At 59.7% G+C, this 57,671-nt stretch carries 48 protein-coding genes (1 of these 48 only partly in view); 40 read left to right on the forward strand and 8 right to left on the reverse strand.

What is annotated here, in order from left to right:
- Positions 1-27: 27 nt before the first annotated feature.
- Positions 28-1,443 carry a Wzy-type polysaccharide biosynthesis protein UppW gene (uppW, locus tag ACIK7D_RS14450; RefSeq protein ID WP_400156621.1) on the reverse strand — a complete coding sequence of 472 codons (1,416 nt, stop codon included), beginning with the start codon at positions 1,441-1,443 and terminating at the stop codon, positions 28-30.
- Positions 1,444-1,545: 102 nt separating this feature from the next.
- On the opposite strand from uppW, the gene ACIK7D_RS14455 reads away from it, so the two are divergent.
- The 8 genes from ACIK7D_RS14455 to ACIK7D_RS14490 all read left to right on the forward strand — a co-directional run bounded on the left by ACIK7D_RS14455 (position 1,546) and on the right by ACIK7D_RS14490 (position 12,255).
- The gene (locus tag ACIK7D_RS14455) at positions 1,546-3,546 is read left to right on the forward strand and encodes a family 16 glycosylhydrolase (RefSeq protein WP_162936808.1); all 2,001 of its coding nucleotides are present in this window, start codon (positions 1,546-1,548) and stop codon (positions 3,544-3,546) included.
- A gap of 224 nt (positions 3,547-3,770) precedes the next feature.
- The gene (gene uppZ / locus ACIK7D_RS14460) at positions 3,771-4,754 is read left to right on the forward strand and encodes a polysaccharide biosynthesis acyltransferase UppZ (RefSeq protein WP_400156622.1); all 984 of its coding nucleotides are present in this window, start codon (positions 3,771-3,773) and stop codon (positions 4,752-4,754) included.
- A gap of 328 nt (positions 4,755-5,082) precedes the next feature.
- Positions 5,083-5,421 (forward strand): hypothetical protein, encoded by a 339-nt coding sequence (locus ACIK7D_RS14465; RefSeq protein ID WP_400156623.1) that lies wholly within the window; start codon positions 5,083-5,085, stop codon positions 5,419-5,421.
- Between the two features lie 791 nt (positions 5,422-6,212).
- Entirely contained in the window at positions 6,213-7,277 is a 1,065-nt protein-coding gene (locus ACIK7D_RS14470; RefSeq protein WP_400156624.1) for an HlyD family secretion protein, read from the forward strand.
- Positions 7,278-7,288: 11 nt separating this feature from the next.
- Positions 7,289-10,057, forward strand: a complete 2,769-nt coding sequence (rbbA, locus tag ACIK7D_RS14475) for a ribosome-associated ATPase/putative transporter RbbA (RefSeq protein ID WP_400156625.1) — start codon at positions 7,289-7,291, stop codon at positions 10,055-10,057.
- On the forward strand, positions 10,054-11,172 hold the full coding sequence (locus ACIK7D_RS14480; protein WP_059756311.1) for an ABC transporter permease: 1,119 nt from the start codon (positions 10,054-10,056) through the stop codon (positions 11,170-11,172). Before rbbA ends, ACIK7D_RS14480 begins: the two co-directional genes overlap by 4 nt.
- A 115-nt stretch (positions 11,173-11,287) precedes the next feature.
- Positions 11,288-11,890: a hypothetical protein gene (locus ACIK7D_RS14485; protein ID WP_400156626.1), complete on the forward strand. Its 603-nt coding sequence runs from the start codon at positions 11,288-11,290 to the stop codon at positions 11,888-11,890.
- 218 nt (positions 11,891-12,108) lie between these two features.
- On the forward strand, positions 12,109-12,255 hold the full coding sequence (locus ACIK7D_RS14490) for a DUF1127 domain-containing protein (RefSeq protein WP_003521716.1): 147 nt from the start codon (positions 12,109-12,111) through the stop codon (positions 12,253-12,255).
- Between the two features lie 431 nt (positions 12,256-12,686).
- On the opposite strand, the gene ACIK7D_RS14495 is transcribed toward ACIK7D_RS14490, so the two are convergent.
- Complete coding sequence (locus ACIK7D_RS14495; RefSeq protein WP_400156627.1) at positions 12,687-13,130, reverse strand: response regulator; 444 nt, start codon at positions 13,128-13,130, stop codon at positions 12,687-12,689.
- 479 nt (positions 13,131-13,609) lie between these two features.
- Here ACIK7D_RS14495 and ftsZ point away from each other — a divergent pair, with 479 nt between their 5' ends.
- From ftsZ to ACIK7D_RS14510, 3 genes are all read left to right on the forward strand, one after another.
- Positions 13,610-14,572: a cell division protein FtsZ gene (ftsZ, locus tag ACIK7D_RS14500; protein WP_003521714.1), complete on the forward strand. Its 963-nt coding sequence runs from the start codon at positions 13,610-13,612 to the stop codon at positions 14,570-14,572.
- Between the two features lie 245 nt (positions 14,573-14,817).
- A complete protein-coding gene (locus ACIK7D_RS14505) occupies positions 14,818-15,516 on the forward strand; it encodes a GntR family transcriptional regulator (RefSeq protein WP_400156628.1) in 699 nt (232 codons plus the stop codon).
- A 108-nt stretch (positions 15,517-15,624) separates the two neighbouring features.
- Positions 15,625-16,590, forward strand: a complete 966-nt coding sequence (locus ACIK7D_RS14510; protein ID WP_003521712.1) for a dihydrodipicolinate synthase family protein — start codon at positions 15,625-15,627, stop codon at positions 16,588-16,590.
- Positions 16,591-16,931: 341 nt separating this feature from the next.
- Here ACIK7D_RS14510 and ACIK7D_RS14515 read toward each other — a convergent pair whose 3' ends face one another.
- Entirely contained in the window at positions 16,932-17,969 is a 1,038-nt protein-coding gene (locus tag ACIK7D_RS14515; protein WP_400156629.1) for an Ldh family oxidoreductase, read from the reverse strand.
- A 443-nt stretch (positions 17,970-18,412) separates the two neighbouring features.
- Between ACIK7D_RS14515 and ACIK7D_RS14520 the strand changes: the two genes are divergently transcribed.
- The 7 genes from ACIK7D_RS14520 to ACIK7D_RS14550 all read left to right on the forward strand — a co-directional run bounded on the left by ACIK7D_RS14520 (position 18,413) and on the right by ACIK7D_RS14550 (position 25,339).
- Complete coding sequence (locus ACIK7D_RS14520; protein WP_080818943.1) at positions 18,413-19,219, forward strand: transporter substrate-binding domain-containing protein; 807 nt, start codon at positions 18,413-18,415, stop codon at positions 19,217-19,219.
- 71 nt (positions 19,220-19,290) lie between these two features.
- Positions 19,291-19,956 (forward strand): amino acid ABC transporter permease, encoded by a 666-nt coding sequence (locus ACIK7D_RS14525; protein WP_400156630.1) that lies wholly within the window; start codon positions 19,291-19,293, stop codon positions 19,954-19,956.
- A 12-nt stretch (positions 19,957-19,968) separates the two neighbouring features.
- On the forward strand, positions 19,969-20,622 hold the full coding sequence (locus ACIK7D_RS14530) for an amino acid ABC transporter permease (protein ID WP_080818941.1): 654 nt from the start codon (positions 19,969-19,971) through the stop codon (positions 20,620-20,622).
- Positions 20,615-21,337, forward strand: a complete 723-nt coding sequence (locus tag ACIK7D_RS14535; RefSeq protein ID WP_020811659.1) for an amino acid ABC transporter ATP-binding protein — start codon at positions 20,615-20,617, stop codon at positions 21,335-21,337. The genes ACIK7D_RS14530 and ACIK7D_RS14535 overlap by 8 nt, the downstream gene beginning before the upstream one ends.
- Positions 21,337-22,578, forward strand: coding sequence for an FAD-binding oxidoreductase (locus ACIK7D_RS14540; protein ID WP_262530706.1), 1,242 nt, complete (start codon positions 21,337-21,339; stop codon positions 22,576-22,578). Before ACIK7D_RS14535 ends, ACIK7D_RS14540 begins: the two co-directional genes overlap by 1 nt.
- Before the next feature lie 12 nt (positions 22,579-22,590).
- Complete coding sequence (locus ACIK7D_RS14545; protein WP_400156631.1) at positions 22,591-24,300, forward strand: aconitase X; 1,710 nt, start codon at positions 22,591-22,593, stop codon at positions 24,298-24,300.
- Positions 24,301-24,310: 10 nt separating this feature from the next.
- Complete coding sequence (locus ACIK7D_RS14550) at positions 24,311-25,339, forward strand: proline racemase family protein (protein ID WP_127757129.1); 1,029 nt, start codon at positions 24,311-24,313, stop codon at positions 25,337-25,339.
- Between the two features lie 228 nt (positions 25,340-25,567).
- On the opposite strand, the gene ACIK7D_RS14555 is transcribed toward ACIK7D_RS14550, so the two are convergent.
- Both ACIK7D_RS14555 and ACIK7D_RS14560 read right to left on the reverse strand, forming a co-directional pair.
- Positions 25,568-26,590 (reverse strand): LacI family DNA-binding transcriptional regulator, encoded by a 1,023-nt coding sequence (locus ACIK7D_RS14555; RefSeq protein ID WP_125146216.1) that lies wholly within the window; start codon positions 26,588-26,590, stop codon positions 25,568-25,570.
- A gap of 157 nt (positions 26,591-26,747) precedes the next feature.
- Entirely contained in the window at positions 26,748-27,068 is a 321-nt protein-coding gene (locus ACIK7D_RS14560) for a hypothetical protein (protein ID WP_003505663.1), read from the reverse strand.
- A gap of 294 nt (positions 27,069-27,362) precedes the next feature.
- Here ACIK7D_RS14560 and ACIK7D_RS14565 point away from each other — a divergent pair, with 294 nt between their 5' ends.
- From ACIK7D_RS14565 to ACIK7D_RS14630, 14 genes are all read left to right on the forward strand, one after another.
- On the forward strand, positions 27,363-28,166 hold the full coding sequence (locus tag ACIK7D_RS14565) for a transporter substrate-binding domain-containing protein (protein WP_020811663.1): 804 nt from the start codon (positions 27,363-27,365) through the stop codon (positions 28,164-28,166).
- Positions 28,167-28,233: 67 nt separating this feature from the next.
- Positions 28,234-28,938, forward strand: coding sequence for an amino acid ABC transporter permease (locus tag ACIK7D_RS14570; protein WP_003505665.1), 705 nt, complete (start codon positions 28,234-28,236; stop codon positions 28,936-28,938).
- Positions 28,935-29,594 carry an amino acid ABC transporter permease gene (locus ACIK7D_RS14575; RefSeq protein WP_127757127.1) on the forward strand — a complete coding sequence of 220 codons (660 nt, stop codon included), beginning with the start codon at positions 28,935-28,937 and terminating at the stop codon, positions 29,592-29,594. The genes ACIK7D_RS14570 and ACIK7D_RS14575 overlap by 4 nt, the downstream gene beginning before the upstream one ends.
- Positions 29,575-30,306, forward strand: coding sequence for an amino acid ABC transporter ATP-binding protein (locus ACIK7D_RS14580; protein ID WP_003521699.1), 732 nt, complete (start codon positions 29,575-29,577; stop codon positions 30,304-30,306). The genes ACIK7D_RS14575 and ACIK7D_RS14580 overlap by 20 nt, the downstream gene beginning before the upstream one ends.
- 23 nt (positions 30,307-30,329) lie before the next feature.
- Positions 30,330-31,265, forward strand: a complete 936-nt coding sequence (locus tag ACIK7D_RS14585) for a 2-hydroxyacid dehydrogenase (RefSeq protein ID WP_400156632.1) — start codon at positions 30,330-30,332, stop codon at positions 31,263-31,265.
- A 229-nt stretch (positions 31,266-31,494) separates the two neighbouring features.
- Positions 31,495-33,669, forward strand: coding sequence for a putative bifunctional diguanylate cyclase/phosphodiesterase (locus ACIK7D_RS14590; protein ID WP_400156633.1), 2,175 nt, complete (start codon positions 31,495-31,497; stop codon positions 33,667-33,669).
- Positions 33,670-34,128: 459 nt separating this feature from the next.
- A complete protein-coding gene (locus tag ACIK7D_RS14595) occupies positions 34,129-35,256 on the forward strand; it encodes a porin (protein ID WP_400156634.1) in 1,128 nt (375 codons plus the stop codon).
- Between the two features lie 317 nt (positions 35,257-35,573).
- Complete coding sequence (locus ACIK7D_RS14600; protein WP_400156635.1) at positions 35,574-36,203, forward strand: flavin reductase family protein; 630 nt, start codon at positions 35,574-35,576, stop codon at positions 36,201-36,203.
- Between the two features lie 348 nt (positions 36,204-36,551).
- Positions 36,552-37,487, forward strand: coding sequence for a LysR family transcriptional regulator (locus ACIK7D_RS14605; RefSeq protein WP_003521693.1), 936 nt, complete (start codon positions 36,552-36,554; stop codon positions 37,485-37,487).
- A 104-nt stretch (positions 37,488-37,591) separates the two neighbouring features.
- Complete coding sequence (locus ACIK7D_RS14610) at positions 37,592-38,071, forward strand: formate dehydrogenase subunit gamma (protein ID WP_400156636.1); 480 nt, start codon at positions 37,592-37,594, stop codon at positions 38,069-38,071.
- Positions 38,068-39,624, forward strand: coding sequence for a formate dehydrogenase beta subunit (locus tag ACIK7D_RS14615; RefSeq protein ID WP_400156637.1), 1,557 nt, complete (start codon positions 38,068-38,070; stop codon positions 39,622-39,624). Before ACIK7D_RS14610 ends, ACIK7D_RS14615 begins: the two co-directional genes overlap by 4 nt.
- Positions 39,625-39,628: 4 nt before the next feature.
- Positions 39,629-42,511: a formate dehydrogenase subunit alpha gene (gene fdhF / locus ACIK7D_RS14620; RefSeq protein ID WP_400156638.1), complete on the forward strand. Its 2,883-nt coding sequence runs from the start codon at positions 39,629-39,631 to the stop codon at positions 42,509-42,511.
- 71 nt (positions 42,512-42,582) lie between these two features.
- A complete protein-coding gene (locus ACIK7D_RS14625) occupies positions 42,583-42,927 on the forward strand; it encodes a formate dehydrogenase subunit delta (RefSeq protein WP_127757119.1) in 345 nt (114 codons plus the stop codon).
- A 115-nt stretch (positions 42,928-43,042) separates the two neighbouring features.
- Complete coding sequence (locus ACIK7D_RS14630) at positions 43,043-44,695, forward strand: OFA family MFS transporter (RefSeq protein ID WP_127757118.1); 1,653 nt, start codon at positions 43,043-43,045, stop codon at positions 44,693-44,695.
- Between the two features lie 90 nt (positions 44,696-44,785).
- Here ACIK7D_RS14630 and ACIK7D_RS14635 read toward each other — a convergent pair whose 3' ends face one another.
- From ACIK7D_RS14635 to ACIK7D_RS14645, 3 genes are read right to left on the reverse strand one after another with little or no spacing between them, the layout of a single operon-like run.
- Entirely contained in the window at positions 44,786-45,682 is an 897-nt protein-coding gene (locus ACIK7D_RS14635) for a dihydrodipicolinate synthase family protein (protein WP_400156639.1), read from the reverse strand.
- A gap of 31 nt (positions 45,683-45,713) precedes the next feature.
- Positions 45,714-46,595, reverse strand: coding sequence for an SMP-30/gluconolactonase/LRE family protein (locus ACIK7D_RS14640; RefSeq protein WP_400156640.1), 882 nt, complete (start codon positions 46,593-46,595; stop codon positions 45,714-45,716).
- 58 nt (positions 46,596-46,653) lie between these two features.
- On the reverse strand, positions 46,654-47,373 hold the full coding sequence (locus ACIK7D_RS14645) for a FadR/GntR family transcriptional regulator (protein WP_065657704.1): 720 nt from the start codon (positions 47,371-47,373) through the stop codon (positions 46,654-46,656).
- 300 nt (positions 47,374-47,673) lie between these two features.
- Here ACIK7D_RS14645 and ACIK7D_RS14650 point away from each other — a divergent pair, with 300 nt between their 5' ends.
- The 8 genes from ACIK7D_RS14650 to ACIK7D_RS14685 all read left to right on the forward strand — a co-directional run.
- A complete protein-coding gene (locus tag ACIK7D_RS14650) occupies positions 47,674-49,623 on the forward strand; it encodes an ABC transporter substrate-binding protein (protein ID WP_400156641.1) in 1,950 nt (649 codons plus the stop codon).
- 121 nt (positions 49,624-49,744) lie between these two features.
- Complete coding sequence (locus ACIK7D_RS14655) at positions 49,745-50,731, forward strand: ABC transporter permease (RefSeq protein ID WP_003521681.1); 987 nt, start codon at positions 49,745-49,747, stop codon at positions 50,729-50,731.
- 9 nt (positions 50,732-50,740) lie between these two features.
- Positions 50,741-51,865 (forward strand): ABC transporter permease, encoded by a 1,125-nt coding sequence (locus ACIK7D_RS14660; protein ID WP_003521679.1) that lies wholly within the window; start codon positions 50,741-50,743, stop codon positions 51,863-51,865.
- 7 nt (positions 51,866-51,872) lie between these two features.
- Positions 51,873-53,597: an ABC transporter ATP-binding protein gene (locus ACIK7D_RS14665; protein ID WP_400156642.1), complete on the forward strand. Its 1,725-nt coding sequence runs from the start codon at positions 51,873-51,875 to the stop codon at positions 53,595-53,597.
- 44 nt (positions 53,598-53,641) lie between these two features.
- A complete protein-coding gene (locus ACIK7D_RS14670) occupies positions 53,642-54,829 on the forward strand; it encodes a galactarate dehydratase (RefSeq protein WP_137005748.1) in 1,188 nt (395 codons plus the stop codon).
- The gene (locus ACIK7D_RS14675) at positions 54,816-55,682 is read left to right on the forward strand and encodes an aldose 1-epimerase (protein WP_400156643.1); all 867 of its coding nucleotides are present in this window, start codon (positions 54,816-54,818) and stop codon (positions 55,680-55,682) included. Before ACIK7D_RS14670 ends, ACIK7D_RS14675 begins: the two co-directional genes overlap by 14 nt.
- 160 nt (positions 55,683-55,842) lie before the next feature.
- Entirely contained in the window at positions 55,843-56,616 is a 774-nt protein-coding gene (locus ACIK7D_RS14680; protein WP_065657709.1) for a FadR/GntR family transcriptional regulator, read from the forward strand.
- A 74-nt stretch (positions 56,617-56,690) separates the two neighbouring features.
- A protein-coding gene (locus tag ACIK7D_RS14685) for an ABC transporter substrate-binding protein (protein WP_400156644.1) crosses the window boundary here: on the forward strand, positions 56,691-57,671 show its 5' portion. It continues 528 nt past the right edge of the window; only the first 981 of its 1,509 coding nucleotides appear in the window; it begins with the start codon at positions 56,691-56,693; its stop codon lies off the right edge, out of view.

A 57,671-nucleotide genomic window follows, 5' to 3' on the forward strand; every position in this document is an offset into this window, starting at 1 on the left:
AAACGTACTAAATCTTAATTGGCTTATTCACTCAGCTCTTTTTTGGCCAGACTCGGAGTTTCGTGCCAACTGGGCAGTCGCGAACTTCTTTCGGGCAGCAGCCAATCGCAAGTGCGGTATCGTAGCCCTGTCCGCATTAGCGCCGGTTCGCGCAGATTCCGGCTCTGCCTCGTCTTCGGCAAGGCTGGCGTTCGCCTGCAGATGCAGGCCCATTACCGCCACGAGGAGAAAAAACCAGACGAAGCCCGAACTGAGCAAGAATAGCGTTTCCAGAAAACCGTAGAGCAGCACATAAAGGCAGATACCGACGTAAAGGCGGGTCAGCGGACTTTTGCGCGTCGCCTCGTCCATTTTGCCGAGATAATGAAGCGGTAGCAGATAAATCCACATCATCACCAGCACCAGACCGGGGATGCCACCCGCAAGCAGCAGATCGAAATATCCGTTGTGGGCCGCTGGCGCGGTCGTTGCCCAACTGTTGCTATCCATGCTCGACATCAGGGCGTCGCTGCGCCAAAAGGCCTGATAGCCATATCCGAGGATCGGACTTTTGCGGATGTAATCGATGGCGACGACCCAGATATCGGTTCTTCCGGTGAAACTGGCATCGAGCCCCATCCTTGTCAGCATCTGCGAAAAGACCGGATCGATTGTGGTGCCGACGACCACAACGGTAAAGACCAACAAAAGCAGGGTCACCACCATATAGCGCCAGCCGGGCCAGCCGACGATGAACCAGCCCGTTGCTATGATGATCGGCACCAGCCCGAGTACGGTCTTGCCGCCTGACTTGATCAGGAAGAACAGCGATAACAGCAGCACCAGCAGACCGCCAATGAAGGACCAGCGCCGGCAAAGATAAATCGCCACGATGATCAGCACGGCCATGACCGAGGCAGCCTCGTTCTTGTGCTGGAAGACCCCTCGCCAGTTACCCGCAAGAAGGGGCTCCAGCGCATCGCTCGCTTGGTGGATCGACCGTGACGGCAGGACGATGACGCCGAAATAGCACAGGAAAAGGATAATCATCGCGCAGCTGGCAAGCAGCGTAGTGAAATGTCGTTCCGTGCGCGGCAATTGCAAAAAGCAACCGGCAAGCACGCAGATGATGGCGCACATGACAAGCCGGCGCAGCGAAAACATCGGCGCCTCCCCCACGAGAGAGGTGAAGGCGTGCCAGCCGAAAATCGTCGCCATCAGCAGACGCGGCGTGAAGACGATGGAGAAAGACCGTTCCTTCACCATGAACACCATGAAACTGAAAAGCAGGATGATCGCGGTGAGCTGGTTCAGCAGGTTGGACCCCTCCGCCATGGCGGAGCCCTGATAGGTCGACGAGAGCGAAATATAGGGTGAGAAACCGACCGTAAAATAAAGGAACGTCACATAAAACAGTGTATTCCGCCAATTTCCACGCGTCTGTTCTTCGTGCGCTGCATCCATAAGGGGATCTTCTCTGCCATTTTTCCCATGTGCCCGATGCTTCATTCCGGTGACATCAATATCCCAAGAAAACCCTATTTTTTAGTTATTCCGAATGCACGGATGAATAGCAGTTCCGTTGTGAAGGAAAGAGGCCTAAGCGGAAAAACAGACGCTTTTCTGCAATCAAACGGTGCGCAGATTCTGGCTCGGTTTAGATTCTTTCATCATCTCGATAAAGATGTGCCTTTTCGACGAATCCCCAACTCCGCACTTGACGAGAAGATGCCAGTTCAGGCTTATTGGAATTCAACTATAAGCTGTCTTTATTTTGGGGGTGTCGTGAGAGGTTCTTTACTGACCTGGCTACTTGCCATGATTTTGTATGCTGCGGGCTCTCCAGCTCATGCTGTAAGTGTAGATTGCGGGGAGAACCAGTCATTCTCGGCTGGGCTCGGAGGCTGGGGACCATGGTGGAGTGGGTCGACTCCGGTCGTGGATACGTCCATCGGCCGTACGGATTCGCGATCCCTGCGTTTGCAGGGCAGTCCCGGCACGGCAACCAGGTACATATTACCCACCGAATGCCCGCTCGGCATCGCTTATGTGAATTATTGGGTGCGCACCCAAACGGGTGGCGCTCGTATTTATACAAAGCTCGTTGATCAGGTGACCGACGCTGTCCTGTACGATTCGGTCAACGCCGGACCGACCGTTGTGGGGACGACTTGGACAAGGATTTCGATTCCCGTCATGATCACCAATGAGACGCTCATTGGCATTACCGCCGAGCCGGTTTCGCCGGCAACCAACACAACAGTTTATATTGATGATGTCGTCGTTGCTAACGATGCCTGCGCAAACCAGTCTTTCACGCAAGACACGGGCGGGTTTGTGGTTTGGTGGAGCGGTAATGCGGTGGCCAGAACCTCCCCCGGACGAACAGATGACTGGTCGCTCAAACTGAGCGGTTCTCCATATGGCACCGCCAAGCGAGATATAAGCCCCGGCGAATGCCCTCAGCCATTAACCCGAGTTGCTTATTATGTCCGAGCGGAGACGGGAAGCGCTCTTGTTCACACGAAACTGGTCGACCAGGTAACCGACGAAACACTATGGGATACCAACACCGGCCCGATTGCCGTTTCATCAACGGCCTGGACGCGCATCGTTATTGACGTTCCCATGCCGAATACAACATTGATCGGCATTACAGCTGAAAGACAGGATGGCGGTGCGGTCTCGGTGCTGGTCGATGATGTCATGCTGAATCCAGGCGTCGCCGCTTCCCCCCCAACGCAGCCAGACAATGTACCTGTTCCAGTCCGAGATGGTTGGGCTCTGACTTTTTCGGATGAGTTCTCGAATGGTACACTTGATCCCGCAAAGTGGGTGGCAATCACCACGGGCCCAACATACGGGTCAAGCACAGAGGGTTTTGGCGAAACCTGGGGAACGGAGTGCTATGATGCCTCGCAAGTAGCGATCCAAAACGGCTCGCTGCAATTGACCGCAAAACAGCAGTCCGTGAGCTGCCTGGGGGTCACCAAATCTTGGCTCAGCGGACTTGTCATCTCGAAAGACCGCTTTTCGCAGGCTTTCGGCCGTCTGGAGGCACGGATCAGAATGCCAGTCGCAAGGGGATCCTGGCCAGCATTCTGGATGATGCCGCAGTTGCAAAAGAACTGGGGAACTTGCGGCATGTACTGGCCCTGCGGCGGCGAAATCGACATTCTTGAATATGTGGGGCAACTCAACTCGACGACCAATGCCACTGAAGACAAAACAGTGCACAGTACTTTGCACTGGGGTACATCGACTGCTGGGCATACACAGGACTCCGGTTCGGCAAACGTTATCCCCAGCGTCGACCGTTGGACGGTATACGCCGCCGAATGGGATACGACAGGAATCTCGTTCTTCGTCGATGACAACTTTGTCAAGAAGATCACATTTCCCCTTCCCAACAGCTCAGGACTTTACGCCGGAGCAGAACCATTCGATGTTCCGTTCTACTTCATCCTGAACCAGTCAGTGGGAGGCGTTTGGCCAGGGACGCCAGACCCTGCAGATTATCCCAACACTGTCAAAATCGACTACGTTGCGGCATATAAGCGTCCGTAACCAGGGCATTTACTCAATTGCACAAGAGATGGCTGCTTCTGGTAAGAGTAATTCTGGTCGTCTGGTTCCTCAGATTTTAGGTGTTTTTTGAACGTATACCTCATCAATTCTTGCAAGCATCGTAATCAGGAGAGTTCGGCGACTTTTTCGAGTTGGTGCGACTCGCCGCCTCTGTCTGCATTTGAGGCGAAGGACGTGAACGGTTGAGTACTTCAGGAGCGGCAATGCAAAAGGTTTATTCCATCCAGTTTCTGAGGGCGCTCGCGGCGTTTTCGGTCCTGCTGTTTCATATAGTCGGTGAGCCATTTACGATTGGGGCGGCAGGTGTGGATGTCTTTTTTGTCATCTCCGGCCTCATCATGGGTTCTTTCGCAACGGCGGCGGGACCGGGAGCGTTTTTATATCACAGGCTGGTCCGTATTGTGCCCTTATACTGGGCCGTGACCCTGGTGATGTGCGCCGGTGCGATGGCGGGCGTTTTTTCCACCTTTACCTTTACCCTCGAGCATTTATGGAAATCGCTGCTTTTTATTCCCTATACAGGCGATAACGGCGAGGTAGCTCCCCTTTTGGTCGTGGGCTGGACACTTAATATGGAAATGTTCTTCTATATTGTCTTCGCGCTTGGACTTGCTTTGCGCGCGCCGCTGACTGTGACGGTCGGCATCCTGTCCGCCATGGCTTTGGCAGGACAGGTTTTCAACTGGCAATCCCCCTTCATGCAGACCTGGACCTCGCCGCTCTTGCTGGAGTTCCTCGGCGGGCTTCTGCTGTCGCGCTTTATGTTCCAGGGCGGACAAGCGGGTATCGCCGCGCTTGTCATATCACTGACGGGTTTTGTTGCCGCGGCTATGATAAGCGAGCAAACTGGAATGCTGCGCCTGATGACGTGGGGCGTACCTGCATTTTTCCTTGTGGCCGGATGCGTGTGGCTCGAAAATGCCGGATTATGGCCGAGACGTCTGCTGAAACCAATCGAGATTATCGGGGACTCGTCCTACGCCCTCTATCTTCTGCATGGCCTGGTGATCTCAATCATTCATAAGATATTGGCGCCCGGTATTCTCGCAGGAGCGGTCATCATCATCGTTGCACTGGCCGTGTCGGTCTTGGCGCATTTCCTGTTCGAGAAACCGCTTATCAAGCTTTTCAGACGCAGGTATGGCGGCGGACCGCGCCGGCAAGACCAAGCCGTACCGGTGCGCTGACATGAGGATTGGCCACAGGAAAAACATGCAGGCCGAATCTTTTCCTCCCGCGCGGCTTCAATGGGCTGGACGTTTGCACACAATCCATCACCGATGCAGTCGCACGCATGGCTGTTGTGCCGGCGATTGCGACCGCAACCGTTTCTTTATAACGTCAAGACCAATGAGCTTCATGCGTCATCGTCACTCTTCTGGTTCGTGGCACGGACGCTTCTATTCTACCACTGCTCGCATAATTGGGAGGGAAGGACGGTCATCGGGTCTAGGACCGCTAATGCTATCATTTTTAGCGCGATGGACACCCGTAAAGTCTGAGAGAGGCACTATCGTGACAAGTTTTGTCATCAGGACGGAAGATGATGAAGATCTTGGCTTCCTCCTGTTTGTGAAGCAACAGGGAGAGTGGCCACCTGCCGGACCGAATGAGTGCGTCTTCAGTGGTTCCCCATATGACCCATTGCTATTGAACGACCCCCGCGGGCGTTTCGTGACGGAGCATAAAGGGCAGGAGTGGATCGCAGCCGTGAACTACACGGACACGGAAATCACTGTGCTGATTGATCTCGATACGGGCTGGGCATTTGAACTGCGCAGCAACGAGGATGGGTATCGGTGGACGGCGCAGCGTGAAGAGGAAACGATAGGCGGCAAGGGTGTGTTCTTCTGAGTTCCGACGATGTAAATGGCGCGCCTGACTCTCAGGTAGTTGTAAAACATGCTCAGTTCGGAATCTTTTGCCCAAGCGCTGACGGTTCTGAAAATCAGTTGGATAGAACCGCACGAACCGCTACATGTCACTCGCAATGGTCGCACCGCAGACCTGTCGTTGACCGGCATGAAGGTGAAAATACTGCCGACGACCTTTGGATGTGGGTTATCGTTGGCGCTGACTGGAAGGTGATGGTGTTCGAACGCGCTCCGGCAAACGCCGGACCGAAAAGTGGTTGCATAATTCATGGTTGGCCGAAAAGGGCCTAACCGCACGGTCCTGGTGAGTTGAGGATCATGAAAACTTCCGATTGGCTACACAATAGCCAAGCCCCGCCGTTTTGGCGACCGGGATTTCAGTGGTCCGCCGCTGAACCGTAAGTGATTGTTACACTTGAATAACGAGCGAATTATGCTGAACTGGTTGCGGGGGGCTCGCTTCAAATCTCTATAGTCAACAAATGTCGGTCTCGGTCAAATCCTGCCCGAGCATGACGGACGGGGATTGTCATGCCGCCCCTTAATTCCGGCGGTGAGTCTCCATGGTGCTTCCAGCTTTTGCCCTAAACCTCCCGCGCACTTGACTTGTGTCAAAGCCGCAAAGCACACCCTCACGTAAACAGCCCTTAACCCGGCCCGTTCTCCTCAAACAGGAGAAATGTCGGGTGCGAATACTAAACGCAATGGTGGCTGGCTTCTTCGGTTTCATCGTATTAGGGTTGAAATTCGAAGGGTTCATGGGGAAGACGGATGTCTAAAAAAGGCTTGCTCGTTGGTCTGGTGATTCTGGTTATTGGCGGTGTCGCCTATTTCTCCTGGTCGAAGCTGAAGGGTGAGGGACTTCCCGCCGGTTTCGTGGCCAGCAACGGCCGGATCGAGGCCGTCGAAATCGATATTTCCACCAAGACTGCTGGTCGTCTTCAGGACATCATGGTGCGTGAGGGTGATTTCGTGAAGGCCGGGCAGGTGCTGGCGCAGATGGACACCGCCCAGCTGGAAGCGAGGAAGCGTCAGGCGGAAGCACAGTTTCGCCGCGCGAAAATAGCAATCGATACGGCCAACAGCCTTGTCGCCCAACGGGAGGCCGAAAAGACCTCGGCGCTGGCGGTGGTGGAACAGCGCAAGGCCCAGCTCGATTCCGCCTCCAAGACCTATGCGCGCTCGAAACAGCTGCTGACCGGCAACGCCGTCTCGCAGCAGATCGTCGATGACAGTGAGGCCGCCGAGCAGTCCGCCCGCGCCACGCTCGCCTCCGCTGAGGCTTCGCTTGCCGCCTCCGATGCCGCAATCAACGCCGCCAAGGCGCAGATCGTCGATGCCGAGGCGGCGGTGGATGCCGCGCAGGCCGATATAGAAAGCATCGAGACTGACATCGCCGATGCGACGCTGAAATCGCCCCGCGACGGCCGCGTGCAATATCGTATCGCCCAGCCGGGTGAGGTGCTGTCGGCTGGTGGACGGGTTCTGAACCTGGTCGATCTCGGCGATGTCTATATGACGTTCTTCCTGCCGACGGCCGAGGCCGGTCGCACATCCATGGGATCGGACGTTCGCCTGATACTGGATGCCGCCCCGCAATATACCATTCCGGCGAAGGTTTCCTTCGTCGCCGATGTCGCGCAGTTCACGCCGAAAACGGTTGAAACCGAAGAGGAACGCCAGAAGCTGACATTCCGGGTGAGGGCGCAAATCCCGCAGGAGCTGCTGCAGAAATATATCCAGTATGTCAAAACCGGGCTGCCCGGCATGGCCTATGTCCGGCTTGATCCGCAGGCCGCCTGGCCGGAAAACCTCGAACGCAATCTCGTCAAGTGACGGTGGCCACCATGGTCGCGCCTCCCGCAACGAATGACAGGCATGCACCGATCGCGCGATTGGCCGATGTGCGGTTGACTTTTGGAACCACCATAGCGCTGGCCGACATATCGGTCGATATCCCCGCCGGGCGGATGATCGGGCTTATCGGGCCTGACGGTGTCGGCAAATCGAGCCTGTTATCGCTCGTCTCCGGCGCGCGCGCCATCCAGAAAGGCAGGGTGGAGGTTCTGGGCGGGGACATGTCCGATCCGCGCCACCGCGAAGATACCTGCCCGCGTATCGCCTATATGCCGCAGGGTCTTGGCAAGAACCTTTATCCCACCCTGTCCGTCTTCGAAAATATCGACTTTTTCGGCAGGCTGTTCGGGCAGGGCGGCAGGGAGCGGCAGGCGCGCATCGCCGAATTGCTGAAGAGCACCGGCCTCGAGCCATTCGCCGACCGCCCCGCGATGAAGCTTTCCGGCGGCATGAAGCAGAAACTCGGGCTCTGCTGCGCGCTTATCCACGATCCCGACCTGCTCATTCTCGATGAACCGACCACCGGCGTCGACCCAATGTCGCGCCGGCAATTCTGGGAGCTGATCGATTCCATCCGGGCCGGGCGTCCGGGCATGAGCGTCATCGTCGCCACGGCCTATATGGAAGAGGCCGCCGGTTTCGATTGGCTGGTCGCCATGGATGGCGGCAAGATTTTAGCCACCGGCTCGCCTGCCGAACTTCTTAAGCGCACCTCCGCACCCAATCTCGATGCCGCCTTCATCGCGCTTCTTCCCGAAGAAAAGCGCAAGGGTTACCACGAAGTCCATATCGCGCCGCGAAAGGTGACCGGTGAGAGCGACTATGCCATCGAGGCGTCGCATCTCAGCATGCGCTTCGGCGATTTTACCGCCGTCGACAATGTCAGCTTCAAGATTCCGCGCGGCGAGATTTTCGGCTTTCTCGGCTCGAACGGTTGCGGAAAATCCACCACAATGAAGATGCTGACGGGGCTTCTGGCGGCCAGCGAAGGCGAGGCAAAGCTTTTCGGGCACAAGGTGGATGCCAGCGACATGGCGATCCGCCACCGCGTCGGCTATATGAGCCAGGCCTTCTCGCTCTATTCCGAGCTGACGGTGCGCCAGAACCTCGATCTTCACGCCCGCCTGTTCAAGCTGCCGGAAGAGAGCATTCAACCGCGTATCGCCGAAATGGCCGAGCGTTTCGATCTCGGTGCGGTCATGGAAACCCTGCCGGACGACCTGCCGCTCGGCATCCGGCAAAGACTGTCGCTGGCGGTGGCGATGATCCATTCGCCTGATATTCTCATCCTCGATGAACCGACCTCCGGTGTCGACCCGGTGGCGCGCGACGGGTTCTGGCAAATCCTTGCCGATCTCTCGCGCAACGACAATGTCACCATCTTCATCTCCACCCATTTCATGAACGAGGCGGAGCGCTGCGACCGGATTTCGCTGATGCATGCCGGCAAGGTGCTGATCAGCGATACGCCCGATGCGATTACCAAAAGCCGCAATGCCGCAACGCTCGAAGAGGCTTTCGTCGCTTATCTGGAGGATGCTTCGGGCGTGAAAAAGGCGGAGCCTGCGGCAGCGCCCGTCGCGACAGCGCAGGTGCCGGCGACGCAACATGCCGCCTCCGCCCGAAAGAGGTTTTTCGATTTCAGGCGCATGTTCAGCTATACCCGCCGCGAGGCGCTGGAACTTCAGCGCGATCCCATTCGCGGCACGCTGGCGGTGCTCGGCAGCGTCATCCTGATGTTCGTTATCGGATACGGTATCAATCTCGATGTCGAGGACCTGACTTTCGCGGTGCTGGACCGCGACGATTCCACCATCAGCCGCGATTACGTGCTCGACATTGCCGGCTCCCGTTATTTCATCGAGAAGGAACCGATCCGCGATTATGCCGATATGGACCGGCGGATGCGTGACGGGGAACTGAGCCTTGCGATTGAAATTCCCCCCGGTTTCGGCCGCGACGTGTTGCGCGGCAAGACGGTGGAGGTGGGCGCCTGGATCGACGGCGCCATGCCGCAGCGGGCCGAGACAGTTCGCGGATACGTGCAGGGCATGCACCAGACATGGCTGGCGCGCAAGGCGGCCGAGATTTACGGCAGCGCGGCGACGCAAAGCACATTCAGCATCGAAACGCGTTATCGATACAATCCGGACGTCAAGAGCCTCGTCGCCATGGTGCCGGCGGTCATTCCGCTGCTGCTCATGCTCATTCCCGCCATGCTGGCGGCGCTCAGCGTCGTCAGGGAAAAGGAACTCGGCTCCATCGTCAATCTTTATGTGACGCCGACCACGCGGCTGGAGTTCCTGATCGGCAAGCAGCTTCCTTATGTCGCCCTCGGCATGCTCAATTTCCTGCTTCTGACGGCCTTCGCCATCTTCATCTTCCAGGTGCCCTTCACCGGAAGTTATCTCGCCTATGCGACGGGAGCGTTGCTCTATGTCATCATCGCCACCTCCATCGGCCTTCTCATGTCGTCCTTCATGAAGAGCCAGATCGCGGCGATCTTCGGCACGGCTTTGCTGACGCTCATTCCGGCAACGCAATATTCGGGTATGATCGATCCCGTTTCGTCGCTACAGGGGGCGGGCGCCTTTATCGGCAACATTTATCCCGCCACCTATTTCATGACCATTTCGCGCGGCACCTTCTCCAAGGGGCTGGATTTCGCCGGGCTCTCCGGCTCGTTCCTGCCGCTTCTCATCGCCATTCCGCTGCTTCTCATTGCCGGCGCCGCACTTTTGAGGAAACAGGCGTCATGAAGCTGTTTTCGTCCAACATCTTCCAGCTCGGCATCAAGGAACTGCGCGGCCTTGCGCGTGACGGCATGTTGCTGTTGCTCATCGTCTACGCCTTCACGCTGCAGATCTATACCGGCTCCAGCGCGCTGCCGGAGACGCTGAACAATGCCGCCATCGCCATCGTCGACGAGGATCAGTCGCCGCTTTCCGGGCGCATCAGCACGGCTTTTTATCCGCCCTATTTCTCCCCGCCGAAGCAGATTTCCATCGCTGAAATGGACAAGCGCATGGATGCGGGCCTCGATACCTTCGCGCTCAACATCCCGCCGGATTTCCAGCGCCGGCTGATGGCCGGGCAGCAGCCGGCCATCCAGCTCAATATCGACGCCACCCGCATGAGCCAGGCTTTCAGTGGCGGCGGTTATGTGCAGAGCATCGTAACGAGCGAAGTTCAGGAATATATCAACCGCTATCGCGGTGCGACTTCGGTGCCGGTGGATCTGACGCTACGCTCCCGTTTCAACCCGGAGCTGGACAAGTCGTGGTTCGGGTCGATCAACAACATCATCACCGCCATCACCATGCTGTCGATCGTGCTGACGGGGGCGGCGCTCATTCGCGAGCGCGAGCATGGCACGGTCGAGCATCTGCTGGTCATGCCGGTCACGCCGCTGGAAATCATGCTCAGCAAGGTCTGGTCCATGGGCCTTGTCGTGCTGGTGGCGTCTGCTTTTTCGCTGTTTGTCGTCGTCAGGGGCCTGCTCGCCATTCCAATCGAAGGCTCGCTTTTGCTCTTCCTGCTCGGAACGGCGTTGCAGCTCTTCGCCATGACGTCGATGGGCATCTTCCTTGCGACGGTGGCTGGTTCCATGCCGCAATTCGGCATGCTGCTGATCCTGTTCCTGCTGCCGTTGCAGGTGCTCTCCGGCGCCATGACACCGCGTGAAAGCATGCCTGATATCATCCAGTACATCATGCTTCTCGCACCCAACACCCATTTCGTCATACTGGCGCAATCGGTGCTTTTCAGGGGGGCGGGGCTGGATGTAGTCTGGCCGCAATTGCTGGCGCTGCTGGCCATCGGCTCCGCGCTCTTCGTTTTCGCGCTTCGCCGTTTCAGGCGGTTCCTGCGCTGATTCCGCCTATTTCCGCGCAAGTTGAATTAATTGTGTTCGGTAACGGTATGTTCGCCTTCCGTGAATATGCCTATGAGGACGGCTGGGTAAGCGGGCTTTGTTCAGGAGTAGCAAAATGAATATTGCAGCACGTCTGTCACTGGCAGCCATGATTGCTCTGGCGGTAACGCCCTCTCTTGCGTCAGAAGATATGACGTCGGAGACGAGCGAAGCGATATTCGGTTTCGGCGGCGCCCTGACGAAAGAAGACATGCTGAAAAGTGCGGCCCTCATTCCGGTGGAATATGAGCGCAATGCCATTCTTGGCGGCGGCTATCAGTTCTATCCCTACCACATCGGCAACGTGAAACTCGGCGGCGAAATTGGCGTCGCCGCCAGATTTGGCAAGGGCTTTACCGGTGAAGTCTGGGCGGGTCCGGTCGCGCGTTACGAGCAGATCAGGCTCGGAGAACGGCTGTTCATCACGCCAAGCTTTACCGCCGGCCTCAGCCTCGTCACGGATGCGCAGCCGGGCCGCGAGCGCGAACAGGAAATCAAGGACGACGGCAATGCCAATGTCCTGTTTTATCTGGGACCGGAAATCAACGTGTCCTTCCGCGAGGATTCCTCGACGGAATTCTTCTGGCGTCTTCACCACCGTTCCGGCGGTGGCAAAACACTGGGCAATATGAAAGGCGCCACAAACGCCAATATATTCGGCGTCCGCTACAAGTTCTGAGCGGAGGGGGACGGTTCCAGGCCCGGCGAACCGTCTGAATTTTAGTCACGTTTCTTTTTCGTCGCAAACCGTCATGGGGAACCCTTGCGTCTGGTGCATGGGTGGATTGCCTTATTCTGCCTGTTAATTCGTCATCGAAAAGCGCATATAGGGGGCATCAAAGGACGCCGGAACGAAAACGTTACTGACGTCACCTAAACCTCAGAAAGGGTAATGTCATGAACGTAGCACGCAGCTTCAATAACTGGCGCAAATACCGTCAGACCATCAACGAACTCGGCCGTATGAGCACCCGTGAACTGCACGATCTCGGTATCGATCGCAGCCAGATCACCAGCGTCGCCCGCGCCGCCGTTGGCAGGTAATCAAGGCGATATCGCCGCTTCTGAATGCCCAAACGCCCGCTCCGCGGGCGTTTTTGTTTTGGGGATATGGAATGCTTTTACCGCGAATATCCACCAGATAATCCGGCGATGTCGAAGTCCGAGCCGAAAGGTGGGGTTTTCCCGACGTCAGGCGACGAATATCGCCATGCAGTGAATGCATATCTGTGCTGCAAGCTTGTGCCTGTCAAATACGCAGAAAAATGCTATCTTCCAATCATCGAAAGGGATGTACCTCCTCCCACATCCTTTTGGTAATGCGGGTGATCCTACTCCTCCTCCCAAAGGATTGCCCCGGGGACAGCGGTTTTCCTCCTCCCATATCGCTGTTCATCTTTTCAAAAAGCCTGCCGCACCTCCTCCCGCGGCAGGCTTTTTTGTTTTCAGCATCTTCCTTTTTCTTCAGGAATATCTCAGTCGAAAGCCATCATGCCGATGGGCGTCACGGCATGGGTGCCTGCGCGTCTGGCAAGGGCGTAGGCAAGGCACTGCTCAACGGCGTCCTGCGGCACGGGCTTGGCGATCACGCCGGCGCCGATGCCGAGGTTGACGACGACTTCGGGGTTTGCCGTCATGAAGATCACCACCACGCCATGATCTTCGGAAAGCCGCCGTCCGATCTCCGGGCCGGTCTGTCCGTCGGCAAGATTGACGTCGACAAAGGCGATATCGGCACGGCTGCCAAGCGCCACGGCGTCTTCCAGCCGGTTGGCGATGCCGATGACATCCGCCTCTTCTTCCGCCTGCAAAATGGAATCCTCTATATCCATGGCGATGAGGAATTCGTCTTCCACGATCAGCACACGCGGCTGTTCCGTGCGGAAACCCGGTTCGTTCTGCAAGGCGTCTGCCAACATATGCCTGTCTCCATTCTGTGTGCTCCAGAGCATCGGACCGAAAAGTGCAGCGCAGTTTTCGGGTCTCCGATGCATCCACTAAACCTGGAGTGGGGAGGGCCGGTTCCGTTCTATCTCCCGCCGCTCCAGCGCGGTCGGCAAGCAAACACTTCTCGGCGTAACTCGTTCCAAAGTGAGATAAACATAGTGAATGGAGTGTAAACGGCGTGCCTTTTCGGCTATCACCTTTCAAGAGCGAAGCAGTTGATTCGGTTCGGTTTTCATCCGGGGAAGGGGTCGGAGAACGTCGCCGTGGAGCATCTTTCGCCCCCTGGAACACCGTTCTTTCGCCATTATGGGGTGAAAGGCCGGCATGAAAATTCAAAGCGTTACAGCCTCTTTCCCATCTGGGAGGAAGCGCTGGAACCTTGCCGATCATTCGCGTGCCGCGGTCAAAAAAACGGCGCGGGACCCTATGAGTTTAGAAAGAGAATAAGACGATGACCCAGTCTCCGCGCGCCACCATTGCCCGCAACACGCCCAATATCGCCGTCGTCGGCGTCGGTGGCGGTGGCGGCAACGCGATCAACAACATGATTGCCGAGGGCATCGGCGGCGTCGATTTCATCGCCGCCAATACGGATGCGCAGGCGCTGAAGAAGACCAACGCGCCGCGGCTCGTGCAGCTCAGCTCCGAACTGACCGGCGGGCTTGGGGCGGGCGCTGATCCCGAGGTTGGCCGGCAGGCGGCGATCGATTCCCTCGATGAGATCATGGATCACCTGAGCGGCTACGACATGTGTTTCATCACCGCCGGCATGGGCGGCGGCACCGGCACGGGCGCTGCCCCCGTCATTGCCGAAGCCTGCCGGGCGAAGAACATCCTCACCGTCGGTGTCGTGACGCTTCCCTTCAGCTTCGAGGGCGCGCGCCGCATGCGGGCTGCCGAATACGGCTTCGCCAACCTGCTCAACACGGCCGATACCGTCATCGTCATCCCCAACCAGAACCTCCTGCGCATTGCCGATGCCGGCACGACCTTCGAAAATGCGCTGAAAACGGCGGACAAGGTTCTGTCGCTTGGCGTGCGCTGCATCACCGATCTCATCCTGCGCGAAGGCCTGGTCAATCTCGATTTCGCCGATGTGCGCTATGTCATGAAGAATGGCGGCCGGGCGCTGATGGGCACGGCGCAGGCCAAGGGCGAAAAACGCGCCTCGGAAGCGGCGGCCGCAGCCATCGCCAACCCGCTGCTCGGAGAACCGTCGCTGAAGGAAGCGCGCGGCGCTCTTGTTTCCATTTCCGGCGGTAACGATCTGACGCTCTACGAGATCGATGAGGCAATGACGCTGGTGCGCGAGGCGGTCAGCGAGGAAACCGATGTGGTGATGGGCGCTTCCTTCGACCCGACGCTGGACGGCGCTTTCAAGATTTCCGTCGTCGCCACCGGCCTGCGCAATTGATGCTGGTTTGAGGCGCGGCGTGCTCCTCAATCCCTGGTTAAATCGCCTTCTTTAGTCGGCGATGCCCCATAAACAGCGTCCACGCCACAAACTGAACGATCAAAAGCCGTCGCGGGTAATTTTCGCGACGGCTTTTTGTTGTTTTTGAACAATTATTCCGCCATTCGAAGAGGCGACGACGCTGCGCGGCGTTGATTGCGAAAAAATATAATAGTACTCTTTATGTCGACAAGAGGGATTTGGTGATGACGGATATAATTGCTTCTGCCGAGCGCAAGCGCGGCTCCGGCGTGAAGATGGTCTATGACTTGCTGCGCGACGAGATTCTCGATCTGGTTCTACCGCCGGGCAGCCCCATCGATGAGGTGCAGCTTGCCGAAAGGTTCAAGATGTCGCGCACGCCGATCCGCGAGGCGCTGGTGCGGCTTTCGGGCGAGGGGCTGATCGATACGTTGCCGAACCGTTCGACCATGGTGTCGAATATCGATTTCCTCAACATGCACACCTATTTCGATGCGCTGGTGTTGATGTATCGGGTAACGACGCAGCTTGCCGCGCAATATCACCGTCCGGAAGATCTGGCCGGCATCCGCGCCCACAATGCGGAATTCGCCATTGCGGTGGAGGAGCAGGATGCGCTGGCAATGATCTCCACCAATGCCGCGCTTCACCTTTCCATCGCCGAAGCCGGTCGAAACCCCTATTTCACCAGCCTGTTCAAGCGGCTGCTGGATGAGGGACGGCGCATTCTCCGGCTTTATTACCAGTCCTATGACGATCGTCTGCCGAAGCGTTTCGTCGACGATCATGATGAGATCATCGCGGCGATCGCCACGCGCGATATCGCTCTTTCCGAAAGGCTGGCCCGCGAGCATGCCGAACAGATCGTGCGGCAGGTGCAGAAACTGCTGGTGCGAAACGAGCGTCTGGAAATAAATCTGTAGCTTGTCGATTTCTTGTCGACAAATAAAATACAAGATAGTAATGTCCCTGTCGAAAGGGTGGCGCGGACGTGCGTCCATTCCCGAAAAACTGTCCCTTAGGAGCTATTAATGACGGCCAGCATTTTTTCCGGCGTGATTCCCGCCTTGATGACCCCCTGCAAGGATGATCGCACCCCCGATTTCGATGCGCTTGTTCGCAAGGGCAAGGAACTGATCGCCGATGGCATGTCGGCCGTTGTTTATTGCGGTTCCATGGGCGACTGGCCGCTCCTGACGGACGAGCAGCGCATGGAAGGCGTGGAGCGCCTGGTGAAAGCCGGTATTCCGGTCATCGTCGGCACCGGCGCGGTCAACACGGCATCCGCCGTTGCCCATGCCGCCCACGCCCAGAAGGTCGGCGCCAAGGGCCTGATGGTCATTCCCCGCGTCCTGTCGCGCGGTTCGGTCATCGCCGCCCAGAAGGCGCATTTCAAGGCCATCCTCTCGGCTGCACCGGAAATCCCGGCCGTCATCTACAACAGCCCCTATTACGGCTTCGCCACCCGCGCCGATCTCTTCTTCGCGCTGCGCGCCGAGCACAAGAACCTCGTCGGCTTCAAGGAATTCGGCGGCCCGGCGGATATGCGTTATGCGGCCGAGAACATCACCAGCCGCGATGACGACGTGACCCTGATGATCGGCGTCGATACCGCCGTCTTCCACGGCTTCGTCAATTGCGGCGCCACCGGCGCCATCACCGGCATCGGTAATGTCCTGCCGAAGGAAGTCATTCACCTCTGCAAGCTGTCGCAGGCCGCCGCCAAGGGTGACGCGGACGCCCGCGCCCGCGCGCTGGAGCTGGAACAGGCGCTCGCCGTTCTCTCTTCCTTCGATGAAGGCCCGGATCTGGTTCTCTATTTCAAGCACATGATGGTGCTGAAGGGCGACAAGGAATACACGCTGCACTTCAACGAAACCGACGCCCTGACCGACAGCCAGCGCGGTTATGTCGAGGCGCAGTTCAAGCTGTTCAACAGCTGGTATGCCGACTGGAGCAAGCTTCCGGGCGCCGTGCAGGCCTGCAAGGCTGCCTGAGATATTGCTGACGTGAAAACAAAAGGCCCGCAACTGCGGGCCTTTTTTGCATTTACGAGGTTTGAACGTTTCTTGGCTTCGACGTCATCCCCGGACTTGTCCCACGGCTGTTCCGGTTTAAATTTTCTGCCGGCTACAATCCCCACGAAGTTGGCGATGAAGAGTGGATATTCTCTCGGCGTCATCCTCGGCCTTGTGCCGAGGATCTAATCAAGGTGAATAAAATCAATACGTTGCAGATCCTCGGGACAGGCCCGAGGATGACGGAGGAGAGGTTTGCGGATTACGCCGTCAACTCTGCACCGGGCGGCGGGCCTTATGTATATTGTTCTCCGACACGGTCAGGAAACCGCGTCCAGCCCCTTTTCCAGCAGCCGGTCTAGCCCGGCCATTTCGGCGGCGGTAAGCGTGATGCCTTCGCTTTCGGATTTGGCGCGGGCAGTGAAGCGGCGGCCCGAGGGCAGGCGGGCGCCCTGGCCGATAATGGCGTCGAACAGCACTTCCGCGCGCTGGAAGGGATCGCCGGGGCGGCCCTTGGCAAAGGCCTCAGGTGAAAAAGCGACGATCAATTCGCCATGGGTGGGGGCAAGCGTGGTGGTGCCGAGAAATTCGAGCGCTTCGGGGCTGGTGAGATCGCCGATCATGATGCCGGCGAGAAGCTCGATCATGGTGCCGATGGCCGATCCCTTGTGGCCGCCAAAGGGCAGCATGGAACCGGCAAGGGCCGCCTCCGGGTCGGTCGTCGGCTTGCCGTCGGCATCCAGAGCCCAGCCTTCAGGCAGGGGCTTTCCGGCCCGCCGGTGCAGTTCGATTTCACCGCGGGCCGCAACCGACGTCGCGAAATCGAAGACATAAGGGGAGGTGCCCTTGCGCGGCCAGCCGAAGGCGAAGGGGTTGGTGCCAAGCAGAGGCTTGGTTCCGCCGGTGGGCGCGACGGTGGAATAGCTCGGGCACATGACCAGCCCGGCGAGACCGTTTTCGGTCAGCCCTTCGACTTCCGGCCAGAGCGCCGAGAAATGCGTGCAGTCATTGACGACGAGCGCTGCGATGCCCGAGCGTCTCGCCCGCTCCACCAGAACCGGCAGACCAAGTTCGAAGGCGGGGTTGGCGAAGCCGCCATGGGCATTGACCTTGACGATGGCCGTGCCGTCGTCTTCAGCCACTTCAGGTATCGCATCGGGCTTCACCTTGCCGGCCCTGACGGTGCGGAGCGCGCCTTCGATACGGTAGATGCCGTGGGACTTGCAGGCGTCCCGCTCCCCGGCAGTAATGACGCGCGCCAATGCGCCCGACTGTACGTCATTCAGCCCGGCCCTCAAAAAAATCGACTCGACCCGCTGGAAAAGTGCCTCAATGGTCAAGGTGGTCGTGTCGCTCATCATAGTCCTCCGATAGGGCTCGCACATTTTGAATACATAAAGTATACAAAGGTGTGAGTATTGCAACGTGTCTTTTCGATGAAGCTCAGTCAGAGCAGAAGGCCACTCTGTCAAACACGAAGATACCTTAAGCCCCCATTCCTGTGCTTGTCACAGGAAACCGGTCGACGCGCGTCTGCGCGTCGGAAAGCCTCTTTCAGCCCAAAGACTTGGGCTGGCTAGATTCCTGTGACAAGCACAGGAATGAGGGATGCTGGATGTTTCGCCCACCTTGTCCGCTCGCCGCGCGCCGGCTGGCCTAATCATCCGCGACACCTCATCAGTTCGCATGCGCACAAAATTCTTTTTGTATACTCATTGTATTTTTATGTTGATTTATCGCTTCCATGGGGAAATAGTGACCGCGCCTTCAACGGCAGACCAATTCTGGGAGCAAATCAAGAATGAAAAAATCGGTCATTTTCGCCGGCCTCTTGGCCGCCACTTCCGCTATCACCCCGGCCAAGGCCGACAAGCTGGACGACATCATCTCGTCCGGTACGCTGCGTTGCGCCGTCGTGCTCGACTTCCCGCCCATGGGCGCGCGTGATGACGCCAACAACCCGATCGGCTTCGATGTCGATTATTGCAACGATCTCGCCAAGGCGCTCGGCGTTACCGCTGAAATCGTCGAAACGCCGTTCCCCGAGCGCATTCCGGCGCTGATGTCCGGCCGTGTCGATGTCGGCGTTGCCTCGACCTCCGATACGCTGGAGCGCGCCAAGACGGTCGGCATGACCGTGCCCTACTTCGCTTTCGAAATGGCCGTTACCGCCAATGACAAGTCGGGCATCAAGTCCTTCGAGGACATGAAGGGCAAGACGGTCGGCGCCACCGCCGGCACATTCGAAGCCATTGCGCTCGAAAAGTCGGTCAAGGAATGGGGAACCGGCGAGTTCCGTCCTTACCAGACGCAGGCAGACGTGTTCCTCGCGCTCAGCCAGGGCCAGATCGACGCCACCGTTTCCACCTCGACGGTTGCCCAGTCCAACGTCAAGGGCGGCAAGTTCGCCGGCATCTCCGTGGTCGGCAAGGCGCCCTATGACATCGATTATGTCGCGCTCTTCACCAACCGCGACGAATACGGCTTCATCAACTACCTGAACCTCTTCATCAACCAGCAGGTTCGCACCGGCCGTTACGCCGAACTCTACGAAAAATGGGTTGGCGGCGAAGTTCCCTCGCTCACCGTCAACGGCGTTTATCGCTAATCAGGACTTTTCGTAAACGGCGCGGTCACAGAGATCGCGCCGTTGATCGTTTCTGAAAAGGCGGGACGCCCATGTTCAATTATACATTCCACTGGAATCAGGCGCTGAAGGCTCTGCCGCAGCTTCTGGACGGTGCGGTGGTGACGCTGCAGATCGCCATTCTGTCGATGGTGATCGGTCTTGCCTGCGCCATCGTGCTGACGCTGTTCCGGCTCTCCGGCAACCGCATTCTCGGCGCTTTCGCCGCCGTCTGGGTGGAAATCGCCCGCAACACGCCGGCGCTGTTCCAGATTTACATGGCCCATTTCGGCCTTGGCAATTTCGGCATTCACCTCAGCCCCTATACGGCGCTTCTGGTCGGTATCGCCTTCAACAATGCCGGTTATCTCGCGGAAAATTTCCGTGGCGCGCTGAAGGCCATTCCCGATACGCAGACGCGGTCGGGCCGTTCGCTCGGCATGACCTCGATGCAGACCTTCCGGCTGATCATCCTGCCGCAGATGCTGCGCGTTGCGTTCCTGCCTGCCACCAACCAGATGGTCTGGGCAATCCTCATGACCTCGCTCGGTGTCACGGTTGGCATGAATACGGATCTCGCCGGCGTCACGCAGGCGCTCAATGCGCGCTCGTTCCGTACCTTCGAATTTTTCGCGCTCGCCGCGGTCATCTATTACGTGATCGCCACGATCGTCACGCTCGCCGCCAGATTGCTGGCCGCGCGTCTGTTCCGTTATTGAGAGAGGTGAGCCATGTTTGAAACCGCTCTCACCTGGAGTGATCTCGCCTTCCTGGCCAAGGGTGCCGGCATGACGCTTGCCGTCACCGCCGTCGCCGTCACGGCGGGCACTGTCATGGGGATCATCTTCGGTATCATCCGTTTCCAGTTCGGCCCCTATTGGTCGCTGCCGCTGACCTTCGTGCTGGATATTTTCCGTTCCGTGCCGCTGCTCATCCAGCTCGTCCTCGGCAACGCCTTCCAGTCGATAGCCAAGCTCGGCTGGCCGCCCTTCACCACCTCCTGCGTGGTGCTGTCGCTTTATACGGCAGCCTATTGCACCGAGATCGTGCGCGGCGGCATCGATGCCGTGCCGTCCAATACGCGCCGTGCCTGCCGCTCACTTGGCATGACGTGGTCGCAGGATATGCGCTACATCGTGCTGCCGCTCGCTACCCGCGTGTCGCTGCCCTCATGGATCGGGCTCACGCTCGGTGTCATGAAGGATTCGGCGCTGGTGCTGTGGCTCGGCCTCATCGAGCTTTTGCGCGCCTCGCAGATCCTCGTCACCCGCCTGCAGGAACCGCTGACCATCCTGATGATCTGCGGCGCCATCTACTTCCTTATCAGCTTCCCCATCGCCCGTTTCGGCGGGTATCTCGAAAGACGGTGGTCCCCCAATGATTGAGATCGAAAACGTCCGCAAATCCTTCGGCCCGCTGGAGGTTCTGAAAGGGATCAACCTCACCGTCAACAAGGGCGAGGTGGTCACCATCATCGGCGGTTCCGGTTCCGGCAAGTCGACGCTGCTGACCTGCATCAACGGCCTGGAGCCGATCGACAGCGGCAAGATCGTTATCGACGGCACGGAAGTGCATGCGAAGTCCACCGACCTTAACAAGTTGCGCCGCAAGGTCGGCATCGTCTTCCAGCAATGGAACGCTTTCCCGCATCTGACGGTGCTCGAAAACGTCATGCTGGCGCCGCGCAAGGTTCTTGGCATCTCCAAGGAGCAGGCCGAGGAAATCGCGGTGAAGCAATTGACCCATGTGGGCCTTGCCGAAAAGCTGAAGGTCTATCCGAACCGCATGTCTGGCGGCCAGCAGCAGCGTATGGCGATTGCCCGCGCGCTTGCCATGTCGCCGGAATATATGCTGTTCGACGAAGTCACGTCAGCGCTCGACCCGATGCTGGTGGGCGAAGTGCTCGATACGCTGAAGATGCTGGCGGATGAGGGTATGACGATGATCTGCGTCACCCATGAAATGGCCTTCGCCCGCGATGTCTCGAACCGCGTCGCCTTCTTCCATCAGGGCGTGATGGCGGAAATCGGCACGCCGGACCAGCTGTTCGGCGCGCCGCAGCATGCTGAAACCCAGAAGTTCCTGGCGAGCGTGCGGTAATGCCTGCAAATGATGTCATCGTCATAGGGGCCGGCGTTGTCGGCCTCTCGGCGGCAATCGCGGCGCAGGGCCGTGGCCTCTCGGTCACGGTCATCGACCGCGAGGGACCGGCGGCGGGCGCGTCCGCCGGCAATGCCGGCGCCTTCGCCTTCACCGATATTCTGCCGCTCGCATCGCCGGGTATTCTCTGGAAGGCGCCGAAGTGGCTGCTCGATCCGCTCGGTCCGCTCAGTGTGCCGCCGGCCTATGCGCTGAAGATCGCGCCGTGGATGTTCCGCTTCTGGCGGGCCTGTGCGGCGTCGAAGGTGGAACATTCCACCGCGGCACAGACCGCGCTGATGGATCTCGCCAAGGCCGAGCTGGAACCTTTCCTGAAAAAGACCGACACCATCGCCATGCTGCGCAAGGAGGGCAACCTCCAGGTCTATGAAAGCGAGGCGGAATTCGAAGCCTCGCTTCCCGGCTGGAAGGCGCGCGAGCGGCACGGCATCGAGTTCCGGCATCTCAATGCCGAACAGATGGCCGAGATACAGCCCGGCATCGCGCCGCGTTTCACCTGTGGCACGTTCACGCCCGGCTGGTATTCCATCGCCGACCCCAAGCTCTACACGCTGGCGCTGGCCGACCATTTCCGCACCATTGGCGGCCGTATCGAATGCCTCGATATCGCTTCGCTCAGGCCGCTGGAAGACGGCGTCGAGGTGGTGAGCCATGACGGCCGCACGCGCAAGGCCGCCAGGGTGGTGCTGGCGGCCGGCGCCTTTTCGCATCGCATCGCCCGTTCGCTCGGGGAAAAAATTCCGCTGGAAACGGAACGGGGGTATAATACCACCCTGCCGTCTGGCGCCTTCGATCTGCGCACGCAGGTGACTTTCGGCGGCCATGGTTTCGTCGTCACGCGGCTTTCCTCCGGCATCCGCGTCGGTGGCGCGGTAGAACTGGGCGGGCTGGAGCTTCCGGCCAATTTCGCCCGTTCCGAGGCGCTGCTGACCAAGGCGAAAGCCTTCCTGCCGGGCCTGAAAACCGAAGGCGGCAAGCAATGGATGGGCTTTCGCCCCTCGCTGCCGGACAGCCTGCCGGCCATCGGGCAAGCACGGCACACGGCGCGGGTGGTCTATGCTTTCGGCCATGGGCATCTTGGGTTGACGCAATCGGCGGGCACGGCCCGCATCGTCGCCGATCTTCTGACGGGGCAAAAACCCGCCATCGATACAAGGGCATTTTCGCCGCAACGTTTCTGACGGGGATTTCCGATGTCTTCTTCCCTCTCGACGGCAGCCGTTCCTGAAGCCCGCAGCATTTTGGCCGGTTCGGCTGAAGGGCCGGCGATCTCCACCACCGAAGCGCTGAGTTTCTGGGGCGGGGTCGATCCCGCCACCGGCCGGGTCATCGACGTGCACCACCCGCTGCATGGCACCTGTCTCACCGGCGGCGTGCTGTTCATGCCCACCAGCCGCGGTTCCTGCACCGGTTCAGGTGTCCTGCTCGATCTTATCCTTACGGGCCGTGCGCCTTCGGCGCTGGTCTTCTGCGAGGCCGAGGACGTGCTGACGCTGGGCGCGCTGATCGCCGCCGAAATGTTCGGCAAGCCTTTGCCGGTGCTGCGCCTCGACGCGGAAAATTTCGCCCGGTTTTCCAAGGCCGTTCATGTCCGTATCGATGAGACGGCCATCGAAGCCGATGGCGTTTCCCTTCTCATCACGCCGCCGGCGACGGCGCATCTCGATCTTGGGGATGACGACCGGGCCATGCTCGAAGGACGCGATGGCGTCGCCGTGCAGCAGGCCATGCGCATCACCGTCGCCATGGCCGCCCAGCAGGGGGCATCGGCGCTTGTCGATGTCAGGCAGGGCCATATTGACGGTTGCATCTATGCCAGCCCCGCCAATCTCACCTTCGCGGAAAAAATGGCGGAGATGGGGGCGCAGGTACGGGTGCCGACGACCATGAACGCCATTTCGGTGGACAAGGCGCATTGGCGTTCGCAGGGCATGCCGGAGGATTTCGGCGACCCGGCCGCAAGGCTGGCGGATGCCTATGTGCGCATGGGCTGTCGGCCCACCTTCACCTGTTCGCCTTACCTGCTCGACAGCGCGCCGCAGGCCGGCGACATGATCGCCTGGGCCGAATCGAACGCGGTCATCTTCGCCAATACTGTTCTTGGCGCGCGCACGGCGAAACATCCGGATTTTCTCGATCTCTGCATCGCGCTGACGGGCAGGGCGCCGCTTGCCGGCGTCTATCTGGAGGAAAATCGCCGTCCTCAGCGCATCGTCAATGTGGCGTTGCCGCAGGGCGTGGATGATGCCTTCTGGCCGCTCATCGGCTATCTGGCGGGCAAGGCCGCGCCGGATTGCATTCCGCTGCTGCGCGGCCTTGGCCCTGCGAAGCCGTCACGGGATGATCTAAAGGCGCTTTGCGCCGCTTTCGGCACCACCTCCGCTGCGCCCATGCTTCATATAGAGGGCGTAACGCCGGAAGCCGGTCTTCCGCCTCTCGAAACGGCCGATATCGTCACCGTCTCACCCTCCGATATGGCCGCCGGCTGGTCGCTTCTCAATGAGGGACCGGAGGAGGTGCAACTTGTCGCCATCGGCAGTCCGCATGCCTCGCTGGAGGAGTGCCACGCGCTTGCGGCTGAATTTGCCGGCCGCCGGCGTCACGCGGATGTCGCCGTCATCGTCACAGCCGGCCAGCAGGTCATCGATGCGGCCGGGCAGGACGGCACTTTGCAAAGCCTGCGCGACAGCGGCGTGCAGGTGCTGCCTGATCTCTGCTGGTGCTCCATTTCCGAGCCGGTTTTCCCGACGAAGACCCGTGCCCTGATGACCAATTCTGGCAAATACGCCCATTACGGACCCGGCCTCAGCGGCCGCGCGGTGCGCTTCGGCAGCCTTGCCGATTGCGTTGAAAGCGCGCTGACCGGCCGTGCCCCATCCCTTCTTCCTTCATGGCTTTCCTAAGGAGTTTTGAATGCGCAGTATCAAGACCGTTCATGTCATTTCCGCCCATGCGGAAGGCGAGGTGGGGGATGTGATCGTCGGCGGTGTCAGGCCGCCGCCGGGCGAAACGATCTGGGAACAGAGCCGCTTCATCGCCCGCGATGAGACGTTGCGCAATTTCGTGCTCAACGAGCCGCGCGGCGGCGTATTCCGGCACGTCAACCTGCTGGTGCCGCCGAAACATCCGGATGCGGATGCCGCCTTCATCATCATGGAACCGGAAGACACGCCGCCCATGTCCGGCTCCAACTCCATCTGCGTTTCCACCGTGCTTCTGGATGGCGGCATCGTGCCGATGCAGGAGCCGGAAACCCACATGCTGCTCGAAGCGCCGGGCGGGCTGGTGAAGGTGCGCGCCGAATGCCGCAACGGCAAGGCCGAGCGCATTTTCGTGCAGAACCTGCCGAGCTTTGCCGCAAAGCTCGATGTCGAACTCGAAGTTGAAGGCCTCGGTACGCTGAAAGTGGACACGGCCTATGGCGGCGACAGCTTCGTCATCGTCGATGCCGAGGCGATGGGCTTTAGCCTGAAGCCGGAAGAGGCGCATGAGATTGCCCGCCTCGGCGTGCGCATCACCAACGCCGCCAACAAGGCTTTGGGTTTCGACCATCCCGAAAACCCGGACTGGCGGCATTTTTCCTTCTGCCTGTTTGCGGGCAAGGTGGAGCGCACGGCCGAAGGCCTCAGGGCAGGGGCGGCCGTTGCCATCCAGCCGGGCAAGGTGGACCGTTCGCCGACCGGCACGGCGCTTTCAGCCCGCATGGCGGTGCTGCATGCGCGCGGCGAGATGAAGGAAGGCGAAACACTGACGGCGGTGTCGCTGATCGGCTCCACCTTCACGGGCCGTATTCTTGGAACCACAACGGTCGGCGACCGCCCGGCCATCCTGCCGGAAATTTCCGGCCGAGGCTGGATCACCGGTATTCACCAGCACATGCTCGATCCGTCCGATCCGTGGCCGGAAGGGTATCGTCTGACGGATACCTGGGGTGCGCGGTAAATAAGGGCGTTACGGGTCGAAAATTTCGCTGGGGTGGGATTTTTAGATATGCCCGGCGGTGCGGCCCGTTTCTTCTCCCCGCCGGGGAGAAGGTGGCCCGAAGGGTCGGATGAGGGGGTAACGCCAGCGACAGAATGAGAGCTTGCCCCCTCATCCCGCTGCCGCGGACTTCTCCCCCTCGGGGAGAAGAAACAAGCGACATCCGCTCGTTCCACTATTGCTAAAGCCTTATCCACCCAGCCGTTTCGTCGTCTCCCGCACGATCAGCTCGAACCCGACATCCACCCTTGCGCCCTCGGGAACAATGGCATCCTTTTCCGCCTCCAGTATCGAAAGCAGCAACTCGCCCGCTCTGCGGCCGATCATCTGGGCATCGACGCGGATCGTTGAAATTGCAGGGTAACATTGCCGGCCGATATCGAAGTCGCCGAAGCCGAGGATGGAAATGCGATCAGGGACACTGATTCCCCGTCGATGACATTCCATCAGTGCGCCGACGGCGGAAATATCCGATACGGCGAAGATGGCCTCGACATCTGGGGCCTTGGCCAGCAGCGAGCCGAGGGTCTTTGCCCCGTGGTCATAGGAGACCGGAGCGCTGCCTTCGCGGATAATGAGATCGTCGGCAATGCCGGCCTCCCGCAGGGCCGCGCCGAAACCGAGCAGGCGGCTTTCGCCGCGCCAGTCCTTCACATCGCCATCGGCCCTCGAACCGAGCGCGCCGATTCGCTTGAATCCAAGCGATATCAGATGCTTGGCGGCGGTTCTTCCCACTTCGTAATTGGAGAAACCAACCGCATGGTCGATCGGGTGTTCGGGAACATCCCATATTTCCACGATGGGAATACCGGCGCGCATCAAAACTTCGCTCGCCATCTTGGTATGCACCGTGCCGGCGACGACGATGGCATCGGGGCGGCGCTCCATCATGGTGCGGATGACGCGTTCTTCCTCCTGCAGATCGTACATGGTGTAACCGATCAGCAATTGGTAATCGGCGGCGCGCAGCGCATTGGCAAGCCCCTGGGCGCTATCGGCGAAGTTGGAGTTGGTGAGCGTCGGCAGGATGGCGGTGATGAAATTGGTGCGGCGGGAGGACAGCGAACCGGCGATGCGGTCCGGCACATAGCCTAGCTTCTCGATGGCTTTCATCACTTTCTGGCGTGTCTCTTCCGACACCAGGGCGGGATCGGCCAGCACTCGCGAAACGGTCATCTTGGAGACCCCCGCGAGTTTCGAGACATCGCTCATGGTTGCTTTTTTTGACGTGACTAACGCTGCGGCCAAGGGCGTGCGCTCCACCAAAGCATGTCTCCCTAAATTCGAACCGGTTCAGGACAAGACATACACGAAGACAATAAGGGAAAGCACGCCGTATGATTGCAGATCGATGCGGCGTGCACCGGATTTATGCGACGCGGCTATAGACCAGATGATAAAAACGTCCGTCGCACATGCTCATCATCTCATCCGTCAGCACCCGGCCTTCCAGCCGGACGGGGGAAACCAGCGCTTCCTCCACCGCCTCCATCGACGGATAGTCGATTTCCTGCACCATGATGATCGAGGCGGCGTCCGGGTCGGTACGCTCGGTGCGCATCACCCGCACGGCCTGCGCATTCGGCATGCGTTTCCAGACCGGCAGCAGTTTCTCCTCGACGATGCGGAAAAACTCCTCCTCCCGGCCGGGGTGAATCCTGCCTTCGAAAATTGCCGAGCGTGTATACATGTTTCCTCCCGAATGAATGCCGACCCAAACAGTTCTGTAGATCGGACTTGCAATGATACCGATAACATGCATTATTGATCCTGCCAAGAACGTGAAGCGGTGTCGAACAGAGGAAAATCGATAACCAGCCGAAATCATTGAATTTCATAGGAGATTCATCTGGTTTTGTGCTTTCGCGCCTTCTTGGGAGGAGTTTTTAGTCAATCGCGTTAAAATGTTATCGAGAACATTTTCCGGTTTGCGCAAGGCCGCTGTTCCATTCTGGGCAGCCACTATAAGGTTGGAGGAGAAACCATGAGCATATCCAGATTTCTGAAGAACATGACCGTTGCCGTCGGTGTTGCAGCAGCAACGCTCGCCGCAACCACGTCCGCCCATGCCGTCTCGATCAGCGAGATCACGGCGCGCGGCAAGGTCAAGATCGGTGTTCTGACCGGTGCGCCGCCGATGGGCATGGTGGATGAGAAGGGCAATCCTTCCGGTTACGACGTCGATGTCGCCAATCTCATCGGCTCTTACCTGTCGCTGCCGGTGGAACTGGTGCCGCTGACACCGCCCGCCCGCATCCCCGCCCTTCAGACCGGCAAGGTCGACTTCCTTGTTGCGACGCTTGCGCCGACCGGCGAGCGCGCCAAGACCGTGATGTTCACGCAGCCTTACAGCGCCTTCAACATGGACATCATTTCCGGCAAGGACCAGAAGTTCGAAAATCTCGACAGCCTCAAGGGCAAGCGCGTTTCGGTCAATCGCGGCTCTTCGCAGGAAACCGCGCTGCGCAAGGCCAATGTCGAAGGTCTCGAAATCGTCGTTTACGAAGACGATTCCACCAGCGCCCAGGCACTGCTTGCCGGCCAGGTCGATGCTGTCGCCCTGCCGTCCACGGTTGGCGAAGCGATCATCAAGCAGCGCCCGGAAGCCGGTCTGCAGGTTGGTTTCACCTTCTTCCAGCAGGGCAATTCCATGGCGACCAAGCTTGAGGATTTCGAGCTGCGCCAATGGCTGAACACCTCCATCTACCTCATGAAGATGTCCGGCGATCTCGACCGTATCTCGGTGAAGTGGACCGGCCGTCCGCTGCCGCAATTGCCAAGCTTCTGATTGAGCCTTTCAACGCGCCCGCCGGGAAGATTTTCGGCGGGCCCGGGAAATGTCAACGGAGTGACGCATGTCCTATACATTCCAATTCGGCGCGCTCGCCCAGTATCAGAACGAGATTCTGAACGGCATATGGCTGACGATCAAGCTGTCGGTCCTGTCCATCGTGCTCGGCTGCGCTTTCGGCATTCTTTTGGCTTCGCTGCGGTCCATCAATGGCGGCATCGTCCGCATCATCGTGGACGGTTATGTGGAAGTCATCCGCAATACGCCGTTTCTGGTGCAGCTATTCATCGTCTATTTCGGTCTGCCGGGCCTCGGCTTCAGGGTAGGGGCGGATACGGCGGCGCTGATCGGCATGACGATCAACCTCGCTGCCTATTCGACGGAGATCATCCGCGCCGGCATTGAGGCGGTGCACAAGTCGCAGATCGAGGCGGGCGAAGCGCTGGGTTTTACCAAGTACCAGATCTATCGCCACGTCATTATCGTGCCGGCCATCGCCAAGGTCTATCCCTCGCTGTGCAGCCAGTTCGTGCTGATGATGCTGGCATCGAGCATATGTTCGGCCATTTCCACCCATGAGCTTGCGGCTGCCGCAGCCTTCGTGGAATCGCAGACCTATCGCTCCTTCGAGGTCTATATCGTCGTCACGCTCATCTATCTTGCGCTGGCGCTTTCGCTGCGGCTCATCCTTGCCCTTGTTGGCATGTGGCTGTTCGGCCGCCGCGTCGCCCGCAAGACGATGACCGCCATGCCGGAGGTGCAGTCATGACTCTTCGAACTTTCGGCTGGAACGAATTCGGCTTCCTGCTGACCGCCCTGCAATGGACCGTGCTTCTGACGATCATTGCGCTTATCGGCGGCGGCATCGTCGGCTTCTTCGTGGCGCTCGCCCGCACCTCGAATTTCAAGGCGCTGCGCATTGCCGCCGGCACCTATATCCAGGTGATCCAGGGCATTCCGGTGCTGATGATCCTGTTCCTGTCCTATTACGGCCTCAGCCTTGCCGGACTGGAACTGCCGCCGCTCTTTGCCGCCGGCGCCTCGATGACGATCTATACATCGGGTTACCTCGCGGAAATCTGGCGCGGCTGCATCCAGGCGGTGCCGAAGCAGCAATGGGAAGCGTCGGAATCGCTGGCGCTGACCCGCGCCCAGCAATATCGCTACGTCATCCTGCCGCAGGCGATCCGCATTTCGCTACCGCCGACCGTCGGTTTTGCCGTTCAGGTCGTCAAGAATACGTCCATCGCATCGATCATCGGTTTCGTCGAACTGGCGAGAGCGGGGCAGCTCATCAACAATGCCACGTTCCAGCCGTTCCGCGTCTTCGTCGCGGTGGCCGTGCTTTATTTCGTCGTCTGCTACCCGTTGTCCCAGCTCTCGCGTTGGCTGGAAAGGAGGCTTCATGCCGGAAGTAATCGTTGAAAACGTTCACAAGAGCTTTGGCGCTCTGGAAGTCCTCAAAGGCGTGTCGCTGACGGTCGGCCGCGGTGAAGTCTTCGCCCTCATCGGCCGCTCCGGCTCGGGCAAGAGCACGCTGCTGCGCTGCATGAACGGGCTGGAGAAGATCAATTCGGGCCGCATCGAAATTGCAGGTCACGCCATCGGGGAAGATGCCAAGGCGCTGCGCAAGCTGCGCACCGATGTCGGCATCGTGTTCCAGAGCTACAATCTCTTCCCGCATCTGACGGTCGGCGAGAACATCATGCTCGCGCCGCGCATCGTCAAGGATGTGGCGAAATCGGAAACGAAGGATATCGCCCGCGAAGTTCTGCAACTCGTCGGCCTTTCGGAGAAATTCGATTCCTATCCGGATCAGCTTTCCGGCGGCCAGCAGCAACGCGTGGCGATTGCCCGCTCGCTCGCCATGCGGCCGAAGGTGATGCTGTTTGACGAGGTGACCTCGGCGCTCGATCCTGAATTGACCGAGGAAGTGCTGACCGTGATGGAAAACCTCGCCAAAGACGGCATGACCATGATCCTTGTCACCCATGAAATGGCCTTTGCGCGCCGCGTGGCAACCGAAACCATCTTCATGCACAAGGGCAAGATCTGGGAGCAGGGCCGTTCGTCCGAACTCTTCGCCAACCCGCAAACGCCGGAACTCCGACAATTCGTCAAGGCCGATGTGAAGTAGTTCACCGGCGCAAAGGAAACTTCATGACCACTGAAATCGTGCAATTGTGCCCGCTCATCCCGGCACTGGAAGAAGAACTCGCGCAGCGTTTCACCGTGCATCGGCTGTTCGAGGCTGCTGACAAGGCGGCGTTCCTTGCTGACAAGGGAGCTTCAATCCGCGGCGTCGTCACCGGCGGCCATATCGGCCTGCCACCGGATATCGGCGCTGCACTTCCCAATCTTGAAATCGTCGCCATCAACGGCGTCGGTTTCGACAAGGTCGATCTGACTGATGCCAAACAACGCGGTTTCCGCGTCTCCAATACGCCTGACGTGCTGACAGCCGATGTTGCCGACCTCGCGCTCGGTCTGGTTCTGGCGCAGGCACGCAAGCTGCCGCAGGCGGATCAGCATGTGCGCACCGGCCAATGGCTGAAGGGCGATATGGGGCTTTCCACCCGCGTGGCCGGCCGCCGTTACGGCATATTCGGCCTCGGCCGTATCGGTCAGGCAATCGCAAAGCGGCTCGAAGGTTTCGATGCGCGCATTTCGTACACCGCCAGAAACCGCCGCCATGTCGCCTATGACTATTATGACAGCATCGAGGCGCTGGCCGCCAATTGCGACGTGCTGATCATTGCCGCCGCCGCTACTGCCGAAACCCGCCATATCGTCAATGCGGATGTGCTGAAGGCCCTCGGGCCCCAGGGTGTGCTCGTCAATGTGGCGCGCGGTTCGCTGGTGGATGAAAAGGCGCTGGTGGAAGCTCTTTCGAACGGCACGATCGGCGGAGCGGCGCTGGATGTCTTCGAGGATGAGCCGCGTGTGCCGGAAGCGCTTTTCGCCTTCGACAACGTCACGCTCGCGCCGCATGTCGGCAGCGGCACGCACCAGACGCGGCGCGCCATGGCCGATCTCGTTCTCGCCAATCTCGATGCCCATTTTGCCGGCAAAGAACTGCCGACGCCGGTGGTGTGACCGTTAACGAATTGCCGCCTGTGGCCTTGACGGCGCAGCTTCGGTTGCGCCGTTTTGATTCAAGCCGGCAGGGGGTCGGGGAGGCTGCCGCAAAAGGCTGGTTTCCCGGCAATCTCCCGTCGTTGTTCATATTTATATAATACGTATAATCCTACTATTCTGCTTCCTTATAAAATGATGAGGCGGAGAGGTGCGTTCCAAAGGCCCGAAGACACCCGAAGAAAACCGGATGTCGCGAAAAAAGCGCGATGTCACGCCATCCGCCACTCCTGACATGAGCGAAAACACCAATCCTTCCGACCGGCACGCGCTTCTGGAAGCGATGATCGACCACGTGCCGGATTTTATCTATGCCAAGGATCTGGAAGGGCGCTTTCTTTTCGCCAATCGCGCCATCGTCACCGAAAACGGCTTTGACACGGTCGAGCAACTGATCGGGCTCACCGACTACGATATTAACGGTGAAGCGGCGCGGCGCGCCGGCATTCCCGATACCGAGGCGCGGGTGATGCGCACCGGCGAACCGGATCTCGGTTACGAGGAACGCGCCATGCGCGGCGATATCGATCGCTGGCTCATGATGTCGCGAGTGCCGCTGAAGGACAAGGCCGGCAACATCATCGGCGTGGTCGGCGCCTCGCGGGATATAACCCAGAAAAAGGCTTCGGAAAGACTGCTTCAGGCGCAGGCGCATATTCTGGAAATGATCGTCGCGGCGGCGCGTATCGAGGATTTTCTCGAGGAATTCGTCAAGGCCATCGAAAATCTCGCGACCGGACTGGCCTGCGCGGTGCGGGTGTTCGATGCGGCGGAAGGGGAGCCTTCCGTTTATGCCTCGCCGGCACTGGCGCAGCAGGAGGGGCTGGCCGCGCTTGTCTCCAGTGTCAGCGATCCTGAGAGCCTTATCCATCCGGCAGAAAATATTGCGTTTAGTTTCGATATTCCGGCCAGCGAAGGCAAGGCGCACGGTTTCGTCTGGTGCATGCTGGCCGGCCGCCAGCCGGATGCGGCGCTGGTGGAATTCATAGGTGCGGCGGCGCGCATGGCGGGGCTGGCGATCGACCGCAAAAGGGCGGCGGAACATATCGCCTTCCTGGCGGATCATGACATGCTGACCCGGCTGCCGAACCGCCGTTTCCTCGATACGAGGCTGCCGGAAATACTGGCAGCTGCGGCAAAGGCGAGCCGAAGGGTCGGTATCGGTTTTCTCGATCTCGACAATTTCAAGCAGATCAACGATACGCTCGGCCACAGCATCGGCGACGCGTTGCTGTCGAAAACCGCCGAGCGCATTGCGAAAAGCCTCCGGAAGAACGATCTCGTTCTCAGGGTCGGCGGCGACGAGTTCGTCATCATTCTCGAAGAGCGCAGGGACGATGTCGAAAACCGCCTGCAGCGCATCCGCGCCGCTGTCTCGCAGCCATTGCGTATCGGCAATTACGATATCAAGGTCACATGCAGCATCGGCATGGCCTTTTTCCCGGAGCATGGGGAAACCACCGCGGAAATCGTCGCGGCGGCCGATCTCGCCATGTATGAGGCCAAACATACCGGTCGCGACAGCATTGCCACCTTCACCCCGAATATGGCGGATGATCTGAGGAAGAAGTTCACCCGCATCGAGGAATTGCGAAAGGCGGTAAAGAGGGACGAGTTCGTACTGCACTTCCAGCCGCAGGTCGATCTTTTCAGCGGCCGGATCAGCGGCGTGGAGGCGCTGGTGCGCTGGCAGCACCCCACCGAAGGTCTGCTTGGTCCTGCGGAATTCATCGGGCTTGCGGAGGAAACCGGCCTGATCGTCGAACTCGGAGAAAGCATTCTCAAAAAGGCCTGTCGTCAGGCGCAGGCATGGGCCGCCGCCGGCCTGTCGCCCGTCAAAATGGCGGTCAATATCTCTCCGCGACAATTTCAGGGCGGGCTGGTGCAGCAGATCAGGTCTGTGCTCAAGGAAACCGGCCTTGCGCCGTCCCTGCTGGAAATCGAAATCACCGAGACGCTCATCATTCAGGATGTCGAAACATCGGTGCGGATCATGCGGGCCATCAAACAGATGGGTGTCAGCCTGGCGCTGGATGATTTCGGTATCGGTTATTCCTGCCTCGGCATGCTCAAGACATTCCCGCTGTCCTGCATGAAGATAGACCGCTCGTTCCTCACCCATCTGCCGGAAAAGACCAAGGACAGCGCCATCGTCTCGATCATGATCCAGCTTGCCGGGTCTCTCGGCATCGATGTCATTGCCGAAGGTGTGGAAGCCGGCGAGCAGGCGACATTTCTGCGTGATGCCGGCTGCCCCTACGGTCAGGGTTATTACTTCAGCCGCCCGGTGCCGGCAGAGGCGATAGAAGACATGCTGGCGAAGACGACGATATTCACGACCGGCTTACCCGAAGACCGCCTGTAGACCGCCCGGGCGACCGGTTGTTTCAGATCGGCCAGATATGGCTTTCCGGGAGAGGCCGGGCGTACGTTTTGCCGCCTGCGTCCTTTCCTGTTCCTCGATGAAAACCACTTTGCTTCTCCATGCCCGCGAGTGCTGACGCCTCCCGATCCGGACGGAACGGGAGCGTTTGTTGTTTTTGTGCCTTATAATTTAGTAATTGAAGATAATATTTAAAAGTAATTAATTCTATTATTTTGAAGTAATAATAAGAAATATTATATTTTAAACTATTGAATTGTTGTAATTTTACTACGAAACTGAATTACGTACTTTGTCTGTATTTGTGTTTCGTCGATTTAAATTGCGAGTCTGCGGCAACTTCTGTCATTTGCTGAATCAGCGCAGGGAAGCGGGCGGCAGGGAAAAGACCAGCCCTCAAATTTGCGCATTCGTTGAAAAATTTTTGACTGGAGATTACAAATGAACATCAAGAGCCTTCTGATCGGCTCCGCTGCGGCTCTCGCAGCAGTATCCGGCGCACAGGCCGCCGACGCCATCGTCGCTGCCGAGCCCGAGCCCATGGAATACGTTCGCGTCTGCGACGCTTTCGGCACCGGCTTCTTCTACATCCCCGGCACCGAAACCTGCCTGAAGTTCGACGGTTACGTTCGTTTCCAGACCGACTTCGGTCGTGACCAGTCCGGCACGTCCGACTGGGATTCCTTCACCCGCGCCCAGTTCAACGTCGACACGCGTTCGGACACCGAGCTCGGCGCTCTGCGCGGCTACTTCGGTTTCCGCGGCCAGGCCGACCAGGACAGCAGCCGCGCTGTCGTTCTTGATCAGGCTTTCATCGAAATCAGCGGCCTGAGGGTCGGTTTCTACTATAACTGGTGGGATGACGGTCTCTCTGGTGAAGTCGATAACCTCAGCTCGAACCAGACCCGTCTGAACGCTATCCGTTACACCTACGACGCTGGTTCCTTCTATGCTGGTGTTGCCGTTGAAGAACTGGAAGGTGTTATCGCCGGTAACTCGATCACAACATCTGGCAGCACGACGACCATCCAGCGCAACAATCTGGGCGTAAACCAGCTCAACTGGACGACGCAGAACCGCCAGGGCGACAACAATGTCGGCGTCAGCGCCATCATTGGCGCCAAGTTCGGCGGCGTTAAGGCCAACTTGCTCGGTGGTTATGACACCGACGCTGAAAACGGTGCGATCCGCGCCATCGTGACGGCTGAAGTTGGCCGGGGTACGTTCGGCCTCGCCGGTGTATGGGCTTCTGGCGCCAACGCATACTACGAAGAGTCCGAGTGGTCAGTTGCTGCTGAATACGCCGTCAAGGCGACCGATAAGCTGACCATCACTCCCGGTGTTCAGTACTTCCGTACGCTTGATATCGGCACCGATGGTGACTTCACCGGCAACCGCGATGCATGGCGCGCTGGTGTAGCAGTTGGCTACAAGATCACTTCCGGCCTCTCCACGCTCGTTTCGGTTAACTACCAGAGCGTTGACGGCGATGAGCGCGTTCGTAGCGGCATCGGCAGCGGCGCTGGCGACCAGTGGACCGGTTTCGTTCGCCTGCAGCGTTCGTTCTAATAGTCTACAAAAAGCATAGTAGGGTTAGACAACTCAGATCCACCCCGTTTCCGAACGGATGAGTAACTAGCTCCAGTCAAAGTTTCTGACATGATGTCAGGTTTACTCCCCGGACCCCTCCAGGCCGGGGAGTTTTTGCACTTATAGTCGATGCGTGGATGGCGGCTCCATCCATTGGTTGGAGGATGCGTGCGGGCTTGCTGCTTATCCTTTGCTCCCAAATGTGATGCAGCAAAATCGGCTATCCCGTGATCAGGGTGATTGAGTAATTGCCTGCAATATGAAATATTATTGTATACAATAAATCAGGTACTCCCATGGAATTCGATTTTACCGCGCTTGAGCCGCAAAGCCGTTATCGTTTGCTGACCAATTTTATCGGTCCACGGCCGATAGCGCTTGTCACGACGCGCTCGGCCGCTGGCCACAACAATGCCGCGCCGATGAGCTTTTTCAACGTTTTCTCCCATGATCCGCCGATCGTTGTTCTCGGCATCCAGCCGCGTGTGACGGGCGAGGAGAAGGATACGATGGCCAATATTCGTCGCACCGGCGAATTCGTCATCAACATGGTCGATATAGCCCTGTCCGAACAGATGCTCGTCTGCGGCCTCGGTTTCGACAGCGAAGTTGATGAACTTTCGATTGCCGGATTGACGGCCACGCCCTGCAGCAAGATCGATGCGAGCTTTGCGGCGGAATCGCCCTGCGCCTTCGAATGCCGTGTGGAGCGCCTGATCGATTATCCGCGCCGTACCCTGGTATTGGGCGAAGTCGTGCACATGCATGTCCACAAGGATTGCCTCGATGCGGAGGGGCGCTATGTCGATCCGGACCGATATCAGCCGATTGCGCGCCTGCATGCCGATAATTACATCAGCTCGGATCGCCAGTTTGTCCTCAAGGCGCCCGCGATGACCGACTTCATCAAGCCGGATGGTGAGTGACGGTTCTTGCGGCCGAAGCTGAATACCTTTCGCCTGCCGTCGCAAACTCTAGAAAATGAGAGGGCAGGGCATCGAGGTGGCGATGACGATTGGTTTCGCTTCCCGGCGCTGTGCGGCAGGTCTGGCGAAACGACGGATGGGTCAGTGCCGTCATAGAGCTGCGTCCAGTGCGGTTGGAGTGGTTGACCGAACGTCGACGCCCATGACTGCCCGCGCCTGACGGAACCCAGTCTTGCCCCCCGTACGGTTTCAGGAAAACAACGGCATCCATTTGCGGGCTTCCCCGCCTCGTTCTAGTGTTCTCCTGCTCGCACCATCCGCAGGGTCGCGAGCGACGCGGGAGGACGCATGATCGACAAGCTGGAATTTTTCATTGCATTGGCGCGCGCAGGGCATTTTGGCCGCGCGGCGGAGGAGTGCGGCGTTTCCCAACCCAGTCTCTCGGCCGCGATCCGGCAGCTGGAGGACCAGCTTGGTGTCGTTCTTGTGGTGCGTGCGGCACGTTATCAGGGGCTGACACCGGAAGGTCAGCGTGTTCTGGAATGGGCGCGTCGCATCGTCGCCGATACGCGCACCATGCGTGAGGAAATGCGGGCGGCGCGCAAGGGTCTGGCGGGCCACATCCGCCTTGCGGTCATTCCGACGGCGCTTGCGATGGTGCCGCGATTGACGGAATCCTTTCAGGCTCGGCATCCCGACGTGACCTTTTCTGTGACGTCACGCACCTCGCTTCAGGTCCTGAGTCAGATTGAAAACCTCGAGATCGATGCGGGAATCAGCTATCTCGACAATGAACCTCTTGGCCGAGTGACCACGGTGCCGCTTTATTCCGAGCGATATCACCTGATTGCAGCGGCCGGAACGCCGCTCGCCGATCAGGAAAGCGTTACCTGGAAGCAGGTTTCAGGTCTTAGGTTATGCCTATTGACTTCTGATATGCAGAACCGCCGCATCATCAATAAGCATATGGCTGAAGCGGGCGTAGAGGTGAAACCGACATTGGAGTCCAACTCCATGATTGTGCTGTTTTCGCATATCCGAACCGGACAATGGGCTTCAATAATGCCGCGTAACATAGCGGAATCATTCGGTTTTCCAAAGCAGATCAGAATGATACCGATTACCGAGCCGGATGCGGAGCATCTGGTGGGGCTGATCGCGACCTATCGCGAACCACACACGCCACTCGTTTCCGCGCTTCTTCATGAGGCGCGTCAGCGCGCAGCGGCGATGGCTTTTGATAGGAATTTCCTATCGGTTGACGAAAACACATTATTGACCTGATCCGGCCGACCTCGCCATTCTCCCGAACCATGCAGGGGCTGCGCCGGCACTGAAACATGTGCCGCTCGCCATACCTGCCCCTGTCGGTTTGGGAGGACTGGCTTATGAATATCCGTGCGGTTGCCGCAGATGAGGCGGCTCGTGTTTCCGCCATCATTGACGAACTTCTCCACCTGGAAGGGCCATTGCTGCCCATTCTGCACGCGGTGCAGGAAGAATTCGGCTACGTACCGGAAAGCGCCAAGCAGATCGTCGCATCCGCGCTGAATATTTCGCGCGCCGAGGTCCATGGCGTCGTGACTTTTTATCCCGATTTTCGAGATCATCCGTCCGGCCGGCATGTGCTGAAGCTCTGCCGCGCCGAGGCTTGCCAGTCGATGGGTGGCGAGCCTCTTGCCGAAACCATCAAGAACCGGCTCGGCCTTGACTGGCACGAAACCGCAGCCGACGGTTCCGTCACGCTGGAGCCGGTCTTCTGTCTCGGGCTTTGCGCACAGGCGCCCGCACTGATGCTGGATGGCGAGCTTCACGCACGACTGGATGAGCACTGTCTTGGCGACATTCTGGCGGAGGCGCGCCGATGAGTGTCACCGTTTTTGTTCCAGGCGATTCCGCCGCGCTTGCCGTTGGCGCAGACCGTGTCGCGCAAGCGATTGTCCGCGAGGCGGCCAACCGCAATCTCGATGTGCATATTGTCCGCAACGGTTCACGCGGCATGCTCTGGCTTGAAGTGCTGGTGGAAGTGCGCACCGAACATGGCCGTATCGCCTACGGGCCGGTCAAGGCCAGCGATGTTGCCTCGCTTTTCGATGCGGGTTTTCTCACCGGCGGCGAGCATCGTCTCTGTCTCGGACCGACGAAGGACATCCCGTTCCTGAAAAGCCAGACGCGCCTGACATTTGCCCGCTGCGGCGTCACCGATCCATTGTCGCTTGCGGATTACCGCGCCTATCAGGGCTTGAAAGGCCTCGAAAAAGCCGTCGCCATGGCGCCGCTCGATATCGTTGCGCAAGTGACCGAAAGTGGCCTGCGCGGACGCGGCGGCGCGGGGTTCCCGACTGGTATCAAATGGAAGACCGTCGCCGACGCAGTGGCGGATCAGAAATATATCGTCTGCAATGCCGATGAGGGCGATAGTGGCACCTTCGCCGACCGCATGATCATGGAAGGCGATCCCTTCGTGCTGATCGAAGGCATGGCGATTGCCGGCCTCGCCGTCGGCGCGACGAAAGGTTTCATCTATACGCGCTCGGAATATCCTTACGCCATCAAGGTCATGGAGCAGGCAATCGCAATCGCCCGCCGCGAAGGCATCATCGGCCCATCCGTGCTTGGTTCCGGGCGGGCCTTCGATCTCGAAGTGCGCATGGGCGCCGGCGCTTATGTCTGCGGCGAGGAAACCTCGCTTCTGAACAGTCTGGAAGGCAAGCGCGGCACCGTGCGCGCCAAGCCGCCGCTTCCTGCTTTGCAGGGCCTGTTCGCCAGGCCCACCGTCGTCAACAATGTGATTTCGCTCGCCTCCATTCCGGTCATCATGGATCGCGGCGCGGCGTTTTATCGCGATTTCGGCGTCGGCCGCTCGCATGGCACCATCCCCATCCAGCTTGCCGGAAACATCAGGCATGGTGGGCTTTACGAGACCGCCTTCGGCCTGCCGCTCGGGCAGCTGGTCAATGATATCGGCGGCGGCACGATCACCGGCCGCCCCGTCAAGGCGGTGCAGGTGGGCGGTCCGCTTGGGGCCTATTTCCCGGTTTCGCTGTTCGACACGATCTTCGACTATGAGGCCTTCACCGCCGCCGGTGGCCTGATCGGGCATGCCGGTATCGTGGTTTTCGACGACACGGCCGATATGCTGCATCAGGCCCGGTTCGCGCTGGAATTCTGCGCCGTCGAAAGCTGCGGCAAATGCACGCCCTGCCGCATCGGCTCCACACGCGGTGTCGAGACGGCGGACAGGATTGCGCTCGGCATCGAGCGGGAAAAAAACACCGCACTCCTCGCAGACCTCTGCGAAACCATGAAATTCGGTTCGCTCTGTGCGCTCGGCGGCTTCACGCCCTATCCCGTCATGAGCGCGCTCCGGCATTTCCCTGATGATTTTGCCCCCATCCCACGTGTTGAAGCGGCGGAGTAAGACCATGGCCCTTGTGACAGAATTCGACTATGGAACCCCCAAATCCCACGCAACGGACATGGTGACGCTCACCATCGACGGCAGGCAGGTGACTGTGCCTGCGGGAACGTCGATCATGCGCGCCTCGCGCGAAGCGGGTATAGATGTTCCAAAACTCTGCGCCACCGACATGGTGGATGCCTTCGGTTCCTGCCGCCTCTGTCTGATCGAGGTGGAGGGCCGCAACGGCACCCCTGCCTCCTGCACCACGCCCGTCGCCCCCGGTCTCGTCGTGCACACGCAGACGGAACGGCTGAAGCAGATCCGCAAGGGCGTGATGGAGCTTTATATCTCCGATCACCCGCTCGACTGTCTGACCTGCGCCGCAAATGGCGATTGCGAACTGCAGGATATGGCGGGCGCCGTTGGCCTGCGCGATGTTCGCTACGGTTATGAAGGCGACAACCACGTCAAGGCTCGCACGGGCGATGGCGATCTCAATGCCCGCTGGATGCCGAAGGACGAAAGCAATCCCTATTTCACCTACGATCCTTCCAAATGCATCGTCTGCTCCCGTTGCGTGCGCGCCTGCGAGGAAGTGCAGGGCACGTTTGCGCTGACGATTGAAGGGCGCGGTTTCGAAAGCCGGGTATCGCCCGGTGCGCATGAGGCGTTCCTCGATTCCGACTGCGTTTCATGCGGCGCCTGCGTGCAGGCCTGTCCGACGGCGACGCTTACGGAGAAATCGGTGATCGAGATCGGCCAGCCGGAACATTCGTTGGTCACGACCTGCGCCTATTGCGGCGTCGGCTGCTCCTTCAAGGCGGAAATGCGCGGTGAAGAGCTGGTACGCATGGTGCCGTGGAAGGACGGGCAGGCCAATCGCGGCCATTCCTGCGTCAAGGGCCGCTTCGCTTATGGTTATGCCACCCACAGGGACCGTATTCTCAACCCGATGATCCGCGAAAAGATCAGCGATCCATGGCGGGAAGTTACGTGGGAGGAGGCTTTCTCCCATGTCGCCTCGGAGTTCCGGCGTATTCAGGGCCAATATGGCCGGGAATCCATCGGCGGCATCACCTCGTCCCGCTGCACGAACGAAGAAACCTTCCTCGTCCAGAAACTCATCCGCGCCGGCTTCGGCAACAACAACGTCGATACCTGCGCCCGCGTCTGCCATTCGCCGACCGGTTACGGTCTCGGCCAGGCGTTCGGCACTTCCGCCGGCACGCAGAATTTCGACAGTGTCGAGGAGTCCGATGTGGTGCTGGTGATCGGCGCCAATCCGACCGATGGGCATCCTGTTTTCGGCTCGCGGCTGAAGAAGCGGCTGCGACAGGGCGCGAAGCTGATCGTCATCGATCCGCGCCGTATCGATCTCGTCCGCACGCCGCATGTGGAGGCGTCCTTCCACCTGCCGCTAAAGCCCGGAACGAATGTCGCGGTGCTGACGGCGCTCGCGCACGTCATCGTCACGGAAGGGCTGTTCAACGAAGCCTTCATCCGCGAGCGCTGCGACTGGTCGGAATTCGAGGATTGGGCCGCTTTCGTCGCCGAGCCTCAGCATAGCCCGGAAGAAACCGAAAGCTTCACCGGTGTGCCGGCGGAAGAGGTGCGCGGCGCTGCACGTCTTTATGCCAGGGGTGGCAATGGCGCCATCTATTACGGGCTCGGTGTCACCGAACACAGCCAGGGGTCTACTACGGTGATGGCAATCGCCAATCTGGCCATGGCGACCGGCAATATCGGCCGCCCCGGTGTAGGCGTTAATCCGCTGCGCGGTCAGAACAACGTTCAGGGCTCCTGCGACATGGGGTCTTTCCCGCACGAGCTTCCGGGCTACCGGCATATTTCCGACGATGCGACGCGCGACATCTTCGAGAAACTCTGGGGCGTAAAGCTCAACAACGAGCCGGGGCTGCGTATTCCCAACATGCTCGATGCGGCCGTGGATGGCAGCTTCAAGGGCATCTATATTCAGGGTGAGGACATTCTCCAGTCCGATCCGGATACGAAGCACGTTTCGGCCGGTCTTGCCGCCATGGAATGTGTCGTGGTGCACGATCTCTTCCTGAACGAGACGGCGAATTACGCCCATGTCTTCCTGCCGGGTTCCACCTTCCTCGAAAAGGACGGCACCTTCACCAATGCCGAGCGCCGCATCAACCGCGTCCGCAAGGTCATGTCCCCGAAGAACGGTTATGCTGACTGGGAAGTGACGCAGAAGCTGGCGCAGGCCATGGGGCTTGCATGGAACTACGCACACCCGTCCGAGATCATGGACGAGATCGCGGCGACGACCCCGAGTTTTGCCGGTGTGTCCTACGACTATCTGGAAGAAAAGGGCTCGGTGCAGTGGCCCTGCAATGAGAAATTCCCGGATGGTTCGCCGATCATGCATGTGGACGGTTTCGTGCGCGGCAAGGGCAAGTTCATCCGCACCGAATATGTGGCGACGGACGAACGCACGGGGCCGCGGTTCCCGCTGCTGCTCACCACCGGCCGCATCCTGTCGCAATACAATGTCGGCGCGCAGACACGGCGCACGGAAAACGTCGTCTGGCATGAGGAGGATCGGCTCGAAATCCACCCGCACGATGCCGAACAGCGCGGCGTGAAGGATGGCGACTGGATCAAGCTCGCCAGCCGGTCGGGTGATACGACGCTGCGGGCGCTGATCACCGACCGTGTGGCGCCGGGCGTGGTCTATACGACCTTCCACCATCCCGGCACGCAGGCGAATGTCATCACTACCGACTTCTCCGACTGGGCGACCAACTGTCCCGAATACAAGGTGACCGCCGTGCAGGTATCGCCTTCCAACGGGCCGACGGAATGGCAGGAGGAATATGATGCGCTTGGCCGCCGTTCGCGGCGGATCAGCGGCAAGCTCGAGGCGGCGGAATAAGGAGGGCCGGGTGCGCCCGGCCTTGTCACACACAGAGGCGTCGGCCGGCAGCCGGCGCGGGGGAAGAGGTCATGTTGCTCAACCACACCGATGAAAAGCTGGTGAGAATGGCGAACCAGATCGCGACGTTCTTTCTGTCGCAGCCGGAGGATATTCGCATCGAAGGTGTCGCCACCCACATCAACAAGTTCTGGGAACCGCGCATGCGACGCCGGTTCTTCGAGATGGTGGATGCCGGGGCCGGTGATTTTCTGCCGCTTGTGCTTGCCGCGTCGAAGAAGATCAAGCGGCCCGACGATCCGGCGGCCGATGCCGTGGGGCTCGGCGAGGACGCCAAGGGCGCACCGGGCGGCAAAGGACCGATTGCGGGTGAGTCCCTTTCGGAACCGAGCGTCCCGGAAAGCACAGGGGCTTGAGCGGCGCGACCGCAAAATCACACTTTCGGCCGGACGGGGGACGTTCGGCGATATCGGTGTTCGCCCGGCGGGGCGAACGTGACATGTCCAGACATCCACGAGGGAGGTAATGTCAATGGCAGTAGCAGGTGCGACAGCGGGAGAGGCGGCGCAAGCCGGGTTTTTGGACCGCGAACGAATAATCGCAAGACCGGGTTTCAATCGCTGGCTGGTGCCGCCGGCGGCCCTTGCCATTCATCTATGCATCGGCATGGCCTATGGCTTCAGCGTGTTCTGGCTGCCGCTGTCGAAGGCGCTGCCGGCCACGGACCCCAGTTGCTCCAGCCTTACCCTTCTGGGTGCGCTGTTCACCACTGAGTGCAACTGGCGCGTCGCCGATCTCGGCTGGATCTATACGCTTTTCTTCGTTCTTCTCGGCTGCTCGGCGGCCATCTGGGGCGGCTGGCTGGAAAGAGTGGGGCCGCGCAAGGCCGGCTTCGTTTCCGCCTGCTGCTGGTGCGGCGGTATTCTGGTGGCGGCAGTCGGCGTCATCACGCACCAGCTGTGGCTGATGTGGCTGGGCGCCGGCGTCATTGGCGGTATCGGCCTCGGCCTTGGCTATATTTCGCCCGTATCGACCCTGATCAAATGGTTTCCGGACCGTCGCGGAATGGCAACTGGCATGGCGATCATGGGATTTGGCGGTGGTGCGATGATCGGCGCGCCGCTTGCCAATCTGCTGATGAACAACTTCAAGACGGATGTTTCGGTCGGCGTCTGGCAGACTTTCGTCGTCATGGCCCTGATCTATTTCGTCTTCATGATGGCGGGTGCCTTCGGTTATCGCATTCCGCCGTCGGGCTGGCGTCCGGAAGGCTGGACCGCGCCTTCCGCCAAAAGCGCCATGATAACCCATCGCCACGTGCATCTGCGCGATGCACATAAGACGCCGCAGTTCTGGCTCATCTGGGCGGTGCTGTGCCTCAACGTTTCGGCAGGTATCGGCGTCATCGGCATGGCCTCGCCGATGCTGCAGGAAATCTTCGCGGGCTCGCTGATCGGCTTGCCGGGTGTGGGTTTTGCGGATCTCGATGCCGGGCAGAAGGCGCAGATCGCGGCGATTGCAGCCGGTTTCACCGGGCTGCTTTCCCTGTTCAATATCGGCGGCCGCTTCTTCTGGGCGTCGATGTCCGACAAGATCGGCCGCAAGAACACTTATTTCTGCTTCTTCATTCTCGGCATCATTCTTTATGCGCTGGCGCCGACGCTTGCGACGATGGGCAACAAGGCGCTCTTCGTTCTCGCCTTCGGTATCATCCTGTCGATGTATGGCGGTGGTTTTGCGACCATTCCCGCTTATCTTGCGGATATTTTCGGCACGCAGTTCGTCGGCGCAATCCACGGCCGCCTGCTGACGGCGTGGGCGACTGCGGGCATCGCCGGGCCGGTCGTCGTCAACTACATCCGCGAAGCGCAGATCGCGGCGGGCGTGGCGCCAGGACCCGCGCTCTACACCAGCACCATGTATATTCTGGCGGGCATGCTGGCGATCGGCCTCGTGGCCAACGCTTTCGTGCGGCCGCTTTCGGACAGGTGGTTCATGTCGGATGCGGAGGTCGCGACGCTGCAGGCAAAGACGGCGGCCGCCAATGCCGGCCCGACAGGCTCCTTCGGCATCGGGCGTGGCGGGCTGGACACCAAGGCGGCACTTGCCTGGGTTGCTGTCGGTATTCCGCTTCTGTGGGGCGTATGGGTTACCGTGAAAAGCAGCCTTGCGCTGTTCGGCTGAGCGTCCATCGGCCCGAAAAGCATATGCCGGCTCATGCCGGCATATGATCTGATTAAAGCGAAAACGTGCAGCTTGCCGGTATGGCGTCCATCAACGCCAGCTGGCAAGCAGTCCTTCGAGCGTCGCGCGATCTTCTTTGTCCAGACGGGCAAGTCCCGGGGCGCGAACGGGGCCAACCTTCATCCCCAGAATTTCCATGGCTTCCTTCACCACGGTCACATTCGCGCCGTTGCGATATCGTGTCCGCAGCCGTTCGAACAATTCGATCTTTTCGATGATCTTCCGTGCGGCCGGGAAATCGCCGGCCCTCAGGGCGTCGTGAACCTGCAGGGAAAATTGCGGCGCGACATTGACGAGACCGGATGTGAAACCACGCGCGCCAACCGCCGCGAAGGCAGGCGCCCAGCTTTCAGCCAGTCCGCAGACATATAGAGCGCCGTTCGGATCGGAAGCGGCAATCGCGCGCGACAGAAGCATGATGTCGGTCGTCGCGAACTTGATGCCGGCGACATTCGGGTGGCTGGCAAGCCTTACCATGTCATCGACCGAAAAGCCGTCCGCCCGGACATAGGCGACCAACGGCAATTCGCTGCCCTCCGCAAGGCCGATAAAATAGTCGATCTGCGATTGCGGGGCTGCAAAAGGGTCGACCGGCTGATGCGACATGACGGCGGATGCGCCCATTTCTTTTGCCTGACGCGCCATGGAGAGGGCCTCGCGCTGCGAGCGTCCGATCGCCGCCGTAACCGGGGCTTTGCCGCCGACGCCTTTTATTGCAGCCTCATAAACCTTCAGAATTTCCGCGGGCGTCAAGGCGTAGAATTCGCCGGTATTGCCTGCCGCAACGATATTGTGGATGCCTGCCTTTGCGACGCGGGCGTAAACCTCGGCGGTGACACCGGTCTGCACTTCGCCGCTTGCATCGTAAGCCGTTACCGGAACGCCGGAGATACCCTGCAGGGCCTGGCGAAAATCGAATGTCGTCATCAACTGGGTTCCTTAAGATCAAAAGTCATCTTCAGATGGAGAATTTGTGAACGGGCGTGCCGGCGACCGGGGCATCGAATGCGACAACCGTGCCTGCGGTGGTTATTCCGTCCGTCTCGGTGACGAGACTTGTGAGGTAGATCGTCTTGAGGTCGGGACCGCCGAAACACGGCATGGTCGGCCCCTTGAACGGCAGCCTGTAGACCTCGAACAATTCGCCGTCCGGTGAAAAGCGGTTGAGACGTCCCGCCTGAACGCCGGCGCTCCAGTAACAACCTTCGCAATCGGTCGCTGCACCGTCCGGCCTGCCTTCATCCGGCGCGAAATCGTGCAGGCGTTCGGCCGGGCCCAGCCTGCCGGTCGCGACATCGAAATCGAACGCCTGATACATGAGGCCGCTGCTGTCGGAATGGTACATGCGCCTGCCGTCCGGGCTCCAGGCAAGCCCGTTAGATGTGAACATGTCGCCATCGATGATGCATTCGATGCCGCCGTCCGGGGCGACGCGATAGAGGCGTGCATTGCCTGTCTGTATCGCGGCCTCGTCGCGGGTCCCCACCCAGAAATAGCCGTCCGGACCAACCTTTCCGTCGTTGAGGCGGCTGTCGGGCCGCCCGTCGTCCGGGTCGCACAGAAGATCGAGCTTGCCGCTCGCGGGATTAAGAAGATGCACGCCGGTCTTGAGGCCCGCCACGATCAAGCCATTGTCGCAAAGGCCGAGACAGCCCACCTGGGCGGGCATGTCGTATCTGTCGAGTTTTCCGCCGGGATGCAGGCGGAAAATGGCGGGCGCGAGAATATCGACGAACCACAAATCGCCGGTCCGTTCGTCCCAGGCAGGCGATTCGCCGACCTTCAGCGGGGTATCGATCAGGGAACGGAGCTTCGGTTCTATGATATGCGGCTGGCTCACTGGTTCCTCTCCCTCATCCGCCTTTTATGATTCTATTTTCGACATTCCAGGGTGCGGCCTAGCTGCCGACGCCCTGAAACATGCGGGCGCGCGCCTTCAATATGTGGTCTTTCATCGCGTCATGCGCGGCCTGCTCACGCCGCGCAAAAATTGCTTCCACGATGGCCGTGTGCTCGTTCTGGACTTCGCGCACATGCTGCGGCGTCCGCTTGAGGCTGAGGCTGCGTGTTACCGACTGGCCGATGGCGAAATGGGGCTTGAACCATATTCGCACCGTGATGTGGAACTGGTTATGGCTCGCCTTCGCGATGGCTTCGTGCAGGGCGAAGTCTTCCTCCGCGCCGAGATCGTTGCGTTCTAGACACTGTTCCAGCGCGGCAATCGCCTGCTCGATACGCAACCTGTCCGCTGCCTGCCAGTTGCGCGCCGCAAGCTCGGCCGCGGAAGCCTCCAATCCGGCCCTGAACTCAAAAAAACGCTGCACGTCTGCCAGCGAGCCGACCGGCACCTGTTGCAACACGGAAGAATCCGGCTGCTGGCGTACATAGGAGCCGGATCCCTTTTGCGAAACGATAAGCTCGTCGTTCCGAAGCCGCTCCAGCGCTTCCCGCACAACTGGCCGCGATGCGCCGAACAGCGACGCCAGATTCTGTTCCGATGGCAGCCGCTCGTTCACGGGAAACCGCCCGTCCGAAATCATGCCGACGATTTTTTCGTAGATGATGTCGCTCAGCCGAGTCTCGCCTCGAGCGGCGGCAGATGCAGTGTGATTGTCCATCAGCAGCCCTTCCGTTGCAAATCGCTGAAGTTAATGGGTTTCCTGCATTTCAATCGCAACAGAAATACCGGGATATTTGTGCGCGAGGGGGCTGTCCTACCGATTTTTCTTCAAGCCTGATCCTGAAAACCGGCCTACAAATAAAAAAGATGTAAAAATCTGTCAATACTTGTAATCATCTGAAAAGGCCCATATGGTTTGCCCCTGCCGATGGAGGATCGGCGTGCTGGCTGGCCGGGAGGGCCGTCGCGGTTCGGTGAAAGCCGTCTCGCTGCCGGTGATTTTTTGGGAGGATTGTCGATGCGCGATGGCGAAGCATTTTCACTGGGCGTAACGCGCCGAACCTTCATGGCGGGTGTTGGCGGCGTGGCCGCCCTTTCCGTCATCGGGACCTCGGCGCGGGCTGCCGCCGGCAAGCAGGCGCCGGAACTGGAGGCGCTGGTAAAGGACGGCAAATTGCCGCCTTTGGCCGAACGTCTGCCGAAAAATCCGATGGTGGTGACGCCGCACGAGAAAATCGGCACCTATGGCGGCACATTGCGCCGTGGCCTGCGCGGCTCGTCGGACCATAACGGCATCCTGCGCATGGTCGGCAATCAGGGCCTTGTCCGCTGGAACATGGATTTCACCGAGGTTCTGCCGAACCTTGCGGTGAAATGGGAAGTCAACGACGATGCCTCGCAATTCACCTTCCATTTGCTGGAGGGCGCAAAATGGTCGGACGGCCACCCCTTCACCGCCGATGACGTGGTGTTCGCCATCGAGGACTGCATCAAGAACAAGGAGCTTTACAGCGCCACGCCGGCGCAGCTTTCCGTGGCCGGCAAGGCGGTCGATGTCGAAAAAGTCGACGATTTCACGGTAAAGTTCAAATTCGCCGCGCCGAATGCGCTTTATCTCGAAAACCTCGCCACGCCGCTCGGCCAGCATCCGACGCTGTTTCCAAAGCACTATTGCAGCAAGTTTCTGCCGAAATACAACACGGCGCTCGATGCCGATGTGAAGGCGGCGGGTGTCTCCAGCTGGACCGAACTGTTCCGGGCCAAATGCGGCGATATCGAAATTCCGTCCCGCTGGTCGAATGTCGACAAGCCGACGCTTGATCCGTGGGTGGTGAAGGAACCCTATTCCGGCGGTGCGACACGCGTGGTCATGACCCGCAACCCTTATTTTTGGCAGGTCGATACCGAAGGCAACCAGTTGCCCTATATCGATGAAATCAATTTCGGGATTTCGCAGGATGTCGAATCGCTGATGCTGAACGTCATTTCCGGCAAGATCGACATTCAGGAGCGCCATATCAGTGTTCTCGCCAACAAGCCGACCCTGTCTCAGAACATGAAAAAGGGTGACTACCGCCTGCTGACGCTGGTGCCGTCTGCCGCGCAGCAGTGCCAGATTTACCTGAACATCACCCATAAAGACCCGGCGATGCGCAAGATGTTTGCCGACAAGTCTTTCCGTCAGGCGTTGTCCATTGCGCTGAACCGGCAAGAAATCATCGACATCGTCTATTTCGGTCAAAGCGAAGGCTATCAGGCCGGGCCACGCCCGACACACCCCTGGTACAATGAAAAGCTGGCGCGGCAATTCACCGAATACGACGCCGACAAGGCGAACGAGCTTCTCGACAAGGCCGGTTACGACAAGAAGAACGGCAACGGCATGCGGTTGCGGCCTGACGGCCAGCCCGTCTTCTTCTCTATCGACGTCATCCCGACGCTTTATCCCGATCTGGTCGATGCGCTGGAGCTGGTGAAGGCGCAATGGGCGCAGATCGGCGTCGACATCAAGGTCAACACCATCGAACGCGCGCTCTATTATACGCGCGGCGATGACAACGCCCATGATGCCGCCGTCTGGCCGGGTCCCGGCGGTCTCGATCCGATGCTCGACCCGCGCGATTTCTTCGCCTTCCATCCGCAGGGGTCGCGTTACGCCATTCCGTGGGCGCTCTGGTATACCTCGAATGGCCAGAAGGGCGAAGAGCCGCCGGAAAGCCAGAAAAAGCGCTTCAAGCTGTTCGATGAGGCGCGCTCGACGGCCGACCTTGCCAAGCGCGGCGAGAAGATGAAGCAGATCTTCGACATTGCGGCGGAAGAGTTCGAGACAATCGGCCTCTGCCTTGCTGTGGGCGGTTTCGGCATCATCCGCAACAATCTGCGCAATGTGCCGGAAACGGAACCCGACAGCTGGACCTGGCCCAATCCCGGCCCGGCGCTGCCGCAACAGTTCACCTTCACAAGCTGACACCGCCACATGGGCGTCGCTGCCGCAACGCGGCGACGCCTCTCAGGTTGTTTCGACCACCCACAGCCCGTCTCCTTAGTGGAGGGCGGCGCGTGCGGCACAATGTGATTGCGAGAACGACATGCTGCTTTTTATCGTAAAACGCCTGCTGTGGATGATACCGTCCCTGTTTGCCGTCAGTTTCCTTGCCTTTGTCCTGATCCAGCTGCCGCCTGGCGACTATGTGACGACCTATATCGCCACATTGGCCGCCTCCAACGAGGTCATCGACCACAATACGGCGGCGCAGCTGCGCGAACGTTTCGGCCTCGATGACCCGATGATCGTGCAATATCTGAAATGGATATGGGGCATCGTCAGCCGCGGTGATTTCGGCATTTCGTTCGAATGGCAGCAGCCGGTTTCAGGCCTCATCTGGGAGCGCATGGCGCTGACGCTGGTTCTGGCCATCGCAAGCCTTCTTGCAACCTGGGCCATTGCGCTTCCCATCGGTGTCTTCTCCGCCGTGCGCAAATATTCGATTGGTGATTATCTTTTCACCGCCTTTTCCTTCTTCGGCCTTTCCATACCCTCGTTCCTGCTGGCGCTGGTGCTGATGTATGTCGCGGCGGTGGAGTTCGGGGCCGATGTCGGCGGGCTGTTTTCGGCGGAATACGAGACCGCCTCGTGGAGCATCGCCAAGATGATGGACCTCATGGCCCATATCTGGCTGCCGGTCGCCATCCTTGCTGTCTCCTCCACCGCAAGCCTCATCCGTGTCATGCGCGCCAATATGCTGGATGAATTGCCCAAGCCCTATGTGACCACCGCGCGGGCGAAAGGACTGTCCGAGTTCAAGCTGCTGACGAAATATCCGCTCAGAATTGCGCTCAACCCGTTCATCTCCACCATCGCATGGCTGTTGCCCAACCTTATTTCGGGCTCCGTGGTCGTCGCCATCGTGCTCAATCTGCCGACGGCCGCGCCGCTGCTTTTGCAGTCGCTGATGGCGCAGGACATGTATCTCGCCGGCGCTTTCGTGCTGCTGATCTGCGCGCTGACGCTGATCGGATCGCTGATCAGCGACATCCTGCTTGCGCTGGTCGATCCGCGCATCCGGCTCGAATAGGAGGGCGCCATGAGCGATATCACCATGACCACCAATGCCCGGCAGGACCGCGCCGCCGTCGCCTCGCAGTGGCAGCTCATCTGGTGGGCCTTCAAGCGCCACAAGCTGGCCATGGCCGCCCTGTTCATCACCGTCGCGATGTATATCGTCGCGCTGGTGCCCGGCTTCTTCGCCATCAACGATCCGGTGTTGCAGAATGCGCGGGCGACCTTCCATCCGCCGCAGCGCGTTCATTTCATCGATACGACCGAGGGTTTCTCGCTCGGGCTGCATTATTATCCGCTGAAGCTGACCCGCAATCCTGAAACGCTTGCGGCGGTCTTCGTCGAAGATACGGCCAAGAAAATCCCGGTCCAGCTTTTCGGTCGCGGTTACGAATATTCCGTATTCGGCCTGTTCACCACGGATATCCACCTGCTGGCCTCCACCGATAAAACGCGCCCGCTCTTCCTCTTCGGTGCAGATCGTCTCGGCAGAGATGTTTTCAGCCGCGTGGTGCAGGGCGCGCAGGTCTCCCTGTCCATCGGTCTTGTCGGCGTGTTCTTCTCACTGCTGCTTGGCGTCGTTCTGGGAGGCATTTCGGGATATTATGGCGGCCGCATCGATTTCGTCATGCAGCGCGTGATCGACTTCGTGCTGTCGCTGCCCACCATTCCCATCTGGCTGGCGCTGGCCGCCGCCCTGCCGCAGGGCTGGCCTGCCACGCTTCAATATATGATGATCACCATCATCCTGTCCCTGACCGGCTGGGCGCAGCTTGCCCGCGTCGTGCGCGGCCGGTTCCTGTCGCTCAGAACCGAAGAGTTCGTGGCTGCGGCCCGGCTGGATGGTGTGCCGGAAGGGCGCATCATCTTCCGTCATATGCTGCCGAGTTTTTCGAGCCATATCATCGCCTCGGTCACGCTTGCGGTTCCGGCGATGATCCTTGCGGAAACATCGCTGTCCTTCCTTGGCCTCGGCCTTCAACCGCCGACGATTTCCTGGGGCGTTTTGCTTCGCGAGGCGCAGAATATCCGCTCGATAGCGACAGCACCCTGGCTGTTCCTGCCCGGTGTGGCGGTCGTCATTGCCGTCATGGCGCTCAATCTGCTCGGTGACGGTCTGCGCGATGCAGCCGACCCCTATAACAAGTGAGGCCCGGATGAGCGACATTCTTTCCATGAAGCCAGCCAAACCGCTGCTCGAAGTCCGCAATCTGGTCACTGAATTTCCGGTCAGAAACGGCGTTTTCCGGGCGGTCAACGATCTGTCTTTCTCCATCGATCCCGGCAAGACCCTCTGCGTCGTCGGCGAAAGCGGTTCCGGCAAATCCGTCACCGCCCGCTCGATCCTGCAGATCATCGACAGCCCCGGCCGCATCGCGTCCGGGTCGATCATCCTCAACCGCGCCGACGGCACCTCGCTCGATCTGGCAAAGCTCGATCCGCGCAGCCGGGCCATCCGCTCGGTGCGCGGCGCCGATATCGCGATGATCTTTCAGGAGCCGATGTCGTCGCTTTCACCCGTGCACACCGTGGGTGACCAGATTACCGAGGTGCTGCGGCTGCATCTGAAGATGAGCAAGGCGCAGGCGCGGGCCGAGGCCATCGAACTGTTGCGGCAGGTGGAAATCCCTAACCCTGAAAAGGCGCTGGATCGCTACGCCTTCCAATATTCGGGCGGCATGCGCCAGCGTGCGATGATCGCCATGGCGCTGGCCTGCAAGCCGCAGCTTCTGATCGCCGACGAACCGACGACGGCGCTCGATGTCACCACACAGGCCGAAATCCTCGACCTGATATCGCGGCTGCAAAAGGCGCATGGCATGGCGGTGCTGTTTATCACCCACGATATGGGTGTGGTGGCGCAGATTGCCGACGACGTGCTGGTCATGCATCATGGTGTCGCCAAGGAATATGGAACCGTGGATGAGATATTCCACAATCCGCAGGACGCCTATACCCGCATGTTGATCGGCTCCGTGCTGAAGCTGGAGCAGAAGGCGGAAATCCGGCTTGCGCGGCCTCCGCTCGATCTCACGGCCGCGCCGGTGCTCGAAGTGAATGACCTCTCCATGCATTTCGGCGAGATGAAGGCGCTGGATGGCGTGTCGATCAAGCTATTGCCGGGCGAAACACTCGGCATCGTCGGTGAAAGCGGTTCCGGCAAGACCACGATGGGCCGCTCCATCATGCGCCTTTACGATCCGACCGGCGGCGCGATGCTCTATCGCCGGGCGGATGGCAGCGTGGTCGATCTGGCCAGGATCGAAGGCGCCGATCTGAAAGCCGCACGGCGTGAGCTGCGCATGGTTTTCCAGGACCCGTTCGGATCGCTCAATCCGCGCATGACGGTGGCGCAGGTCATCGGCGAGCCGTTGCTGGTCAACGGCATTGCCAGGGGGAGGGAGTTGGATGAGCGTGTCTGCGCCCTGATGGAGCAGGTGGGTCTCGATCCGGCCGGGCGTGAGCGTTACCCGCACGCCTTTTCCGGCGGCCAGCGCCAGCGCATCGGCATCGCTCGCGCCATCACGCTGAAGCCGCGTATCATCGTGGCGGATGAGGCAACCTCGGCGCTGGATGTCTCGGTGCGGTTCCAGGTGCTGGATCTTTTGATGCGGCTGCAGGACGAGCTTGGCCTCGCTTACATCTTCATCAGCCACGATATCGGCGTGATCAGATACATGTGCGACCGCGTCGGCGTGATGTATCGCGGCAAGCTGGTGGAAGTGGGAGACGCCGAAAAGGTCTGCAACGCGCCGGATCATCCCTATACGCAGGCGCTTCTTTCCGCCATTCCGCGCCCGGACCCGCGCGACCGGGACCGCACCCGCAGATTCCGCTACGTCGAACCATCCGAAGTCAAGAACGGGGCCGTCGCGCGATAGTGCCGGGCCTGCTGCACGCTGCAATTCATGAGGAAGACTGAAGCATGAAAATCGATCGCATGCGGGTATTCGTCACCCGCGACAAGGACCGCCCCCGCGTCATCGTCGCTCTCGATACCGATGACGGTTTGACCGGCTGGGGTGAATGTTACAATCACGGCCCCGATCTCGCCCTGCCGCCGGTGCTGGACTACCTCTATAGCTTCCTTGCCGGGCAGGACCCGACGCGGGTTGAGTATCTCTACAACCTCCTGCTCCAGCAGAACCGCTTTCCGCCCGGAGCGCTCGGTCTATCCGCCATCTCGGCATTAGACCATTGCCTTTGGGACCTCGCCGCCAAGGCGGCGGGCGTGCCCGTCTACAAGCTGCTGGGCGGTGAAGTACGCGACCGTATCAAGGTCTATGCCGGTGTCTATACGGCCCCGGATGCGCCGGCGGCAAAGGAGGAGTTCGACCGTCTCAACGAGGATTGGGGCTTCACGGCCTTCAAGCTCAGCCCGTGGCGCCTCGATATTCACGCCCATCGCTGGGGGGAGGTGGTGCGCAGTTCCGCCGAATATTTCCGCTCCCTTCGCGAAACAGTGCGGCCCGACTATGACATCGCCTTCGATGCCCATGCCAAGATTTTCGAGCCTGCGGCCGCCCGCCAGCTTGGCAATGCGCTTGCCCCTTACGATCCGCTGTTTTTCGAAGAGCCTTTGCGTCCCGAAAACATTGAGATGTGGGGAGACCTGAAACAGGGGCTGAACTGCACGCTGGCAACGGGTGAAAGTCTCTATAATCGCAATGAGTTCCTGCGTCTTCTTCAAGTAAAGGGGGCGGATATCATCCAGCCCGATATCTGCGTCGTCGGCGGCATTTCGGAGATGCGCCGCATCGCCACGCTCGCGGAAGCCCATTTCGTCAGCATCGCGCCGCATAACCCGATGGGCCCGCTCGCCACCGCCGTCAATGTGCACTTCTCCGCCGCCCAGCAGAATTTCCGCATTCTCGAATACCGGCTGCCGAAAGGGCAATGCTACGTTTATGGCGGCACCGATCTGGAAAAACGCGAGGACGAAACCCGTTATGTCGTCGACCCCTATCTGCCGAAGGACGGATATCTGGAGCTGAGGCCCGATCGCCCCGGCTGGGGTGTGGAGATGGATGAAAAAGCCATGCAGGAGGATGGCTATGTTCACTGGCAAAGACGGGTGCCGAAACGGCCTGACGGCTCCTATGCTTTCGCCTGAAACGGTTGCGATTGCCTGCGGGCGGCTCTCCGCCCGCCTGCGCCCCGCCTGGGGCGGCAGGATGACCCATCTGTGGCACTCGGACTACGGCGATATTCTGGTGCCGACAACGGAGCGGGATTTCGAGCCGTTCAACTGGCCGAGGGCCGGTGCATACCCGCTGTTTCCCTATCACAACCGGCTCTATGACGGGTCCTTCGTCCATGCGGATATCCGCCATGACCTGCTGCCGCATCCGGCGCTTGCGCCTGACGCCATGCATGGCCCGGCTCACCGCCGGCCGTGGGAGATTTCAGACCTGTCTTCGGATCGGGTCTCACTGGTACTGGACTACGAGGCCGACGGGGAGTGGCCTTTTTCCTTCCGCGCCGAGCAGTCTTTTCTGCTGGAAGACGACAGCCTTACCGTGGAACTGTCGATAACCAATCGCGCGAATGGGCCGGCGCCGATGTCGCTGGGCTGGCATCCTTATCTGGCGGCCGGGCTCGGTTGCGATGCGCGGACGGACGCCAGACTGCAATATGCGCTGGATGCGCAGAACGTGCCAACCGGCCAGCCGCCGGCACCTCGCCCGAAAGCCGCCATTCCCGCCGCAACGGGATACACATTGCATTTCACCGACTGGTCAAGCGCGCAGGTCGACTTCGGCAGGTTTTCACTGCGGCTCGAAGCCGATCCTGTTTTCGGCCATCTCGCCGTGCACCGCATGGAGCGCTATCTCTGTCTTGAGCCCGTTTCCATGGCCGCCGGAGCGCTTGGTTTGCCGCAGGCGCGGCGGGAAGGGCAGGGTCTAGGGACGGTTGCCCCCGGCGAGCGCCTGTCGGGGCGCATCAGGTTCTCCATCGATCTTTAGGAGGGGTGGGTGCGTCTATGACGCCCACCCTTCACCTTCAAAAAAAGCCGTATGCCCATATTTTGAGCGCCAGTTATTGCCGCTCAAAAATAAGCTTGACGGCGGCAAGAATTTCTCACCAAATGAACCAATATAAGATTGGTTCAGTAAATGGTGCGACGTGACGGTGAACCCCAACGACAACTCCAACTACGCGCTGGCGAAGTTACGGGAGTACATTCAGACGCAGGATCTTGCGAAAGACCGTCGCCTGCCGACGGAGCGGGCCTTCGCGGAGACCTTCAATGTCGGCCGTCGTGCGGTCCGTCGCGCTCTTGAGGTTCTGGAAGCCGAAGGTCTGATCTGGCGACGGCAGGGGGCGGGAACCTTTGTGGGCGAAAAGCCGGACGATTGGTCCGCTCAGGTCACAGAACTGGTCGCCGGCACGGATATCATGGAAATCATGGAAGTGCGTCTGCGCATCGAGCCGCAACTGGCGCAGCTTGCGGCCATGCGCGCCAAGCCTGCCGAAGTGGAACGCATGCGCGCCCTCGTCCAGAAGACCGGCCAGAGCACGGATGCCGACGCCAAGGAGTTGTGGGACGGTTCGCTTCACCGCCAGATCGCCCAGAGCGCCGGCAACAAATTGTTCCTGTCCATCTTCGATGTCGTCAACCGCATTCGCCAGGACGATGCATGGCAGTCGATACGGGAACTGGCGCGTCGCAGCGGTACGAACGGCAAGGCTTCCTTCGAGCAGCACATAGCGATCGTCGATGCCATCGCCGATCGCGACCCCGCAAGAGCCGGCGAAGCGATGCGCCAGCACCTTCTCATGCATCAGGAAAGGCTGATCCGCGCCACCTCGCTCGGCTTTCTGGAGGAGAAAACCGGAGAAGACATTGCCGCCCGCAGCACGGGCGATGCCGATAATCCGCTCACGCCGGCCTCATAGGCAGCAGGGCAGACCTGCCGGCCTTTCAGGGCCGGCCAATGAAAAACAAAGATAACCTGACCAGAGGATAGAACATGAAGAAAATCAAGACATTGACCGCGGTCTTATTGGCCGGTGCATTCCTGTCCACGCCGGCCATCTCGTCCGAGTTGCGCATCGGCCTCAACGATGACGCCGACGTTCTCGACCCCGCGCAATCGCGCACCTTCGTCGGACGTATCGTTTACACCGCCATGTGCGACAAGCTCGTCGACATCTCGCAGGACATGAAGATCGTTCCCCAGCTTGCCACCGAATGGGCCTGGTCCGAGGGCGGCAAGGTACTGACGATGAAAATCCGCGACGGCGTGAAATTCCACGACGGCGAGACACTGGACGCGGCGGCTGTGGTCGCCACCATCGAGCGCAACATGACCCTGCCGGAATCCCGCCGCAAGAGCGAGCTTTCCTCGGTCGAAAAGGTCGAGGCCACCGGGCCGCTGGACGTCAAATTCACCCTGAAGACGCCTGACGTCACGCTGCTGGCGCAGCTTTCCGACCGCGCCGGCATGATCGTCGCGCCGAAGGCGGCCAAGGAGCTGGGCGCGAATTTCGGTTCGAAGCCGGTCTGCGCCGGGCCGTTCAAATTCGTCGAGCGCATCCAGCAGGACCGTATCGTGCTCGAGAAATTCGCCGATTATTGGGACAAGGACAGGATTCTGGTCGACAGGGTGGTTTATCTGCCGATCCCCGATACGACCGTGAAGCTTGCCAATCTTCGCTCGGGAGACCTCGATATCGCCGAGCGCATCTCGGCCTCCGATGCCGAGTCCGTCAGGAACGACGCCAATCTGACCTATGCGGATGTCATCGGACCGGGCTACATGGCCATGTATGTCAATATCAACAATGGTTCGCGCGCGGATAATCCGCTCGGCAAGGACAAGCGCCTGCGTCAGGCCTTTTCCTATGCCATAGACCGGGAAGCGATTGGCCAGATCGTCTTCGAGGGTACATCAAAGGCAGGCAATCAGGCTTTCCCGCCCACAAGCCCGTGGTTCAACCAGAACTTGGCC

This window comes from Agrobacterium sp. P15N1-A, assembly GCF_044626815.1.
Classification (GTDB): domain Bacteria; phylum Pseudomonadota; class Alphaproteobacteria; order Rhizobiales; family Rhizobiaceae; genus Agrobacterium; species Agrobacterium leguminum.

Bases quoted from the DNA above. Each gene is read 5' to 3' on its own strand.
- ACIK7D_RS14675 (WP_400156643.1), top strand. From the start codon at position 54,816: ATGCTTTCGCCTGAAACGGTTGCGATTGCCTGCGGGCGGCTCTCCGCC.
- ACIK7D_RS14555 (WP_125146216.1), bottom strand. From the start codon at position 26,590: ATGAGCGATGTCTCGAAACTCGCGGGGGTCTCCAAGATGACCGTTTCG.
- ACIK7D_RS14630 (WP_127757118.1), top strand. From the start codon at position 43,043: ATGGCAGTAGCAGGTGCGACAGCGGGAGAGGCGGCGCAAGCCGGGTTT.
- ACIK7D_RS14525 (WP_400156630.1), top strand. From the start codon at position 19,291: ATGTTCAATTATACATTCCACTGGAATCAGGCGCTGAAGGCTCTGCCG.
- ACIK7D_RS14540 (WP_262530706.1), top strand. From the start codon at position 21,337: ATGCCTGCAAATGATGTCATCGTCATAGGGGCCGGCGTTGTCGGCCTC.
- uppZ (WP_400156622.1), top strand. From the start codon at position 3,771: ATGCAAAAGGTTTATTCCATCCAGTTTCTGAGGGCGCTCGCGGCGTTT.
- uppW (WP_400156621.1), bottom strand. From the start codon at position 1,443: ATGGATGCAGCGCACGAAGAACAGACGCGTGGAAATTGGCGGAATACA.
- ACIK7D_RS14535 (WP_020811659.1), top strand. From the start codon at position 20,615: ATGATTGAGATCGAAAACGTCCGCAAATCCTTCGGCCCGCTGGAGGTT.
- ACIK7D_RS14615 (WP_400156637.1), top strand. From the start codon at position 38,068: ATGAGTGTCACCGTTTTTGTTCCAGGCGATTCCGCCGCGCTTGCCGTT.
- ACIK7D_RS14515 (WP_400156629.1), bottom strand. From the start codon at position 17,969: ATGAGCGACACGACCACCTTGACCATTGAGGCACTTTTCCAGCGGGTC.
- rbbA (WP_400156625.1), top strand. From the start codon at position 7,289: ATGGTCGCGCCTCCCGCAACGAATGACAGGCATGCACCGATCGCGCGA.
- ACIK7D_RS14455 (WP_162936808.1), top strand. From the start codon at position 1,546: ATGAATAGCAGTTCCGTTGTGAAGGAAAGAGGCCTAAGCGGAAAAACA.
- ACIK7D_RS14495 (WP_400156627.1), bottom strand. From the start codon at position 13,130: ATGTTGGCAGACGCCTTGCAGAACGAACCGGGTTTCCGCACGGAACAG.
- ACIK7D_RS14605 (WP_003521693.1), top strand. From the start codon at position 36,552: ATGATCGACAAGCTGGAATTTTTCATTGCATTGGCGCGCGCAGGGCAT.
- ACIK7D_RS14550 (WP_127757129.1), top strand. From the start codon at position 24,311: ATGCGCAGTATCAAGACCGTTCATGTCATTTCCGCCCATGCGGAAGGC.
- ACIK7D_RS14645 (WP_065657704.1), bottom strand. From the start codon at position 47,373: ATGGACAATCACACTGCATCTGCCGCCGCTCGAGGCGAGACTCGGCTG.
- ACIK7D_RS14610 (WP_400156636.1), top strand. From the start codon at position 37,592: ATGAATATCCGTGCGGTTGCCGCAGATGAGGCGGCTCGTGTTTCCGCC.
- ACIK7D_RS14530 (WP_080818941.1), top strand. From the start codon at position 19,969: ATGTTTGAAACCGCTCTCACCTGGAGTGATCTCGCCTTCCTGGCCAAG.
- ACIK7D_RS14660 (WP_003521679.1), top strand. From the start codon at position 50,741: ATGAGCGATATCACCATGACCACCAATGCCCGGCAGGACCGCGCCGCC.
- ACIK7D_RS14505 (WP_400156628.1), top strand. From the start codon at position 14,818: ATGACGGATATAATTGCTTCTGCCGAGCGCAAGCGCGGCTCCGGCGTG.
- ACIK7D_RS14510 (WP_003521712.1), top strand. From the start codon at position 15,625: ATGACGGCCAGCATTTTTTCCGGCGTGATTCCCGCCTTGATGACCCCC.
- ACIK7D_RS14470 (WP_400156624.1), top strand. From the start codon at position 6,213: ATGTCTAAAAAAGGCTTGCTCGTTGGTCTGGTGATTCTGGTTATTGGC.
- ACIK7D_RS14595 (WP_400156634.1), top strand. From the start codon at position 34,129: ATGAACATCAAGAGCCTTCTGATCGGCTCCGCTGCGGCTCTCGCAGCA.
- ACIK7D_RS14600 (WP_400156635.1), top strand. From the start codon at position 35,574: ATGGAATTCGATTTTACCGCGCTTGAGCCGCAAAGCCGTTATCGTTTG.
- fdhF (WP_400156638.1), top strand. From the start codon at position 39,629: ATGGCCCTTGTGACAGAATTCGACTATGGAACCCCCAAATCCCACGCA.
- ACIK7D_RS14520 (WP_080818943.1), top strand. From the start codon at position 18,413: ATGAAAAAATCGGTCATTTTCGCCGGCCTCTTGGCCGCCACTTCCGCT.
- ACIK7D_RS14580 (WP_003521699.1), top strand. From the start codon at position 29,575: ATGCCGGAAGTAATCGTTGAAAACGTTCACAAGAGCTTTGGCGCTCTG.
- ACIK7D_RS14665 (WP_400156642.1), top strand. From the start codon at position 51,873: ATGAGCGACATTCTTTCCATGAAGCCAGCCAAACCGCTGCTCGAAGTC.
- ACIK7D_RS14670 (WP_137005748.1), top strand. From the start codon at position 53,642: ATGAAAATCGATCGCATGCGGGTATTCGTCACCCGCGACAAGGACCGC.
- ACIK7D_RS14570 (WP_003505665.1), top strand. From the start codon at position 28,234: ATGTCCTATACATTCCAATTCGGCGCGCTCGCCCAGTATCAGAACGAG.
- ACIK7D_RS14545 (WP_400156631.1), top strand. From the start codon at position 22,591: ATGTCTTCTTCCCTCTCGACGGCAGCCGTTCCTGAAGCCCGCAGCATT.
- ACIK7D_RS14490 (WP_003521716.1), top strand. From the start codon at position 12,109: ATGAACGTAGCACGCAGCTTCAATAACTGGCGCAAATACCGTCAGACC.
- ACIK7D_RS14655 (WP_003521681.1), top strand. From the start codon at position 49,745: ATGCTGCTTTTTATCGTAAAACGCCTGCTGTGGATGATACCGTCCCTG.
- ACIK7D_RS14575 (WP_127757127.1), top strand. From the start codon at position 28,935: ATGACTCTTCGAACTTTCGGCTGGAACGAATTCGGCTTCCTGCTGACC.
- ACIK7D_RS14625 (WP_127757119.1), top strand. From the start codon at position 42,583: ATGTTGCTCAACCACACCGATGAAAAGCTGGTGAGAATGGCGAACCAG.
- ACIK7D_RS14650 (WP_400156641.1), top strand. From the start codon at position 47,674: ATGCGCGATGGCGAAGCATTTTCACTGGGCGTAACGCGCCGAACCTTC.
- ACIK7D_RS14565 (WP_020811663.1), top strand. From the start codon at position 27,363: ATGAGCATATCCAGATTTCTGAAGAACATGACCGTTGCCGTCGGTGTT.
- ACIK7D_RS14485 (WP_400156626.1), top strand. From the start codon at position 11,288: ATGAATATTGCAGCACGTCTGTCACTGGCAGCCATGATTGCTCTGGCG.
- ACIK7D_RS14585 (WP_400156632.1), top strand. From the start codon at position 30,330: ATGACCACTGAAATCGTGCAATTGTGCCCGCTCATCCCGGCACTGGAA.
- ACIK7D_RS14480 (WP_059756311.1), top strand. From the start codon at position 10,054: ATGAAGCTGTTTTCGTCCAACATCTTCCAGCTCGGCATCAAGGAACTG.
- ACIK7D_RS14590 (WP_400156633.1), top strand. From the start codon at position 31,495: ATGTCGCGAAAAAAGCGCGATGTCACGCCATCCGCCACTCCTGACATG.
- ACIK7D_RS14635 (WP_400156639.1), bottom strand. From the start codon at position 45,682: ATGACGACATTCGATTTTCGCCAGGCCCTGCAGGGTATCTCCGGCGTT.
- ftsZ (WP_003521714.1), top strand. From the start codon at position 13,610: ATGACCCAGTCTCCGCGCGCCACCATTGCCCGCAACACGCCCAATATC.
- ACIK7D_RS14560 (WP_003505663.1), bottom strand. From the start codon at position 27,068: ATGTATACACGCTCGGCAATTTTCGAAGGCAGGATTCACCCCGGCCGG.